At 69.9% G+C, this 55,221-nt stretch carries 54 protein-coding genes (1 of these 54 only partly in view); 34 read left to right on the plus strand and 20 right to left on the minus strand.

From position 1 onward, the window contains the following. Window positions 1–546 precede the first annotated feature (546 nt). Genes Ahu01nite_RS21960 through Ahu01nite_RS21970 form a run of 3 tightly spaced genes read right to left on the minus strand, consistent with a single transcriptional unit; the run spans window position 547 to window position 1,618 of the window. On the minus strand, window positions 547–882 hold the full coding sequence (locus Ahu01nite_RS21960) for a PLDc N-terminal domain-containing protein (RefSeq protein ID WP_203838467.1): 336 nt from the start codon (window positions 880–882) through the stop codon (window positions 547–549). Window positions 883–920: 38 nt separating this feature from the next. After that, window positions 921–1,280 (minus strand): DUF202 domain-containing protein, encoded by a 360-nt coding sequence (locus Ahu01nite_RS21965; RefSeq protein WP_203838468.1) that lies wholly within the window; start codon window positions 1,278–1,280, stop codon window positions 921–923. Further along, window positions 1,277–1,618: a YidH family protein gene (locus tag Ahu01nite_RS21970; protein ID WP_203838700.1), complete on the minus strand. Its 342-nt coding sequence runs from the start codon at window positions 1,616–1,618 to the stop codon at window positions 1,277–1,279. The genes Ahu01nite_RS21965 and Ahu01nite_RS21970 overlap by 4 nt, the downstream gene beginning before the upstream one ends. 283 nt (window positions 1,619–1,901) lie before the next feature. On the opposite strand from Ahu01nite_RS21970, the gene Ahu01nite_RS21975 reads away from it, so the two are divergent. From Ahu01nite_RS21975 to Ahu01nite_RS22030, 12 genes are all read left to right on the plus strand, one after another. After that, window positions 1,902–2,681 carry an electron transfer flavoprotein subunit beta/FixA family protein gene (locus Ahu01nite_RS21975; RefSeq protein WP_203838469.1) on the plus strand — a complete coding sequence of 260 codons (780 nt, stop codon included), beginning with the start codon at window positions 1,902–1,904 and terminating at the stop codon, window positions 2,679–2,681. A 19-nt stretch (window positions 2,682–2,700) separates the two neighbouring features. Beyond that, complete coding sequence (locus Ahu01nite_RS21980) at window positions 2,701–3,660, plus strand: electron transfer flavoprotein subunit alpha/FixB family protein (RefSeq protein ID WP_203838470.1); 960 nt, start codon at window positions 2,701–2,703, stop codon at window positions 3,658–3,660. A 359-nt stretch (window positions 3,661–4,019) separates the two neighbouring features. Next, window positions 4,020–5,198 (plus strand): cysteine desulfurase family protein, encoded by a 1,179-nt coding sequence (locus Ahu01nite_RS21985; RefSeq protein WP_203838471.1) that lies wholly within the window; start codon window positions 4,020–4,022, stop codon window positions 5,196–5,198. Between the two features lie 9 nt (window positions 5,199–5,207). Continuing rightward, the gene (gene mnmA, locus Ahu01nite_RS21990; RefSeq protein ID WP_203838472.1) at window positions 5,208–6,323 is read left to right on the plus strand and encodes a tRNA 2-thiouridine(34) synthase MnmA; all 1,116 of its coding nucleotides are present in this window, start codon (window positions 5,208–5,210) and stop codon (window positions 6,321–6,323) included. Then, window positions 6,316–7,314 carry a uroporphyrinogen decarboxylase/cobalamine-independent methonine synthase family protein gene (locus Ahu01nite_RS21995; protein WP_203838473.1) on the plus strand — a complete coding sequence of 333 codons (999 nt, stop codon included), beginning with the start codon at window positions 6,316–6,318 and terminating at the stop codon, window positions 7,312–7,314. Before mnmA ends, Ahu01nite_RS21995 begins: the two co-directional genes overlap by 8 nt. A gap of 63 nt (window positions 7,315–7,377) precedes the next feature. Next, entirely contained in the window at window positions 7,378–9,543 is a 2,166-nt protein-coding gene (ligA, locus tag Ahu01nite_RS22000) for an NAD-dependent DNA ligase LigA (protein WP_203838474.1), read from the plus strand. Window positions 9,544–9,669: 126 nt separating this feature from the next. Continuing rightward, on the plus strand, window positions 9,670–11,646 hold the full coding sequence (locus Ahu01nite_RS22005) for a putative bifunctional diguanylate cyclase/phosphodiesterase (protein WP_203838475.1): 1,977 nt from the start codon (window positions 9,670–9,672) through the stop codon (window positions 11,644–11,646). A gap of 26 nt (window positions 11,647–11,672) precedes the next feature. Continuing rightward, window positions 11,673–11,972: an Asp-tRNA(Asn)/Glu-tRNA(Gln) amidotransferase subunit GatC gene (gene gatC, locus Ahu01nite_RS22010; RefSeq protein ID WP_203838476.1), complete on the plus strand. Its 300-nt coding sequence runs from the start codon at window positions 11,673–11,675 to the stop codon at window positions 11,970–11,972. Between the two features lie 23 nt (window positions 11,973–11,995). Continuing rightward, complete coding sequence (gatA, locus tag Ahu01nite_RS22015) at window positions 11,996–13,453, plus strand: Asp-tRNA(Asn)/Glu-tRNA(Gln) amidotransferase subunit GatA (protein ID WP_438874813.1); 1,458 nt, start codon at window positions 11,996–11,998, stop codon at window positions 13,451–13,453. A 10-nt stretch (window positions 13,454–13,463) separates the two neighbouring features. Beyond that, a complete protein-coding gene (locus Ahu01nite_RS22020; RefSeq protein WP_203838478.1) occupies window positions 13,464–14,861 on the plus strand; it encodes an AAA family ATPase in 1,398 nt (465 codons plus the stop codon). After that, window positions 14,861–15,481 carry a DUF4276 family protein gene (locus tag Ahu01nite_RS22025; protein WP_203838479.1) on the plus strand — a complete coding sequence of 207 codons (621 nt, stop codon included), beginning with the start codon at window positions 14,861–14,863 and terminating at the stop codon, window positions 15,479–15,481. The genes Ahu01nite_RS22020 and Ahu01nite_RS22025 overlap by 1 nt, the downstream gene beginning before the upstream one ends. 51 nt (window positions 15,482–15,532) lie before the next feature. Then, window positions 15,533–16,336, plus strand: coding sequence for a MerR family transcriptional regulator (locus Ahu01nite_RS22030; RefSeq protein WP_203838480.1), 804 nt, complete (start codon window positions 15,533–15,535; stop codon window positions 16,334–16,336). On the opposite strand, the gene Ahu01nite_RS22035 is transcribed toward Ahu01nite_RS22030, so the two are convergent. Continuing rightward, window positions 16,308–17,198: a helix-turn-helix domain-containing protein gene (locus tag Ahu01nite_RS22035; protein ID WP_239159041.1), complete on the minus strand. Its 891-nt coding sequence runs from the start codon at window positions 17,196–17,198 to the stop codon at window positions 16,308–16,310. The genes Ahu01nite_RS22030 and Ahu01nite_RS22035 overlap by 29 nt on opposite strands. Here Ahu01nite_RS22035 and Ahu01nite_RS22040 point away from each other — a divergent pair. After that, entirely contained in the window at window positions 17,197–18,024 is an 828-nt protein-coding gene (locus Ahu01nite_RS22040; protein WP_203838481.1) for an SDR family oxidoreductase, read from the plus strand. The genes Ahu01nite_RS22035 and Ahu01nite_RS22040 overlap by 2 nt on opposite strands. A 6-nt stretch (window positions 18,025–18,030) precedes the next feature. Here Ahu01nite_RS22040 and Ahu01nite_RS22045 read toward each other — a convergent pair whose 3' ends face one another. Beyond that, window positions 18,031–19,482: a M1 family metallopeptidase gene (locus Ahu01nite_RS22045; RefSeq protein ID WP_203838482.1), complete on the minus strand. Its 1,452-nt coding sequence runs from the start codon at window positions 19,480–19,482 to the stop codon at window positions 18,031–18,033. Between the two features lie 121 nt (window positions 19,483–19,603). On the opposite strand from Ahu01nite_RS22045, the gene gatB reads away from it, so the two are divergent. Further along, on the plus strand, window positions 19,604–21,097 hold the full coding sequence (gene gatB / locus Ahu01nite_RS22050; RefSeq protein WP_203838483.1) for an Asp-tRNA(Asn)/Glu-tRNA(Gln) amidotransferase subunit GatB: 1,494 nt from the start codon (window positions 19,604–19,606) through the stop codon (window positions 21,095–21,097). Between the two features lie 58 nt (window positions 21,098–21,155). Then, entirely contained in the window at window positions 21,156–21,758 is a 603-nt protein-coding gene (locus tag Ahu01nite_RS22055) for an HIT family protein (protein ID WP_203838484.1), read from the plus strand. Here Ahu01nite_RS22055 and Ahu01nite_RS22060 read toward each other — a convergent pair. After that, a complete protein-coding gene (locus Ahu01nite_RS22060; protein ID WP_203838485.1) occupies window positions 21,755–22,150 on the minus strand; it encodes a nuclear transport factor 2 family protein in 396 nt (131 codons plus the stop codon). The genes Ahu01nite_RS22055 and Ahu01nite_RS22060 overlap by 4 nt on opposite strands. Window positions 22,151–22,280: 130 nt before the next feature. Between Ahu01nite_RS22060 and Ahu01nite_RS22065 the strand changes: the two genes are divergently transcribed. From Ahu01nite_RS22065 to Ahu01nite_RS22080, 4 genes are all read left to right on the plus strand, one after another. Further along, complete coding sequence (locus tag Ahu01nite_RS22065; RefSeq protein ID WP_203838486.1) at window positions 22,281–22,517, plus strand: hypothetical protein; 237 nt, start codon at window positions 22,281–22,283, stop codon at window positions 22,515–22,517. A 105-nt stretch (window positions 22,518–22,622) separates the two neighbouring features. Beyond that, window positions 22,623–22,949: a DMT family transporter gene (locus tag Ahu01nite_RS22070; protein ID WP_203838487.1), complete on the plus strand. Its 327-nt coding sequence runs from the start codon at window positions 22,623–22,625 to the stop codon at window positions 22,947–22,949. Further along, window positions 22,949–23,503 carry a TetR/AcrR family transcriptional regulator gene (locus Ahu01nite_RS22075; protein ID WP_203838488.1) on the plus strand — a complete coding sequence of 185 codons (555 nt, stop codon included), beginning with the start codon at window positions 22,949–22,951 and terminating at the stop codon, window positions 23,501–23,503. Before Ahu01nite_RS22070 ends, Ahu01nite_RS22075 begins: the two co-directional genes overlap by 1 nt. A gap of 68 nt (window positions 23,504–23,571) precedes the next feature. Next, window positions 23,572–24,270 (plus strand): hypothetical protein, encoded by a 699-nt coding sequence (locus tag Ahu01nite_RS22080; RefSeq protein WP_203838489.1) that lies wholly within the window; start codon window positions 23,572–23,574, stop codon window positions 24,268–24,270. Here the strand turns inward: Ahu01nite_RS22080 and Ahu01nite_RS22085 are convergent. Beyond that, on the minus strand, window positions 24,238–25,803 hold the full coding sequence (locus Ahu01nite_RS22085) for a metallophosphoesterase family protein (protein ID WP_239159042.1): 1,566 nt from the start codon (window positions 25,801–25,803) through the stop codon (window positions 24,238–24,240). The genes Ahu01nite_RS22080 and Ahu01nite_RS22085 overlap by 33 nt on opposite strands. A gap of 45 nt (window positions 25,804–25,848) precedes the next feature. Beyond that, window positions 25,849–27,102, minus strand: coding sequence for a PQQ-dependent sugar dehydrogenase (locus tag Ahu01nite_RS22090; RefSeq protein WP_203838491.1), 1,254 nt, complete (start codon window positions 27,100–27,102; stop codon window positions 25,849–25,851). Here Ahu01nite_RS22090 and Ahu01nite_RS22095 point away from each other — a divergent pair. Continuing rightward, entirely contained in the window at window positions 27,082–28,008 is a 927-nt protein-coding gene (locus Ahu01nite_RS22095; protein WP_203838492.1) for a 2-hydroxyacid dehydrogenase, read from the plus strand. The two genes, Ahu01nite_RS22090 and Ahu01nite_RS22095, sit on opposite strands and share 21 nt — an antisense overlap. Here the strand turns inward: Ahu01nite_RS22095 and Ahu01nite_RS22100 are convergent. Beyond that, window positions 27,983–28,408 carry a PH domain-containing protein gene (locus tag Ahu01nite_RS22100; protein ID WP_239159044.1) on the minus strand — a complete coding sequence of 142 codons (426 nt, stop codon included), beginning with the start codon at window positions 28,406–28,408 and terminating at the stop codon, window positions 27,983–27,985. The genes Ahu01nite_RS22095 and Ahu01nite_RS22100 overlap by 26 nt on opposite strands. A gap of 65 nt (window positions 28,409–28,473) precedes the next feature. On the opposite strand from Ahu01nite_RS22100, the gene Ahu01nite_RS22105 reads away from it, so the two are divergent. The 3 genes from Ahu01nite_RS22105 to Ahu01nite_RS22115 all read left to right on the plus strand — a co-directional run bounded on the left by Ahu01nite_RS22105 (window position 28,474) and on the right by Ahu01nite_RS22115 (window position 32,708). After that, window positions 28,474–29,547 carry a WD40/YVTN/BNR-like repeat-containing protein gene (locus Ahu01nite_RS22105; RefSeq protein ID WP_203838494.1) on the plus strand — a complete coding sequence of 358 codons (1,074 nt, stop codon included), beginning with the start codon at window positions 28,474–28,476 and terminating at the stop codon, window positions 29,545–29,547. A gap of 19 nt (window positions 29,548–29,566) precedes the next feature. Continuing rightward, complete coding sequence (locus Ahu01nite_RS22110; RefSeq protein WP_203838495.1) at window positions 29,567–29,842, plus strand: MoaD/ThiS family protein; 276 nt, start codon at window positions 29,567–29,569, stop codon at window positions 29,840–29,842. Window positions 29,843–30,086: 244 nt separating this feature from the next. Further along, complete coding sequence (locus Ahu01nite_RS22115; protein WP_239159045.1) at window positions 30,087–32,708, plus strand: putative bifunctional diguanylate cyclase/phosphodiesterase; 2,622 nt, start codon at window positions 30,087–30,089, stop codon at window positions 32,706–32,708. A gap of 21 nt (window positions 32,709–32,729) precedes the next feature. On the opposite strand, the gene Ahu01nite_RS22120 is transcribed toward Ahu01nite_RS22115, so the two are convergent. Further along, entirely contained in the window at window positions 32,730–33,077 is a 348-nt protein-coding gene (locus Ahu01nite_RS22120) for a hypothetical protein (protein ID WP_203838497.1), read from the minus strand. 74 nt (window positions 33,078–33,151) lie between these two features. Between Ahu01nite_RS22120 and Ahu01nite_RS22125 the strand changes: the two genes are divergently transcribed. Then, window positions 33,152–34,174, plus strand: a complete 1,023-nt coding sequence (locus Ahu01nite_RS22125) for a LacI family DNA-binding transcriptional regulator (protein ID WP_203838498.1) — start codon at window positions 33,152–33,154, stop codon at window positions 34,172–34,174. A 29-nt stretch (window positions 34,175–34,203) separates the two neighbouring features. On the opposite strand, the gene Ahu01nite_RS22130 is transcribed toward Ahu01nite_RS22125, so the two are convergent. Next, window positions 34,204–34,572 (minus strand): hypothetical protein, encoded by a 369-nt coding sequence (locus Ahu01nite_RS22130; RefSeq protein ID WP_203838499.1) that lies wholly within the window; start codon window positions 34,570–34,572, stop codon window positions 34,204–34,206. 48 nt (window positions 34,573–34,620) lie between these two features. Between Ahu01nite_RS22130 and Ahu01nite_RS22135 the strand changes: the two genes are divergently transcribed. Further along, window positions 34,621–36,870: an ATP-binding protein gene (locus Ahu01nite_RS22135; protein WP_203838500.1), complete on the plus strand. Its 2,250-nt coding sequence runs from the start codon at window positions 34,621–34,623 to the stop codon at window positions 36,868–36,870. On the opposite strand, the gene Ahu01nite_RS22140 is transcribed toward Ahu01nite_RS22135, so the two are convergent. From Ahu01nite_RS22140 to Ahu01nite_RS22150, 3 genes are all read right to left on the minus strand, one after another. Further along, complete coding sequence (locus Ahu01nite_RS22140; protein WP_203838501.1) at window positions 36,863–37,594, minus strand: SDR family NAD(P)-dependent oxidoreductase; 732 nt, start codon at window positions 37,592–37,594, stop codon at window positions 36,863–36,865. The genes Ahu01nite_RS22135 and Ahu01nite_RS22140 overlap by 8 nt on opposite strands. Then, window positions 37,591–38,502 (minus strand): alpha/beta hydrolase, encoded by a 912-nt coding sequence (locus Ahu01nite_RS22145; protein WP_203838502.1) that lies wholly within the window; start codon window positions 38,500–38,502, stop codon window positions 37,591–37,593. Before Ahu01nite_RS22145 ends, Ahu01nite_RS22140 begins: the two co-directional genes overlap by 4 nt. Window positions 38,503–38,582: 80 nt before the next feature. Continuing rightward, complete coding sequence (locus Ahu01nite_RS22150) at window positions 38,583–38,981, minus strand: GNAT family N-acetyltransferase (protein ID WP_203838702.1); 399 nt, start codon at window positions 38,979–38,981, stop codon at window positions 38,583–38,585. An 82-nt stretch (window positions 38,982–39,063) separates the two neighbouring features. Here Ahu01nite_RS22150 and Ahu01nite_RS22155 point away from each other — a divergent pair, with 82 nt between their 5' ends. Beyond that, window positions 39,064–39,924, plus strand: a complete 861-nt coding sequence (locus tag Ahu01nite_RS22155; protein ID WP_203838503.1) for a sigma-70 family RNA polymerase sigma factor — start codon at window positions 39,064–39,066, stop codon at window positions 39,922–39,924. 50 nt (window positions 39,925–39,974) lie between these two features. Beyond that, window positions 39,975–40,445 carry a carboxymuconolactone decarboxylase family protein gene (locus tag Ahu01nite_RS22160; protein ID WP_203838504.1) on the plus strand — a complete coding sequence of 157 codons (471 nt, stop codon included), beginning with the start codon at window positions 39,975–39,977 and terminating at the stop codon, window positions 40,443–40,445. Here the strand turns inward: Ahu01nite_RS22160 and Ahu01nite_RS22165 are convergent. After that, the gene (locus tag Ahu01nite_RS22165) at window positions 40,399–41,022 is read right to left on the minus strand and encodes a class I SAM-dependent methyltransferase (protein WP_438874810.1); all 624 of its coding nucleotides are present in this window, start codon (window positions 41,020–41,022) and stop codon (window positions 40,399–40,401) included. The two genes, Ahu01nite_RS22160 and Ahu01nite_RS22165, sit on opposite strands and share 47 nt — an antisense overlap. Here Ahu01nite_RS22165 and Ahu01nite_RS22170 point away from each other — a divergent pair. Further along, the gene (locus tag Ahu01nite_RS22170; protein WP_203838506.1) at window positions 41,015–41,428 is read left to right on the plus strand and encodes a GNAT family N-acetyltransferase; all 414 of its coding nucleotides are present in this window, start codon (window positions 41,015–41,017) and stop codon (window positions 41,426–41,428) included. The two genes, Ahu01nite_RS22165 and Ahu01nite_RS22170, sit on opposite strands and share 8 nt — an antisense overlap. Here the strand turns inward: Ahu01nite_RS22170 and Ahu01nite_RS50530 are convergent. Both Ahu01nite_RS50530 and Ahu01nite_RS50535 read right to left on the minus strand, forming a co-directional pair. Next, entirely contained in the window at window positions 41,402–42,415 is a 1,014-nt protein-coding gene (locus tag Ahu01nite_RS50530; protein ID WP_307794538.1) for an ABC transporter ATP-binding protein, read from the minus strand. The genes Ahu01nite_RS22170 and Ahu01nite_RS50530 overlap by 27 nt on opposite strands. 43 nt (window positions 42,416–42,458) lie before the next feature. Continuing rightward, window positions 42,459–42,938 carry a hypothetical protein gene (locus Ahu01nite_RS50535; RefSeq protein WP_239159046.1) on the minus strand — a complete coding sequence of 160 codons (480 nt, stop codon included), beginning with the start codon at window positions 42,936–42,938 and terminating at the stop codon, window positions 42,459–42,461. A 300-nt stretch (window positions 42,939–43,238) separates the two neighbouring features. Here Ahu01nite_RS50535 and Ahu01nite_RS22180 point away from each other — a divergent pair, with 300 nt between their 5' ends. Further along, window positions 43,239–43,781 (plus strand): DUF4232 domain-containing protein, encoded by a 543-nt coding sequence (locus Ahu01nite_RS22180; protein ID WP_203838507.1) that lies wholly within the window; start codon window positions 43,239–43,241, stop codon window positions 43,779–43,781. Window positions 43,782–43,788: 7 nt separating this feature from the next. Here the strand turns inward: Ahu01nite_RS22180 and Ahu01nite_RS22185 are convergent, their stop codons facing one another. Both Ahu01nite_RS22185 and Ahu01nite_RS22190 read right to left on the minus strand, forming a co-directional pair. After that, entirely contained in the window at window positions 43,789–44,199 is a 411-nt protein-coding gene (locus Ahu01nite_RS22185) for a response regulator (protein ID WP_203838508.1), read from the minus strand. Beyond that, window positions 44,192–45,880 carry a PP2C family protein-serine/threonine phosphatase gene (locus Ahu01nite_RS22190; RefSeq protein ID WP_203838509.1) on the minus strand — a complete coding sequence of 563 codons (1,689 nt, stop codon included), beginning with the start codon at window positions 45,878–45,880 and terminating at the stop codon, window positions 44,192–44,194. Before Ahu01nite_RS22190 ends, Ahu01nite_RS22185 begins: the two co-directional genes overlap by 8 nt. An 89-nt stretch (window positions 45,881–45,969) precedes the next feature. Between Ahu01nite_RS22190 and Ahu01nite_RS22195 the strand changes: the two genes are divergently transcribed. After that, window positions 45,970–47,337 carry a hypothetical protein gene (locus tag Ahu01nite_RS22195; RefSeq protein ID WP_203838510.1) on the plus strand — a complete coding sequence of 456 codons (1,368 nt, stop codon included), beginning with the start codon at window positions 45,970–45,972 and terminating at the stop codon, window positions 47,335–47,337. 109 nt (window positions 47,338–47,446) lie between these two features. Here the strand turns inward: Ahu01nite_RS22195 and ilvD are convergent, their stop codons facing one another. Continuing rightward, window positions 47,447–49,294, minus strand: coding sequence for a dihydroxy-acid dehydratase (gene ilvD / locus Ahu01nite_RS22200; RefSeq protein WP_203838511.1), 1,848 nt, complete (start codon window positions 49,292–49,294; stop codon window positions 47,447–47,449). A 114-nt stretch (window positions 49,295–49,408) separates the two neighbouring features. On the opposite strand from ilvD, the gene Ahu01nite_RS22205 reads away from it, so the two are divergent. From Ahu01nite_RS22205 to ilvC, 4 genes are all read left to right on the plus strand, one after another. Beyond that, on the plus strand, window positions 49,409–51,763 hold the full coding sequence (locus Ahu01nite_RS22205) for a putative bifunctional diguanylate cyclase/phosphodiesterase (protein WP_438874811.1): 2,355 nt from the start codon (window positions 49,409–49,411) through the stop codon (window positions 51,761–51,763). Window positions 51,764–51,951: 188 nt separating this feature from the next. Further along, a complete protein-coding gene (locus Ahu01nite_RS22210; protein ID WP_203838513.1) occupies window positions 51,952–53,784 on the plus strand; it encodes an acetolactate synthase large subunit in 1,833 nt (610 codons plus the stop codon). Beyond that, complete coding sequence (gene ilvN / locus Ahu01nite_RS22215) at window positions 53,781–54,305, plus strand: acetolactate synthase small subunit (protein WP_203838514.1); 525 nt, start codon at window positions 53,781–53,783, stop codon at window positions 54,303–54,305. Before Ahu01nite_RS22210 ends, ilvN begins: the two co-directional genes overlap by 4 nt. Before the next feature lie 26 nt (window positions 54,306–54,331). Further along, on the plus strand, window positions 54,332–55,221 hold the 5' portion of the coding sequence (gene ilvC / locus Ahu01nite_RS22220; protein ID WP_203838515.1) for a ketol-acid reductoisomerase. Its footprint extends 124 nt past the window's final position; only the first 890 of its 1,014 coding nucleotides appear in the window; it begins with the start codon at window positions 54,332–54,334; the stop codon falls past the right edge of the window.

The following is a 55,221-nucleotide window of genomic DNA, read 5'->3' on the forward strand; positions in this document are numbered from 1 at the left end:
GGGGGGGGTCGGCGAATGGCGGGAACCGCGTCGTAGGCCGCAGGTGGGTCGGCGGCGGCGAGACCGTGCTGGAGACCGCGGGCGGGTCGGCTTCACCAGCGCCTAGCGGGGCCGTGCTGAGACGGGCTGTCGCGTGGGTCCCGTTTCTGGAAATTCTTATCTGTCGCTTTGGGGGCCATTCGACTTACAGGGGCAATATGGGCCCAACTCGCAAATGGGTGGCTAGCTCACGGGTGTCAGGCCGATGAGGCGCCGCCGTTGTGGCCTTGAGTCATGAGCCGACGCGCGGAGTCATGAGCGAGGCGCGGAGTCATGAGCTGAGGCGCGGAGTCATGAGCCGAGGCGCGGCACTCGGCGTGCGGTAGGCGTGGGGTAGCCAGTCGGGGCGGCCGGAAGCTGGTCGCCGTGCCGGGTCGCGTCGTGGGTCTCGGCCACGCCCGCATGCGCGTACCTATGGCGGCTTTCTGGGCTGCTTCTCCCGGAAGTGGGCGTCCGCGGCTGGTCCGCCGGCCTGCGCTGGTGGCCTGCGGCGTGGTGGTGGCGGGGTCAGGTGTCCTCGGGTTTTTCCAGGTCTCGTTCCCACTGGGCGAGGAGTTCGCGGTCGCGGCGGGATTGTTCGGTGTCGACCTGGCGGAGGAAGTCGGGGTCGTCGTCGGGGGAGGACGGTGCCGGTTTGGGGCGGCGGACTGTTTCTGTGGGGGCGGGGAGGGGGCGGCCCCAGAGGTAGTAGGCGATCGGGCCTAGGAGGGGGATGAGGAGGATTACCAGAACCCATAGGGCGCGCGGCAGGTTGCGGACTCGGTCGGCTGACAAGGAGCCGATGAGGGCGAGTACCAGGAGGACTAGTTGCACCGCCGCCAGGAAGACGAACATCCGGACCATGAGGCAATGATGACGCGCGTCTTGCCGTTCGGCGACGATCAGAGCGTGACAAGCGCCGCGCCGAGGGCGGCGAGGAGCACGGTGGTGAGTGCGTAGACGCTCACCGTGCGTCGGCCGGGGTGGGGTGGCCAGGTGCTGAGGCCTCGGGTGCGGCGGTAGGCGAGGGCTACCAGCAGGGTCCAGGCGGCCATGGTTGTTGCCGCTATGACGATGGTCGCTGGGGTGGCGTCCGGGGCGAATGCGGGGCGGACGCTCAGCAGGGCCACCGCTGTCGCTGAGAGACCGGTTCGGCGCCAGGCCAGTCTTGTGCGTTCCGCCGAGGCGCCTGGGTCCCGGGCGCCCGGGACGCGGGCGCCTGGGTCGCGGGCGCCCGGGTCGCGGGCGCCTGGATCGGTCATGTGACGGCCTTGATGAGGACCGCCAGGACCAGGAGGGCGGCGCCCAGGGCCACCAGGAGGGCGAGAATGGCGGGGAAGCGGGATTTGGGGAGGTCTGTGCCCATCCGCATTGCTTTTTCCGTACGCGCCCAGTGGTCGACTGCTCGGATCGCGACGACTCCGCCCAGCAGGAGCAGGGTCACGGCGATGATTTCGCGTAGGTGGGCGATCGGTAGCGGGGGCAGGAACTGGGCGCAGGCCAGGCCGCCTGCCAGGAGGGCCAGGGCCGTGCGGATCCAGGCCAGGAAGGTGCGTTCGTTGGCCAGTGAGAAGCGATAGTCGGGCTTCTCTCCGGCCATCGGGGTCTTCTGCGGGTTGAACCACTGGTCAAGCACGTGTCGATTATTGACCGTGCAGGTCAAGAAGGCCGAGCGGGACGTGGTGTGACGGGCGCTGTATGCGGTGGGGGAGTATGGATCTGGCCGGGTTCGGGGGCGGTGGGCGAGCGGGTGAGGTGAGTCACTCCTGGTCGCGGGAGACTGCATTAGCTACCCGTGGGTAACATCTGGTAGGAAACGCGAAACCCGGCTGCAGGCGTGCGTCTAACACATAGGCCATATTCAGGAGGGTCGTCGAAGCGCGATGAACATCGTCGTACTGGTCAAGCAGGTGCCCGACTCCGGTGCTGAGCGCACCCTGAGCGCGAGCGACAACACCGTCGAGCGTGGCTCGGCTAACAACGTCATCAACGAGATGGACGAATACGCCATCGAGGAAGCGCTGAAGATCAAAGAGGCGCACGGTGGCGAGGTGACCGTGCTGACGATGGGTCCCGAGCGCGCCACCGAGTCGATCCGTAAGGCTCTTTCGATGGGCCCGGACAAGGCTGTGCACGTGCAGGACGACGCGCTGCACGGGTCCTGTGCCGTGGCCACCTCCAAGGTGCTGGCCACCGCGCTGGGCACGCTCAACGCCGACCTGATCATCTGCGGCGCCGAGTCGACCGACGGCCGGGTGCAGGTCATGCCGCACATGATCGCTGAGCGGCTGGGCATCGCCGCGCTGACCGGTGCGCGCAAGCTCACCGTGGACGGCGCGCAGCTGACCGCCGAGCGGCAGACCGACGAGGGCTACGAGGTCGTCACCGCGGCCACGCCGGCCGTCGTCAGCGTCTGGGACACGATCAACGAGCCGCGCTACCCCTCCTTCAAGGGGATCATGGCCGCGAAGAAGAAGCCCGTGCAGACCCTGTCGCTCGCCGACCTGGGTGTGGCGGCCGACGAGGTCGGCGCCGCGGGAGCGACGTCCGCCGTGGTCGAGTTCGCCAAGCGGCCGGTGCGCACTGCCGGCACCAAGGTCGTCGATGAGGGCGAGGGCGGCGTTCAGCTCGTCCAGTACCTCGTCACCGAGAAGTTCGTCTGAGCGGGGAGTGGGGACAGCAATGGCTGAAGTACTGGTCGTCGTCGAGGCCTCGCAGGCTGCCGGCGTCAAGAAGGTCACGCTCGAGATGCTGACGATCGCCCGTGGTCTGGGCGAGGTGTCGGCCGTCGTGCTCGGTGGCGAGGGCGCTGCTGCGCAGTTCGCCGAGAAGCTCGGTGAGTACGGCGCCACCAAGATCTACGCGGGTGAGGGCGAGGAGGTCGACGGTTACCTCGTGGCTCCGAAGGCCACCGCCGTCGCCGAGCTGGTCAAGCTGGTCCAGCCCGCCGCCGTGCTGATCGCCTCCAGCCAGGAGGGCAAGGAGATCGCCGGCCGGCTCGCCGTCAAGCTGGACAACGGGCTGCTCACCGACGCGGTCGAGGTGGCCGCCGACGGCACCGCCACCCAGGTCGTCTTCGCGGGTGCCGCGATCGTCAAGTCCAAGGTCACCAAGGGCCTGCCGATCGTCACCATCCGGCCCAACTCGATCACCCCGGAGCCGGCCCCGGCCAGCCCGACCGTCGAGCAGCTGACGGTGGTGGCGACCGACGCGGACAAGCTCACCAAGGTTGTCGAGCGGGTCGCCGAGCAGAAGGGCTCGCGCCCCGAGCTCACCGAGGCGTCGATCGTCGTCTCCGGCGGTCGTGGTGTGGCCAGTGCCGACAACTTCAAGGTGGTCGAGGAGATCGCCGACCTGCTCGGCGGCGCCGTGGGTGCGTCCCGTGCGGCAGTCGACTCGGGCTACTACCCCCACCAGTTCCAGGTGGGCCAGACCGGTAAGACGGTCTCCCCGCAGCTCTACCTGGCGATCGGCATCTCCGGCGCGATCCAGCACCGCGCGGGCATGCAGACCTCGAAGACGATCGTCGCGGTCAACAAGGACGCGGAAGCCCCGATCTTCGAGCTCGCGGACTACGGCGTGGTCGGCGACCTCAACAAGGTCGTCCCCCAGGCCGCCGAAGAGATCCGCAAGCGCAAGTAACAAGATCCGCAAGCGCAATTAACACAGTGACGTTGAGCACCACCTGAACGGCCCGGCCCTGTGCCGGGCCGTTTGGTTCCTGGTCGGTGTTCTTCCGGGTCGGGCAATTGATCTTTTGTGGTGAGCCCGGCCATTTGTGCAGCTGGCAGGGGGTGTGCGGCCGTTTTGGCGCCGCCAGGCGCCTGGTCGTGCGGCCCCGGTCTCTCGCGGGAGGAGCGGTCCGGACCACGACGGACCCGAGTCAGCACGATTTTGACCTTCGATGTTCCGGCCGCCGGGATGAGTTTGATCTCCGTGGTTCTTCCCGGGAGGCGGACGGGGCGCGTTGGTTGACGCCTCAAGGCATAAGCTCTGAGGCGATGGCTTACCTGGATCACGCGGCGACCACGCCGATGCTTCCCGAGTCGCTCGATGCCTATGTGGCGGCGGCGCGGGAGATCGGCAATCCGTCGTCCCTGCACGCAGCCGGCCGGCATGCCCGCCGGCTGGTCGAGGAGTCCCGCGAGCGGATCGCCGCGGTGCTCGGAGCGCGGCCCTCCGAGGTGATCTTCACCAGCGGCGGCACCGAGAGCGACAATCTGGCTACCAAGGGTGTTTTCTTTGCCCGCAGGGATGCCGATTCCCGGCGGGACCGCGTCGTGGCCTCGGCCGTCGAGCATCACGCCGTGCTCGATTCGGTCGACTGGCTGGCCGCGCACGAGTCCGCCGTCGCCGACTGGCTCCCCGTCGACGCTGCCTGCCGGGTCGACCCCGCGGCGCTCGCGGCGCTGATCGACGAGCACGGCGACGAGCTCACCGTGATCAGCGTGCAGTGGGCCAACAACGAGGTCGGCACCGTGCAGCCGATCGCCGAGCTCGCGGCGCTGGCAGCCCGGGCAGGCATCCCGTTCCACACCGACGCCGTGCAGGCGGTCGGGCAGGTTCCGGTCGACTTCGCCGCCAGCGGTGCGTCCGCCCTCACGGTCACCGGTCACAAGCTGGGCGGCCCGGTCGGGGTCGGTGCCCTGCTGCTGGGCCGGGATGTGGGCGCCACGCCGCTGCTGCACGGTGGCGGCCAGGAGCGTGACGTGCGGTCCGGCACCCTGGACACCCCGGGTGTGGTGGCTTTCGCGGTGGCTGTCGAGGCCGCGGTCAAAACCCAGCCGGAATATTCGGCGCGGGTCAGCGACCTTCGCGACGGCCTCGTGGCCCGGGTCCGTGCGGCGATCCCCGACGCCATCTACAACGGTGACCCGGTGCACCGGCTGCCGGGCAACGCCCACTTCTCCTTCCCCGGGTGCGAGGGTGACGCGCTGCTGCTGCTCCTCGATGCTCAGGGGATCGCCTGCTCAACGGGGTCGGCGTGCTCGGCGGGCGTGGCCCAGCCGTCGCACGTGCTGGTCGCGATGGGCGCCGACGCCGACCGGGCGCGGTCGTCGCTGCGGTTCACGCTCGGGCACACCTCGACCGGGGCCGAGATCGACGCGCTGATGGCCGCGCTGCCCGGTGCGGTCGAGCGGGCCCGTCGCGCCACCGCGTGGAAGACACCCAGGGGATAGGCTTTTATCGTGCGAGTGCTTGCAGCTATGTCCGGTGGGGTCGACTCCGCCGTTGCCGCCGCGCGCGCCCGGGAGGCCGGTCACGATGTGACCGGCGTGCACTTGGCGCTGTCGCGAAACCCTCAGACCTTCCGGACCGGTGCGCGAGGGTGCTGCACCCTGGAAGATTCCCGTGACGCCCGCCGCGCCGCCGATGTGATCGGCATCCCGTTCTACGTGTGGGACATGGCCGAGCAGTTCCACGAGAGCGTCGTCGACGACTTCGTCAGCGAATACGCCGCCGGCCGCACCCCCAACCCGTGCCTGCGCTGCAACGAGAAGATCAAGTTCGAGGCGGTGCTGGACCGCGCGATCGCGCTCGGCTTCGACGCCGTCGTCACCGGTCACCACGCGCGGCTCGGCGCCGACGGGCTGCTGCGGCGCAGCGTCGACATCGCCAAGGATCAGTCCTACGTGCTCGCCGTGCTGACCCGCGAGAAGCTCGACCGGGCCATGTTCCCGCTCGGCGACTCGACGAAGACCCAGGTCCGCGAGGAGGCCGCCGCCCGCGGGCTGGCCGTCGCCGACAAGCCCGACTCGCACGACATCTGTTTCATCGCCGACGGTGACACCAAGGGCTTCCTCGCCGGCCGCCTCGGCGAGTCCCCCGGGGACATCGTCGACGGCCGCACCGGCACCGTCCTCGGGCAGCACGACGGCGCCTACGCCTACACGATCGGTCAGCGCAAGGGCCTCGACCTGCGGGTTCCCGCCCCGGACGGCAAGCCCCGCTACGTGCTGTCGATCACGCCGGTGACCAACACCGTCACGGTCGGCCCGCGCGAGGACCTCGCCGTCGACACGGTGACCGCCGACCGGCCGATCTGGCACGGCTCGTCCACACCGGTCGAGTGTGAGGTGCAGCTGCGCGCGCACGGCGAGGTCGTGACGGCCGACGTGACAGTGGACAGCGACGGGCTCACCGCCCGGCTGCACAGCCCGGCTCGCGGGGTCGCCGCCGGCCAGGCGATCGTGGCCTACCGGCCCGACCCGGCCGGCGACATCGTGCTGGGCTCGGCGACCATCACCGCCGGGTCCCGCGCCGCCGAAACCGTGGCCGCCGAAACCGTGGCCGCGGGTGTCTGACTTCCCCTGGTCACCCGGTTCCGCCACCGGGATCGGTTCGCTGCCCGGCACCGATGTCGACGAGGCTCAGCGGCTGATCTTCGGTGAGCTGCCGGCGCTGCCGCACCTCGCCGAGCTCCCGGCCCGTGGGCCCGGAGCCGATATGATCGGGCGCAGCGCGGGGTTCCTGGCGGACCTCCCGGTGCAGGTCTACGCGGGCCGCTGGCAGATCGCGCCCCGCCCCGGCAAGGACCTGCGCCGCACGGCCGACCTGCTCGAACGGGACCTCGACCAGCTCACCGAGCAGGGCGAGAAATACGCCGGAACGGTCAAGATCCAGTCGGCCGGGCCGTGGACGCTCGCGTCGAGCCTGGAGCTGCCGATCGGCGGCCTCATGCTGCGCGACCCCGGGGCTGTCCGCGACCTCACCGGGTCGCTCGCCGAGGGGCTGCGCCGGCACGTGCTCGACGTGCAGAAACGGCTGCCCCGCGCACAGGTCCTGCTCCAGCTCGACGAGCCGTCACTGTCCACGGTCATCGCGGGGCACGTGCCGACCGAGAGCGGGTTCAGCGTCTACAAGGCCGTCGACGGGCCCGACGCAGCGACCGGGCTGCGGACGGTGGTCGAGGCGGTGGGTGTGCCGGTGGTGGTGCACAGCTGCGCTCCGGGCGTACCCATGCAGGTCATCAGGGATTCCGGAGCCGCAGCCGTCGCGCTCGACCTCTCGCTTCTCAAAGATCTCGACCCGCTGGGTGAGGCTCTGGAAGCCGGTCTCGGCCTTTTCGCCGGTGCCGTGCGGAGCCTGCCCGTCCCGGGGGCCAAGCCGCCCACGTCGGCACAGATCGCCGAGCGGGTCCGCGCACTGTGGAGCAAACTCAGCTTCCCCGCTGCCCGGTTGAGCGAGCAGGTGGTGATCACTCCGGCGTGCGGTCTTGCCGGGGCGTCGCCCGCCTACGTGCGCACGGTGCTCAAGGCCTGCCACGACGCGGCCCGGCGGTTGTCAGAAGTCTAGGTCTGCGTTTTTGTCAGAGGGGGCGACTAACGTGCCACCTGAAGACAAGACGCGGAGGTCGTGGTGGCGGAGAAGACAGCTGATGAGCTGGTGGTCGGGCAGCCGACGGCCGAGCAGGTGGCGGCGGCCGGGGCCGAGCCGACCTCGCAGGCGAGCACCCGTCATGCCGAGCTGAGCGACGAGCTCCGCGGGCATCAGTATCGCTACTACGTGCTCGACTCGCCGACCATCACGGATGCCGAGTTCGACAAGCTGCTGCGCGAGCTGGAGGCGCTGGAGGAGCAGTTCCCCGCGCTCCGCACGCCGGATTCGCCCACGCAGAACGTCGGTGGCACGTTCTCGACGCTGTTCACCCCGGTCGACCATGCCGAGCGGATGCTGTCGCTCGACAACGTCTTCGACGACGACGAGCTGGACGCGTGGGCCGAGCGCACCATCCGGGACGCCGGCGGTCCCGCCGAGTTCATCTGCGAGCTCAAGGTCGACGGCCTGGCCATCAACCTGACCTATGAGAACGGCCGGCTCGTCCGCGCCGCGACCCGGGGTGACGGGCGCACCGGCGAGGACGTCACCTCCAACGTGCGCACGATCCGCGAGATCCCGGACCGGCTCGACGACGAGGATCCGCCGGAGCTGCTGGAGGTGCGCGGCGAGATCTACTTCCCGGCTTCCGCGTTCGCCGACCTCAACGCGTCGCTGGTCGAGCAGGGCAAGGCGCCGTTCGCCAACCCGCGCAACGCCGCCGCCGGCAGCCTGCGGCAGAAGGATCCGCGGATCACCGCATCCCGGGGGCTGCGGATGGTCGTGCACGGCATCGGCGCGCGCAAGGGCTTCACCCCCGACTCGCAGTCGCACGCCTACGAGGCGCTGAAGTCATGGGGGCTGCCGACCAGCACGCGCTGGAAGCTCGTCGAGGACATGACCGGCGTCCGCGAGTTCATCGCCTACTACGCCGAGCACCGGCACGACGTCGAGCACGAGATCGACGGCGTGGTGATCAAGATCAACGCCGTGGCGATCCAGGGGCGGCTCGGGTCGACCAGCCGGGCGCCGCGCTGGGCGATCGCGTGGAAATACCCGCCCGAGGAGGTCACCACCAAGCTGCTCGACATCGAGGTCAACGTCGGCCGCACGGGCCGGGTGACCCCGTTCGCCGTCCTCGAGCCGGTGCACGTCGCGGGTTCGACGGTGGCCCTGGCGACCCTGCACAACGCCCGCGAGGTCGAGCGCAAGGGCGTGTGGATCGGCGACACCGTCGTGCTGCGCAAGGCCGGTGACGTCATCCCCGAGGTGCTCGGCCCGGTCATCGACCTGCGGCCGGCCAACGCGCGCGCGTTCGTGATGCCCACCGAGTGCCCGTCGTGCGGCACCACGCTCGCTCCCGCCAAGGAGAGCGACATCGACATCCGCTGCCCCAACCAGCGCACCTGCCCGGCGCAGCTGCGCGAGCGGGTCTTCCACCTCGCCGGGCGGGGCGCGTTCGACATCGAGGTGCTCGGTTACAAGGCGTCACAGGCGCTGCTCGACTCCGGCATCATCACCGACGAGGGCGACCTCTTCGGGATCACCGCCGACGACCTGCTGCGCTCGCCGTTCTTCGTCAACAAGGACGGCAGCCTCGGCAGCAACGCGACCAAGCTGCTCGACAACCTCGAAGAGGTCAAGGCGCGGCCGTTGTGGCGGGTGCTGGTCGCGCTCTCGATCCGGCACGTCGGCCCGACCGCGTCCCAGGCGCTGGCCCGCGAGTTCGGGTCGATGGAGGCCATCGAGGCGGCGACCGGCGAGGAGCTGGCCGCGGTGGAGGGCGTCGGCCCGACCATCGCCGAGAGCCTGCGGGAGTGGCTGACCGTCGACTGGCACCGCGACATCGTCACCAAGTGGCGCGCGGCCGGCGTGAAGATGGTGGACGAGCGCACCGACGACGGGCCGAAGCCGCTGGCCGGGCTGAGCGTCGTGGTCACCGGCACGCTGACGTCGTATTCACGGGATGCCGCGACCGAGGCGGTGACCTCGCGCGGCGGCAAGGTGAGCGGCTCGGTCTCCAAGAAGACGGCGTTCGTGGTGGTCGGCGAGAATCCGGGCAGCAAGTACGACAAGGCTCTGCAGCTCAAGGTGCCGGTGCTCGACGATGCGGGGTTCGCGGTGCTGCTCGCCGATGGGCCGGAAGCCGCACGCGAAGTTGCCGAGATGGCCCCGGAGCCGGCAGCGGAGGCCGACCCCAACGGGTGATCTTCGGGTGGTTGCCCGTGGTGAGCTATATGGCGATTTGATAACGCCAAACCCGTTTCGATGCATTTTGTCTATGTGGATCTATGGTGAGGAGGATCTTTCGGTCGACGCCATCGTGGAGGTCGCATGGGTGACGCACATTCGCGCTGCTCCATGCCGGGCGACCGGCAGGTTCAGCGGGCCCGGCGTGCCGCTGGCATCTCGGTCTGTGCCGCTCTCCTGACCGATGCGGGGCTGTGGCTCGTCTTCCCGGGTTCGTTCACCGATCTGCACGCCGAGTTCTGGGTCATGGCCGTGCTCGCGCTGGCCGTCGACGCCCGGCCCTACGTGCTCACCAACCGGCGGGCCAGCTCGGTCGTCCTCCCGTCGATCTGCTTCACCTTCGCCATCGCACTGTCCTGGGGATTTGTCGCGGCGCTGGCCGTTCAGCTGGCGGGACTCGCCGTCGCAGGGGTGCGGATGCGGCACACCGGGCGGCGGGCGCTCTACCTGGCGGTCCAGCACGGTCTCGCCCTCGGTGCGGCGGCGCTGGTCGCCACCCCGATCGACGCCGGGCCCGGCTGGGACGACGCGCTGCGCACCGTCGCGGCCGCCGCGGCGTGGATCGGCACCCGCTACGGGCTCGACGCCATCGTGGGACGACACCGTCTGCGCCGCGGGCCGGAGCTCATCGCGACCACGGCGTTGCTGCTGCTCGGGCCGGTCGTGCTCGCCGCCGCGCAGCTCGGGCTGACGGTCGTGCCGCTGGTGCTGCTCGCCCTGCACGCCGTGCACCGGATGGTCCGCTCGGCCGGGGAGTTCGAGCGGGCCTCGCGTACCGATGCGCTCACCGGGCTGCCCAACCGGCGGGCACTGCAGGCCACAGCGATGGGTACGGGCGGGGCGCTGCTGCTGCTCGACCTCGACCGGTTCCGGACGGTCAACGACGCTCTCGGGCATGCGCTCGGGGACAGGCTGCTGGTGGAGGTGGGGCGGCGGCTCGCGGAGTGCGTACCGTCGCATGATCTTCTGGTCCGGCTCGGGGGTGACGAATTCGCCGTGCTGGCCACCCGGGTCGACGGGCCGGCCTCGGCCCGGCGGATCGCGGCGCACCTGGCCGACGCGCTCGGCGCCCCGTTCGCCCTCGACGGCCTGCCCGTCGACGTCAGCGCGTCCATCGGCATCGCGATGCAGCCCGAACGCGGCGGCGACGGCGCCACCCTGCTGCGCCAGGCCGAGACCGCCATGTACGACGCCAAGCAGCGCGGCGCCCAGGTAGCCGTCTACACCCGCGACGCCGAGCACCCCGCCCCAGACCTTGCCCTGCTGGCGGATCTGCGCGCGGCACTGCAGACCGGCGAGTCGGGGATCGTCCTCTACTACCAGCCGCAGATCGCCATCGCGACCGGCGAGGTCGTCGGCGTCGAGGCATTGCTGCGCTGGCGGCACCCCGACCGCGGCATGGTCGGGCCCGAGGAACTGCTGCGCGTCGCCGAACAGACCCCCGTCATGCGCCGCCTCACCAGCCGGGTGCTGCACGAGGTGGTCGCTCAGGTCGCGGTCTGGCAGGCCGCCGGCCGGCCGCTGCGCGCCTCGGTCAACGTCAGCGTCCGGGATCTGCACGCGCCCGGCATCGTCGGTGAGATCCAGGACCTCCTTCATCGGTACGCCGTCCCGCCCGAACTTTTGCAGCTGGAGATCACCGAGAGCGCGCTGATGGCCGACCCGCACCGCGTCCTCGACACGATCACCCGGCTGGACCGCGCCGGCGTGGCCATCTCGCTGGACGACTTCGGCACGGGGTATTCCTCGCTGCAGCACCTGCGCCGGTTGCCGCTGTCCGAGGTGAAGATCGACCGCTCGTTCGTGCTGGGGATGGCGGGGGAGCGGGGGGACGCGGCGATCGTACGGTCGGTGGTGGACCTGGCCGGCTCGCTCGGCCTGCGCGTCGTCGCCGAAGGGGTGGAGGACGAGCGGACCTGGCGGCTGCTCGCGGCGGACGGGTGCCACGCGGCGCAGGGCTGGTTCCACGCCCGCCCGATGCCCGCCGGTGATTTCGACGACTGGCTGCTGCGATACCGCCCGCTGCCCGGCTGCCAAGGCCAAATACACTCGGGTGTGTAAGCATCATCAACCAACCAGGGGGCACGATGGCCGCCATCTCCCGCGAAGAGGTAGCGCATCTCGCGCACCTGTCGCGGCTCGCCGTGACCGAGGATGAGCTCGACATGTTCGCCGGACAGCTCGACGTGATCCTGCAGTCGGTCGCCCGGATCGGTGATGTGGCGGCCGACGACATCCCGCCCACGTCGCATTCCGTGCCGCTGACCAACGTCTACCGCGACGACGTCGTGACGCCGAGTCTCACGCAGGAAGAAGTGCTGGCAGGCGCCCCCGACGTCGCCGAGAGCCGGTTCCGGGTGCCCCGGATCCTGAGCGAGGAAGAGTGAGTGCCGTGAGTGACGTCACCCGGATGACCGCGGCCCAGATCGCCGGTCTCATCTCCTCCGGCGAAGCCTCCGCCGTCGAGGTCACCACCGCGCACCTCGACCGGATCACCGCCGTCGACGAGCGCGTCCACGCCTTCCTGCACGTCGACCGTGAGGGCGCACTCGCCGCCGCGGCCGCCGTCGACATCCGCCGCGGCAAGGGCGAAGAGCTCGGCCCGCTCGCCGGAGTGCCGATCGCGGTCAAGGACGTGGTCACCACCAAGGGCGTGCCCACCACGGCCGCCTCCAAGATCCTCGAGGGCTGGAAGCCGCCCTACGACGCCACCATCGTCTCGCGTCTGCGCGAAGCCGGCATGGTGATGCTCGGCAAGACCAACATGGACGAGTTCGCGATGGGCTCCTCCACCGAATACTCCGCCTACGGCCCCACGAACAACCCGTGGGATCTCGGGCGCATCCCCGGCGGCTCCGGCGGCGGCAGCGCGGCGTCGCTCGCGGCCTACGAGGCACCGCTCGCCATCGGCACCGACACGGGCGGCTCCATCCGCCAGCCCGGCGCGGTCACCGGCACGGTCGGCGCCAAGCCCACCTACGGCGGCACCTCGCGCTACGGGCTCATCGCCTTCTCGTCGTCACTGGACACGCCCGGGCCGTGTGCTCGCACGGTCGAGGACACCGCCCTGCTCCACGCGGTGATCGCCGGTCACGACCCGCGCGACTCCACCTCCATCCCGCAGCCCGTCCCGGACGTGGTCGCCGCCGCCCGCCTGGGCGCCACCGGTGACCTGACCGGCGTCAAGCTCGGCGTGGTCAAGGAGTTCGCGGGCGAGGGCGCCGAGCCGGGCGTCATGGCGGCGTTCCACGAGTCGGTCGAAGCCCTCGTCAAGCTGGGTGCCGAGATCGTCGAGATCTCCTGCCCCCACTTCGAGTACGCCCTCCCGGCCTACTACCTGATCGCCCCCAGCGAAGCCTCCTCCAACCTGGCCCGCTTCGACGGCGTCCGCTACGGCGTGCGCGTCGGCGACGACGGCAACCGCTCCCTCGAAGAGGTCATGTCGCTCACCCGCGACAGCGGGTTCGGCCCCGAGGTCAAGCGCCGCATCATCCTCGGCACCTACGCCCTGTCCAGCGGCTACTACGACGCCTACTACGGCCAGGCCCAGAAGGTCCGCACCCTCATCACGCGCGACTTCACCAAGGCCTTCGACCAGGTCGATGTCCTCATCTCCCCGACCACGCCGTTCGTCGCCTTCCCGTTCGGATCGCGCACCTCGGACCCGTACCAGATGTATCTCGCCGACCTCTACACCATCCCGACCAACCTCTACGGCGGCCCGGCGATCTCCGTCCCGTGCGGCCTCTCCGAAGGCCTCCCGGTCGGCTTCCAGATCATGGCCCCCACCATGGCCGACGACCGCATGTACAGGGTCGCCGCCGCCCTGGAGTCAGCAGTCGGCACGTTCACCCCGCCCGAGCTGTAGGCAGCGGCCGATGCTGACCAGGATCGAGATCGACGGATTCAAGTCGTTCCGGGACTTCCACTTGGATCTCCCGCCGTTCCTGGTCATCATCGGCCGGAACGCCGCCGGCAAGTCCAACCTGTTCGACGCCATCCAGTTCATCGGACAGCTTGCCGGGCAGCCGGTGCTGGAGGCCGCGCAGCAATCGCGTGGGGACATCACCGATCTGTTCCATCGTCACGTCGACGGCACCCCGATGAAGGTCATGACCTTCGCGGTCGAGGTGTTGCTGGACGGGTCGGTCACCGATGCCTTCGGGGACTCGGTCCGCGTGAATCATTCACGATTACGGTATGAGCTCGTAATCGAACTGCGCGAGGTAGGGCATACCGGAGCGCTGAGACCCTTTGTCATCCACGAGTCAGCGTTCAAGATCCGTCGGGTCGACGATCGTTGGATTCAGCAGTTTGATCCTGCTGACCGCAAAGCCCTTGCCGTCTATTCGAATGGCGCTGCGGATTTGCTTGACACCGAAGTGGATGACCAAGGGCGGCCGAGGTTCAGCATCCGTCAGCAAGGGAACCAAGGGCGTAAGAGACACCTGCCAGCTACAGCCGCGACCGCCAGCGTGCTGTCGACGCTGACAACAGCCACCGACTTCCCACTGCTTTACGCGTTAAAGCGGGAATTGCAGTCATGGCGGCTGCTCTACCTCGACCCGAGCGCGCTGCGGCGCCCGGACTCGTTCGATGACCCGGACACCCTGGCTGCCAATGGCGCCCATCTCGCCAACACGCTTCGGCGTATCGCGGAGGAGAGCGGTGACGCGGACCGGCCAGCCGGTGTCCTCAACGACTTGTCCGCCGATGTCGCCACCATTGTCCCTGGCATCGTCCAGGTGCAGGTGAGCGATGACGCCGTCCGGCGGCAGCGCCAAGTAGAAGTGGTTACGCAGGACGAGGCGCCGTACTCGGCGAGGGTCGCCTCTGACGGGACGCTTCGGACGATTGCTCTCCTCGCCGCGCTCTACGATCCAGCGGGTGCGGGATTGATCTGCTTCGAGGAGCCTGAGAATGGCCTCTTCCCTGGTCGTCTTGCGCAGTTTGTAAGCTCTCTGAGGGAATTGGTCAAGCGAGGGATACAGGCACGGGGGGCGGGCCGCGGTGAGAAGCTGACCCAGCTCGTGTTGAGCAGTCACTCACCGGCCATCCTTCGGGCACTTGACCCATCCGGGGACGGCACGCGACGAGATGCCATCTATATGGACGTCGCGACATTGGTCGGTGGTGGACGGGGGCGTAGCCGAATCAGCAAGTATCGGGACCTGACTGGACCGCAGTTGTCGGTCGATACCGAGCTCCAGCCCGGAGCTGTGGTCAGTCCCAGCGAAATAGCTGAGTTCGAGGTGTCCGAGGCCCTGGAACGCTGATGAGGTATCTCACGACTGCTCTCATCTCGGAAGGCACCACCGACGACCGCTTTCTGCCGCCTCTGCTCGGACGGATGTTGCAGGAGATCTGCGCGGATTACCAGGATTCTGTGGAAGTCGCCGACGTGCGGCCCGTACGGGAGAAGAAAGGCCCGCGCAGCCTCGAAGAAGTGCTCGACCTCGTCGACCGGAACCGCGGAAGCTTCCTCGTGGTGTTCTTCCACCACGATCGCGGAGCCCGGCCCGGCAGGACCGAGACTGAATGGCTGGAGCCATTGCGTGCCGCGTGGGGATCCCGCAGCGAGCAACTGGTGACGGTGGTGCCGGTCCGCGAGACAGAAGCGTGGCTGCTGGCGGACGGGGCTGCGCTCCGGCGCGCGTTCGGGGTGCAGTGGCCCGACTCCCAACTGGGCGTGCCTGCCCAGCCCAAGGACGTAGAGGGTCTGATTGACCCGAAGCAGGTCCTTGACCGGTCGATCGGCAGGTTGAGCCGATCGACCGCAGATCATTACAGCCAACTGGGTGCGATGGTGTCCCTGGAACGGCTCTGTCAGGTGCCGGCTTTTACCCAGCTCTGGCGCGAGACCCAGCAGGCTCTGGAGAAACTCGGATTTCGTTGACCGGCGGCGCTTGACCCTCACACCGTGTCAGGCGATGAAGTCGGAGACATCATGTTCACCATTGGAGAGTTCGCCAGGCACGGGCGGGTGTCGGTCCGGATGCTGCGTCACTATGACGCGACCGGGCTGTTGCGTCCCGCTCACACCGATCCGGCTACCGGTTACCGGCACTACACGGCTGCTCAGCTTGCCCGGCTGAATCGGGTGATCGCGCTCAAGGAGCTGGGGTTCACGCTCCAGCAGGTGCGCGACATCATCGATGATGCGGTGACCACCGAGGAGTTGCGGGGGATGCTGCGGCTGCGCCGGGCCGAGTTGGAGACCGTCATGGCTGCTTCGGCGGGGCGGTTGGTGCAGGTCGAGGCGAGGCTCCGAGCCATTGAGGGCGAGGGACGAATGTCGAGCGACGAAGTCATCATCAAGAGCATTCCTGGGGTACGGGTGGCGGAGCTGACCGCGATCTCGGCGAGCTACGAGCCGGAGGACATCAGCCCGGTGATCGGGCCGCTGTTCGAGGAGCTGTGCGGGCGACTCGATCCGGCTGTTTTCGCGGGACCCGCCGTGGCCTACTACGAGGACGCGGAGGACGGCCGGATCATTGTCCACGCCGCGATGCCCGTCAACATGCCGCTGCAGGAGGGCGACCTGCGGGTCGTTGACCTGCCGGCGATCGAGCGGGCGGCGACCATCGTGCACCGTGGGTCGATGGACGCCGTGGTCCCGACCGAGCAGACGCTGGCCCGGTGGATCGACGAGAGCGGCTTCCAGCCCGCCGGCTACGCCCGTGAGGTCACCCTCGAGTTCCCGCCGAACCGCGACGAGTGGGTCACCGAGCTTCAAGCGCCATTGAGCTGAGCAGCGCCAGGGCGTCGGCGGTGGGGGTGCCGGGCTTTGCGTGCAGGAGCAGAGCCTCGAGACCGTCACTGCCGACGACGGCGAACTTTTCGACCAGTAGGTCCAGGTCGCCGACCTTCGGGTGGCGGACGCGGACGTTGCCGCCGGTGGACAGGCGTACGTCGTGGCGGGCCCACAGTTGCCGGAACCTGTCGCTCTTGAGGGACATCTCCTCGATCAGGGCGTGCAGCCGGTCGTCCCGGGTCTCCGTGCCGGCCTGGGCGCGCAGGTGGGCCACGGCGGCGACGGTGATCTTCTCCCAGTCGGGGTGGTAGCCGGGTGCCGCCGGGTCGAGGAACAGTGACCGGAGCCGGTTCACGCCGGGGGTGTTGTCCGGGGACAGCTCCTGGGCCAGGGCGTTGGCCGCCACGACGTCGTTGTATTTGTTGATCACCATCGCGGGCACGTTGATCGTCCGGAGCAGCAGGGCAAGACCCGCGGGCACCCGGTCCTCACTGCGGGCGGGGCGGCGGCGCGACTTTGGCTGGGCCAGTGCCAGGAGGTACGCCGTACCCTCCGCATCCAGCCGCAACACCGCGGCGATCGCGTCGATCACCTGGGCCGACGGGCTCCGGTCGCGGCCCTGTTCGAGGCGCAGGTAGTACTCGGCGCTGATCCCGGCGAGCAGCGCCACCTCCTCGCGGCGCAGCCCCGGCACCCGGCGCAGGGTGTTGCCGGGCGGCAGACCCACCTCGGCGGGTGTGACCAGCTCCCGCCGGGCGCGCAGGAAATCCCCGAGGGCGTTGTCCATGGGTGTCCCTCCTACTACCAGGAACAGCGGGGGCTGCCGCGCGGCGGTCGCTGCTCCGACGATCGTAGGCATGACAACTCGTACCTGGTTCATCACCGGCGTCAACAGCGGGTTCGGCCGCGAACTCGCCGAGCAGCTCCTCTCCCGCGGCGACCGGGTCGCCGGAACCGTCCGCCGGCCGGATTCGGTCAAAGACCTGCAGGAAACGTACGCGGAAAGCTTCTGGGCCGGTCACCTCGATGTCACCGACGTGCCGAGGATCCGCGAGGTCGTGGATGCCGCTTTCGCCGATCTGGGGCGGATCGACGTCGTCGTGATCAACGCCGGCTACGGCCTGTTCGGCGCGGCGGAGGAGGTGAGCGACGAGCAGGTCCAGCACCAGATCGCCACGAACCTGATCGGTGCCATCCAGACGGCCAGGGCCGCGCTTCCCCATCTGCGTACGCAGGGCAGCGGCCGCATCATCCAAATGTCCTCGGTAGCCGGGCTCGCCGCGCACCCGGGCGCCTCGCTCTACCACGCCGGGAAGTGGGGCGTCGAAGGCTTCATGGAGGCACTGGCCCAGGAGGTCGCCCCGTTCAACATCGGGGTGACGCTGGTCGAGCCGGGCGGCGCGCGCACGGCGTTCGCCAACGGCAGCCTGCAGCTCGGCGAACCGCTCGCGGCCTACGACGGCACCCCGGCCGCGATGGTGCGCGCCTTCCGGAACGGCCCTCCCGCGCTCCCCGGCGACCCGGCGAAGATCGCTGCCCGGGTGATCGACAGCGTCGATGAGGAGCCCGCCCCGCTGCGGCTCGTGCTGGGCAGCGACTCCTACGCGGCCGTCACAGCGGCCCTCCGCGCCCGCCTCGCCCAGGTCGAGCCGCAGCGGGTCACCGCTGCGGAGACCAGCTCCTGACCGGGGTCACGCCGGGGTGGTCGGTGAGTCCAGCCAGGTGTTGATCAGCTTGCTGTAGTCCTTTCCGGTCTGCTTCTTCACGAAGGCGATGAACGTCGCCCGGTCCTGCTGGGTGTTCTTCTGCTTCTGCACCCAGGCCGTGCCCAGGGCGAAGAACGCCTTGTCGCCGAGCTTCTCGTGCAGCTGCTGCAGCATCGCCGCCGGGCAGATGTACACGTTGCTCTCGGCGAAGTTCGCCGCCAGCGGGCTCCCGGGCGGCCCGAGCTTCTTGCGCAGCTCAGCGTCGCGGGCCCGGAAGAAGGTCTCCAGCTGGGCGTCGGTGAGGTTGTAGACCTTCTTCTCCCAGAGGAACTGTGCGTACGTCGCCCAGCCCTCGTTGAGCCACAGGTCCTTCCACGTGGTCGGGGTGACCGAGTCGCCGAACCACTGGTGGGCGTACTCATGGAGGAGGTCTTCCTCGAAGCCTGACTGAGCGTCCTTGTCCCATTTCCCGTGCTTGCCGCCCATGGTGATCATCTGCTGGGTCTCCATGCCCGACGCGGAGTCGACCATCACGATGCCGCCGCTCGGGAACGGGTAGGGGCCGAAACGCTCCTCCAGGAACTTCACGTAATCCGGGGACTTCTTCAGCGACGCCACGACGTCGTCATCGGTGCCGGGGCGATACCAGTAGGTCAGCGGCAGGTCGTGCGGGCCCTTGGCGGTGACCTTCGTGTACTTGCCCACGGCCAGCGTGGTCAGGTAGGTCGCCACCGGGTCTGTGCTGCGGTACTTGAACGTGGTGCCGTCCTGCCCGGCCGGGGTGCCACCGGCGATCGCGGACCAGCCCTCGGGGACGGTCACCGCGATGTCGTAGAGCGCCTCGTCGGAGGGCTGGTCATTCGCCGGGTACCAGGTGAACGCGCCGAACGGCTCCTGCATCGTCCAGAGGCCGCCGTCCTTGGTGACCGTGAGGCCGAGCGGCTCGGTGTCCGAGCGGTGTGACGGCATCGGGGTCGTCTTCGGCTCGCCGTGATATTTGACGACCATCGTGATCGGCTTGTCGGCGGTGAGGGCCGTGGGGAAAGTCAGTTTCTCGTCCGTCACAGTCGCTGTGACCGGCGCCTCGTCCACGGTGACCGAGTCGAGCTCGTACGGCATGAAGTCGAGCGACAGCTGCTTCGCGTCAGCTGTCGGGCGTACCTGAAGAGTTGCCGTGCCTGTCAGGTTTTTGCTTTTCGGATCCCAGGTCAGGTCGAGGGCGTAGTGCAGGACATCGAGCTTGTCCGTGCCGCGTTTGGGATAGAGCGGGTCCGCCTTGGGCTTCGAACGCCCCGCTGACCAGGCCGCATAGTCGACGGTGACGGCAGGACTCGCCGAGGCTTCCGCCGAGGCTGTGGGCTTTGCAGACGGGGTGGACGTGCAGCCGGCAACGAGGGCTGCCACGGCCAGGACGGACAGGAGAGGGACGCGACGCATGCGGTAGACCGTACCGAAATGGTCTTTTCTCGTGGGGGCAGGCGAAACCCGCCTGATTCTTGTCGGTGGGGCCCATTAGGCTTGTGTTCGTCGGATCCCGCAGTCACCTGGAGTCCACCGCATGAGTACGACCGTGCTTCCCACCTACGACGACGCCGTCGCGCGCTACGAGCCGGTGATCGGCCTGGAGACGCACGTCGAGCTCGGCACGAACACCAAGATGTTCTGCGGATGTCCCACCGAGTTCGGCGCGGAGCCCAACACCCAGGTCTGCCCGGTCTGCCTCGGTCTGCCCGGCGCGCTGCCGGTCGCCAACCGGGCCGGCATCGAGGCGACCATCCGCATCGGTCTCGCGCTCAACTGCGACATCGCGTCCTGGTGCCGGATGGCCCGGAAGAACTACTTCTACCCGGACATGCCGAAGAACTTCCAGACCTCGCAGTACGACGAGCCGCTGTGCGTCGACGGTTACGTCGATGTCGAGATCGAGGGCGAGACGTTCCGCATCGAGATCGAGCGGGTCCACCTCGAGGAGGACACCGGCAAGTCCCTGCACGTCGGCGGTGCCACCGGGCGCATCCACGGCGCCACCGAGTCGCTGGTCGACTACAACCGTGCCGGCATCCCGCTCGTCGAGATCGTCACCAAGCCCGTCACCGGCCTCGGCTCGCGCGCGCCCGAGATCGCCCGTGCCTACGTCACCGAGCTGCGCGACATCATCCGCTCGCTCGGCGTCTCCGACGTGCGCATGGAGCAGGGCTCGCTGCGCTGCGACGTCAACACCTCGCTCAACAAGCCCGGCGACGAGTGGGGCACCCGCACCGAGGCCAAGAACGTCAACTCGCTGCGCTCGGTCGAGCGCGCGGTCCGCTCCGAGATCATCCGCCAGGCGGGCGTCCTCGACGGCGGCGGCCGCATCCACCAGGAGACCCGCCACTTCCAGGAGGACACCGGCAACACCCGCCCGGGCCGCTCCAAGGAAACGGCGACCGACTACCGCTACTTCCCCGAGCCCGACCTGGTCCCGATCGCCCCCGACACCGCCTGGGTCGCCGAGCTCAAGGCCGCTCTCCCCGAGCGCCCCAGCAGCAAGCGCGCCCGCCTCCGCGTCGACTGGGGCATCAGCGAGTCCGACATGCAGTCGGTGGCCAACGCCGGCGCGGTCGAGCTGATCGAGGAGACCATCCTCGCCGGCGCCACCGCCGCGGGCGCCCGCAAGTGGTGGATGGGAGAGCTCGCCCGCCGCGCCAACGAGACCGGCGTCGAGCTCTCGCTGGTCGGTGCCACCCCCGCCCAGGTCGCCCAGCTCCAGACCCTGGTCGACGAGGGCAAGATCAACGACAAGCTCGCCCGCCAGGTCCTCGAAGGCGTCGTCGCCGGCGAGGGCGACCCCGCGGTCGTCATGAAGACCCGCGGCCTCGAGGTCGTCTCCGACACCGGCGCCCTGCAGACCGCAGTCGACGAGGCGATCGCCGCCAACCCCGACGTCGCCGCCAAGATCCGCGACGGCAAGCTCGCCGCCGCGGGCGCCCTGGTCGGCGCGGTCATGAAGACCACCCGCGGCCAGGCCGACGCCAAGACGGTCCGCGAGCTGATCCTCGCCCGCCTGAGCTGACCCTCCTCGCAGCACCCCGCACGGTCCCGGCCGTGCGGGGTAGTCCTAGCCTGCGGGCATGGCGATGACACCCGAAGAGTTCTACAACCGTGCGGTTGCTGCCGCGGACGACGAGCAGCGACTTCCGCTGGCGCGCATGACGGGCTGGGACATCAGCCCGTTCGATCAGGACGGCCTGCGCGTGGCCCGGTTGCGTCCGCCGGTGCTGCCCGAGCCACCCCGGCACGGTGAGGACCCGTCGGACTGCAGCTCGTGCCGGGACCGCGACAAGGGCATCTGGTTCGACGACCGCTGGCGCCTGACCCGGATCGCGAAGGTCGGCGTGCCGCTGGTGCTCATGCTGCACCCCCGCGACCACTACGACCTGGCTGACCTGCCCGACGACCTCGCAGCCGAGCTCGGCGTCCTGAGCACCCACATCGCCCGCCACGTGCAGGCCCTGCCGCACATCTCCCGTGCGCACCTCTACCGCGTCGGTGACGGCGGCGCGCATCTGCACCTCTGGTTCTTCGCCCGCCCCGAAGGACAGTCCCAGTTGTACGGATCCTGGCTCGTCATCTGGGACGACCTCCTCCCCGAATACCCAGCCGACCTGGCCGACACGGACGCGAACGCCGTCGCCGATGCCCTGGTTGCCTCCTACGGGGGCCGGCGCTCCTAGAACATGCCGTGCGGGTTCAACGAGGTCTCGGGGACGGGCTGCATGACGTCCCAGTGCTCGACGATCTTGCCCTCGTCGAGCCGGAAGATGTCGACGATCGCCGTCCCGCGCTGACCGGGCACCCGGATGCCGTGGACATGGGCCACCACGTAGTCGCCGTCGGCGAAGAGGCGCTTGACCTCGGCCCGCAGGTCGGGGAACTCCTCGGCCAGCCCCGCGACGAAGTCCCGGAAACCGTCCACGCCGTCCGCGATCCGCGGGTTGTGCTGCGTGTGGGTGCTGCCGAGCAGCTCCGACGCGGCGGTGAAGTCCTTGTTGTTGAGCCCGGCCTCATAGAACGCGACCCGTGGTCGCAACCAGCGTGGGCGGGGCAACCTGCTGAGGGATGACATCGTCTCGGCCACCCTGCGGCTCCTGGACGCGGCGGCCGAGGATGAGACCCTCTCGCTGCATGCGGTCGCCCGGGAGCTCGGCATCGCCACCAAGGTCCTGCACGAGTGCGCCCTGAACCGGCGAGCGGACATGTCCTTCAAGCTGGTCATGGCGGAGCGCTCGGTCGCCGCTGTGCAGCGCTGCATCGACGCCGGTCTGCTCGCCGTGGATGACGACGCCGAAGTGATCGCGCTGGACCTGCGGGCGGCTGTGCATGGTGCCGTCTCGCTGCGGCTCAACGAGCCGGGGGTGGCCGGCTTGTCCATCGAGCGGCAGGTTGACCGGTTTCGCGCCAAGCTTGTCGGGGTCGGGCGCGACCTCAAGTAGCCGGCGGCTGTTGGATCCTCGTCACATTGACTGGGCTTCCGCCGGGCACCGAGTTGTACGATCGTACTTGTACTTTTGTACTACACGGGATCTGGGGCGTACGTCGTGGCTTATCTGTATCTGGTGGGGGCCATCGCGGCCGAGGTGTTCGGGACCAGCCTGTTGAAGGCGACCGACGGGTTCACGCGGCTGTGGCCCACGGTGGCCTGCCTGGCCGGTTATGTGTTGTCATTCGTGCTGCTGTCGCAGGCGATCAAGGGCGTGCAGGTCGGGGTGGCGTACGCGATCTGGTCCGGGCTGGGGACTGCGGCGATTGTCACCATCGGTGCGGCCTTCCTGAACGAGCCGATCACCGTTGTCAAGGTCGTGGGAGTGAGCCTGATCGTGGCGGGAGTGGTGACGCTGAACGTCGGTGGGGCGGCACAGCACTGATGGGTGCGCAGCAGAAGCGGACGCGTGATCCCGAGGCGCGGCGGCGGGCACTGGCCGAGGCCGCGCTCGAAGTCATCGCCGAGGTGGGCATCGGGCGGACCACGCATCGGGCGGTCGCTCTGCGGGCCGAGTTACCGCTGGGGACCACGACGTATTACTTTCCGACGTTGGACGATCTCATCGGCGCCGCCCTGCAGCATGCGGCTGAGGAGTTGCGGGTCGAGCTGGACGGCTGGGCTGAGCGGCTGGGCGGTGCCGGCGATGTGCCGGCCGAGCTGACCGGGCTGGTCCAGGGGTATCTCGGCGATCGGCGCCGGGTGCAGGTCGAGTACGAGCTCTACGTCGCCGCTGCCCGCGATCCCCGGTTGCGGCCGCTCGCCCGGGGGTGGCTGGACGGGATGAGCCGGATGCTCGAACCGTACGCGGGCGGGGCCGCCGGGGATGTTGTCGCCCTGGTCGACGGGGTGATCCTGCAGGCGATGGTCACGGGATCCGACCTCGACGGCGATCGGCTCACCGCGGTGGTCCGGCGACTGATCGCCGACGAGGCGTGAGGCATCGGCCAAATATGCGATGGCGGCCAGGGCGGGGGTAGGAGCGCCGGCTGTCTACCTTGGATGGCGTGCGGCGGGCCGGGTTGATTGTCGGGCGGGTGGCGGGGTGTTTCGCTCTGCTGCTCGGTATTTCGGGCTTGGCGGCCGTGACGGCGGGGGCCTGGATCCGGCCTGATCTGGCGGCTGCGCTGGGGGCACTGCTCTGGAGCCTGGTGCTGATAGCGCTGTATGCCGCTGCGGCGGGAGCGCGTTCCCCGGTTCGGTTCGGGTGGCTCTATGCGGTCTGGGTGCTGAGTGCGCTCCTGATGGGGCAGGTCACCACGGGGGTGTGGGCCGCGGTGCTGAGCGCGCGAGGTGAGGAGGTGGTTGCCACCTCGGCGGTGAAGCATGTGAGCAGGACCGGCGACACCTACACGCTCGAGGCCGGGGGCGAGCTGATCCCGGGGCGGCTCACGACCTGGCCCGAGGGTAAGAGTGAGGTCGAGGCCGTGGTCGTCGTGCGGGATCCGGCGGGGCTGGTCGATCCGCGGTTGCCGGAGGAACTGGCCGAGGCACGGGAGGCTTTCTGGCCGTTGTTGCTGATCCTGCTGGCCGTGATCGGGGCTTTGACGGCGCCGGCCTACTGGGTCACCCGGGATGACTATCGGGAGTTTCACGGTCCGCGGGGCACGAGGCGGGCCCGAGCGGCGGCGATGAATGCGCGGCTCGAAGACATCCGGCGGAGTCGCAGAAGATCAGCGGCTGGGAGTGACTCCATTGACCACTGAGGGGTTGGTGGTCGGGCGGGCTTCTTCCGCGCCGACGACGTTGCGCTGGACCGTGACGTTGGATTGGCCGGTGCCGCCGAGCTGGATGTCGTCGTAGGCCTTGAGGGACTGGTTCTCGTCGAAGTAGAGGACCGACATCTGCAGCGGGGTCGGTTCCTCCTTCTCCAGGCCACGCAGGCCGGCGCCGCCCGTCGAACCCTCCACCAGCAGCCGGGTCTCGACCGGGGCGGTGGCCGGAGCGGGTGACGCGGCCGGGGCCGCGGAGGGGTCGGCCGTGGGCGCTCCGAGGATGCTCACCTCGCGTTTGTGGGTGTGACCGGCCAGGACCAGCGGGACGGTTCCGGACAGCGGGGGTGCCATCGCCGGGTCGTGGACCAGGGCCACGCCGACGCGGGTCTTGGCGGCCCGGATGGTGTCCGCGAGCTGGTCACCGGCCGCGAGCAGGGGGTTCGTCGCCGGATCGTCGGAGTTCGCCGGGGCTTCGGTTTCGCTCTTGTCAGGAGTGAATTCCGGGTCGCCGATGCCCGCGATGGTCAGGCCGTTGATCGTGATGATCGTGTTGTCCAGGACCTTGGCGTTCTTCTGCCGGGCCACCGCTGCCTGGATGGCCGAGGAGTCGTGGTTGCCGCGGACATAGATGTACGGGACGCCGACCGTGGCGATGTTGTTCACATAGGTCGTTTCCGCGCTGCTTCCCCAGTCGACGATGTCGCCCGTGTCGATGATCGCGTCGATGTCCCACTGCTTGACCACCGTCTTGATCACGCTCCAGGACGCCGGGTTCAGGTGCAGGTCGGAGACGTGCAGGATGCGGGTGGTGTTGCCGGCCGGCTGTACGGGCAGCGTCGACACCGTGGTGTAGATGCGGCTCACGTTGCTGACGAGCTCGGCGAGCTGGTCGGCGTACCGGCCGTAGTTGTCGGCGATCTTGCGGGCGTCACCGACCACGGCGGGCGCGTTGACCAGCAGCCCCTCGTAGCGCGGTTCGCTGATCGAGTCGGGGCGGACGGTGCCCGCTGCCAGGCCGAGGCTGCCGCCCGTGACGACCAGCGCGAGCACGCCGGCGGCGGCGACCTTGCGGATGTTGCGGAAGATCAGCGCGGAGAGGATCAGCGAGCAGACGATCGCCGCGCCGAGCGCGCGCAGGCCCAGCTGCATGACGCCCTTGGTCACGTCGTCGACCGCGGACTGGCCGGCCGCGCTGATCGCCGTCGGATCGTCGATCAGCGCCGCGGTGCGTTCCTGGTCGAGCGAGCCGAGGTCCACCTTGAGGTGGATGGGGCCGTCGTGGCTGTCCAGGTGCAGCGAGCCCAGCGGTGGGATGTCGATCTCCGTGCCGCCCTGGATCGACGGGGTGATCGACATGTCGGCGCGGAACGGGCCTACGCCGATCTGCGTGTGGGCGAGCAGCATCACGCCCACGACGACGCCGGTCAGGCCGACGAGCAGGACCGCGGCCCATCGACCGAGACGTCGGGTCCAGGCGTGCCGCCAGACCCGGTTTGCTGCGGCATTCGCTCGCGAGATTGTCATATTCATGGTCAACGGCTCACCTGCCCCCGCGTGTGTGTCGTCAAACTAGCTCCGCCCGGCTCCTCCGCCGGACAGAACCAGGCGCAGGATGCGGTCGTCCTCGGGATCCGGGGTGGCGCCTTCCTCCTGGTTGGAGGTGGCGACCCAGAGTGAGCCGTCCGGGGCGGCGGCCAGCGCGCGCAACCGCCCGAACTCGCCCTTGAGCAGGGCCTGCGGCTGTCCGAGCAGCGTGCCGTTGCCGGTCACGTTGAGCATCCAGAGCTGCTGGCCGTCCCGGCAGGCGGTCGCGATAATGCGTTCCATGACGGCCACGCCGGAGCAGTTGGACTCGGCGTTCGGCCAGCTGACCAGGGGATTGGTGTATTTGGTGTCGCTGCCGGCGCCCTCGACGGCGGCCCAGCCGTAATTCTTGCCCTTGACGATGACGTTGAGCTCGCTGGTCCTGCTCTGGTCGGACTCGCTCGCATAGAGGCGCTTTCCGGAGTCCCAGGCGAGTCCCTGCACGTCACGGTGCCCCGACGACCACACCGGCGAGGTCTTGACCGGGTTACCCGTCGCCGGCTTGCCGTCCGCGGTGATCCGGAGAATCTTGCCGCCGAGGCTCTTCGGGTCCTGCGCCTGCACACCGTTGGTAGCGTCGCCCGTCGTCACGTAGAGGAACCCGTCCGGCCCGAACGCGAGCTGGCCGCCGTTGACGTCGGTCGCGTGCGGGATGCCGGTCAGGATCGGCTGCGGCTTGCCCTTGAGCGTCAGCTTCGCGACCCGGTTGTCCTTCGTCGTCGAGTAGTAGACGAAGACGGTCTTGTCGGTCGCGTACTTCGGGGAGACCGCGATGCCCAGCAGGCCGCCGTCGCCACCCGCGGTGACCTCGGAGAGTCGCTGCACTTCCGTCACCTTGAGGCTGTCGCCGTCGGTCTCCGGCCCCACCTGCAGGATGCGGGCCGTGTCGCGCTCGGTGACCAGCGCCGAGCCGTCGGGCAGGAAGGCCATGCCCCACGGCACCTCGAGGCCCTTGGCCAGCACGGTGACCGCCACCTCCTGCTGCTCCTGCGCGGAAGCGGTGGCGGCGGCGGAGGGCTTCGGCAGATTGGGTGGCTCGCCCGCCACATCGGGGTCCGGCGGGCCGAAGCTGCACGCGGTGGTCAGGAACAGCACGGAGCCGAGAGCAACGGCACACGTGCGGGCGCGGCGACTGCGCACGATCACACGACCTCCTCGTTCACCAGACCAGGGTAGCCGCGCCCGCTGGGAAGCCCTGGCCGGACTACTTTGTAAGGCGTGAAGGTGTGGATCGCACATGAGAAGGGCCGCGGGCTGCTCGGCGAGCTGCCCGCCGGCGTCGAGGTCGAGGTCTGCGAGGACGCCGGCACCTGGCCCTCCGATCCGGCGGAGGTCGACTTCTGGGTGCCGCCCTTCCTCTCGACGGCACGGGCGGCGGACCAGCTGCCCAAATTCGGGGCGCTCAAGGTCGTCCAGCTGCTGTCCGCGGGTGCGGACGCCTGGGTCGGGCAGGTGCCCCCGGGAGTAACACTGTGCGATGCCCGCGGCGTGCATGACAAACCCGTCGCTGAGTGGGTGGTCGGTGCAGCGATCGCTGCTCTGCGTCAATTCCCTGATTTTGTACGAGCACAGCAGCGCGAAGAGTGGTCATTCAGCTCCTTCACCCCGACGCGCGAACTCACCGGCAAACGGGTCCTGATCGTCGGCGCGGGGTCCATCGGCCGGGCCGTCGAGGAGCACCTGGCGCCGTTCGGCGTGACGATCACCCGCGTCGCCCGGACAGCGCGGCCCGCCGAGGGTGTGCACAGCGTCGACGAGCTGCCCGCCCTGCTCCCGGACGCCGAGGTCGTGGTGCTCCTGGTGCCGCTGACCGAGCAGACCCGGGGCATGGTCGACGCCGCGTTCCTGGCCGCGATGGCCGACGGGGCGCTGCTGATCAACGCCGCCCGGGGCCCGGTCGCCGACACCGCCGCCCTGCTCACCGAGGTCGCCACGGGCCGCATCTCCGCCGCGCTCGACGTGACCGACCCGGAGCCGCTGCCCGAGGGCCACCCGCTCTGGCAGCTGCCGAACGTCTTCATCACGCCGCACACCGGCGGCTCGGTGGTCGGGCTGCTGCCGAGGGCTTATGCGCTGGCCGGCGATCAGGTGCGCCGCTTCGCTGCCGGGGAGCCGTTGATCAATCAGGTGTCGGGGGGCTACTGACTTCCTGGTTCTCGGCGTTCAGTTCCTGGCCGCCCGTCAGCTCCTGGCCACCCGCCGCCAGGACCTCGGAGAGGTTACCTTCGGTGACCCCGGTCAGCGCCAGGACCTTACCGTCGGTGAGCAGCGCTGAGATCCGGCCGCGCTTGTCGGGCCCGAGCTCGGCGACGCGTGACCAGGGCACCTCGGTGCTGCCGAAGAGCGCCCGCACCCGCAGCCCCTCGGTGGTGACATCGGTGCCGGCCCGGAACGCCCAGATCAGCACGAGAAGCGGGATCAGCAGTAACGGCGCCAGCACCCACCTGCCCCCGGCGAACGGCACGGCACTGACGAACGCGATGAAGGCGGCGAGGACCAGGGCGCCGGATCGGCGTACGCGGAAAACGGGCTTCTTGCTGCTCACGTTCCCCATCCTCCCATCGGGTATCAGCCGGATTTTTGTCGGACCCCGGGCGGATACTCCGAGCCATGACCGCGACGCTCGCCATCGGCACCCGCAAGGGCCTGTTCCTGGCCTCCAGCGACGACGACCGGCGGAGCTGGCGACTCAGCTCCGCGCATTTCCCGGGCACGGCTGTCTACGCCGTGGCCTTCGACACCAGCAGACCCGTGCCGCGCCTCCTGGCCGGCATCGACAGCTCCCACTTCGGCCCGACGGTGACCGTCAGCGACGACTACGGCGCGACCTGGCAGGAGCCCGATCACGCGCCGCTGGCCTTCCCGACTGACACGGGCGTGGCGGTCGAGCGCGTGTGGCAGATCACCCCTGCCGGGCCCGTCGTGTGGGCGGGCACCCAGCCCTCGGCGCTGTGGCGCTCCACGGATGGCGGGCTCACCTACGAGCTGGTCCGGGGGCTGTGGGACCACCCGCACCGGCCCGACTGGGGAGCCGGCTTCGGCGGCCAGGCGATCCACACGATCCTCCCGCACCCCGACGACGCCCGGAAGGTCCTGGTCGCGATGTCCACGGGCGGGGTCTACCGCACCTCGGACGGCGGCGAGACCTGGGCGCCCGCCAACCGGGGCATCAAGGCCTACTTCCTGCCCGACCCGTGGCCCGAGTTCGGCCAGTGCGTGCACAAGGTCGCCCGTGACGCCGCCGACCCGGACAGCTACTACGCGCAGAACCACCACGGCGTCTACCGCACCACGGACGGCGGTGACTCGTGGCAGTCCATCGCCGCCACGCTGCCCGCCGACTTCGGCTTCACCATGGTCACCCATCCGGCCCGCGGCGGCACGATCTGGAGCTTCCCCCTGGTCAGCGATGGCCGACGCGAGCCGGTCGACCTGCGCTGCCGGGTCTTCCGCTCCACCGACGCCGGCGACACCTGGCAACCCCAGCACCAAGGCCTCCCCGACGACCCGTATTACCCGGTGGTGCTGCGCGACGCCATGTGCACCGACAACGCGACGACGGCCGGGGTCTACTTCGGCAGCCGCGCCGGCGAGGTCTACGCGAGCCGCGACGAGGGCGAGACCTGGTCCACCGTGGCCGCCCACCTGCCGGATGTGCTCTGCGTGCGCGCGGTGATCTCATGACGTCGGAAGGGGGTCACTGATGCCGGTTGTGCTGGTTCCGGGTGCGCTGCGGGCCGAGGCCGGGGGCGAGGGACGGCTGATCGTCGGGGCGGACGGGTCGCTGCGGGCGGTGCTGGACGAGATCGGGCAGCGGTGGCCGCGGCTGGAGCGCCGGTTGCGTGACGAGACCGGCGTGCTCCGGCGGTATGTGAACGTCTATGTGGACGGTGAGGACTGCCGGCGGTCGGGTGGGCTGGACACCCCGGTGCCCGCCGCGGCCGAGATCCAGGTGCTGCCCTCGGTCGCCGGCGGCTGAGCGCTGAGGTCTGAGGGCTGCGGGCTGCCTGCTGCGGGCTGCCGGGTGCAACGCCTGGTCAGGTGGGCCGCGCGGAGGGCGTACCGAGAAAAGCAGGATGATCGGCTTGTCCATAACAGACGTTCCGCGAGTGCGAAGGGGGTTGTGCCGCACGTAACCTGTCCGGGGGATGGTCGTTACCCGCAGTGGGAGCCTTCCCTCAAGCGCCCGTAAGCCCCTCGAGCTTTCAAGGATCCCGACCACCGTGGCAGTGTCGCCCCTCGCGCGCCCCACCTCGCGGGTCAGCACCCGTGTGGCGTTTTTGCTCGCCCCCGTCGTGGCCACCGGTGTGCTCGTCGCCGGGATGGCCGGGGTGCTGCCCGTGCTCGTCTCGCTGGCCGTCGGTGTCGGCATCGCCGCGGTCTTCGCGACCGGGGTGCTGTGGCACACCGCGCTGGCCATCCATCACGATGAGCAGGTTTTCGCGGCCTGCCGGGGCGCGGGGATGATCGGGGTCGCCGCGTTGCTGACGGCCGTGACCTGCGGTGTGCTGGCGCTCGACGATCCCGCCGCCGACTGGTTCGTCTCGGCGGGCGTCGCGGGCGTGGCGACGTTCTTCGTGCTGGGCACCATGCTGCTGCCCGGTGCCGCCTCGACCGTCGCCGTGCGGTTGCGGCGGATGTTCGACGGGCTGGGGCTGGGCATCAGCCTGGGGTTCGCCGCATACCTCGTCACGACGATGCGGGAGACCCCGTATGCCGCGCTGGCCTGCACATTGTGCGCCGCTACCGGCATCTCGATGGTCACCGTGATCGTGTTGCGGGCGCGGCTCCACCGGCCGGCGGCGTTGCGGTGTGGTGCCGGAGCGATCGTGCTGATGATCGCGCTCAGCACCGTCGCGAACTTTGTGCTGTCCGACATCGGCGGGTGGGGAATCTCGCTGTGCGGGCTGGTGATCGTGGCCGGTCTGACGCTGACCGCCGAGGGTGGTTCGCGGCGGCACCTGCCCGAGCGGATCACGCCGCGCGAGCCCGACCAGTATCTGTCGAGCTATCCGTTGCTCGCCGTCCCGGCAGGGGTCGGCGTGGTCGCCGCGCTCTACCACCTCATCTTCGTGGGGGACTTCGACACCGTCGGGGTGGTCCTCGGCATTCTGATGGTCGCGGTGCTGACCATGCGGGAGCTGCTGGTCGTCAGCGACATCCGGTCCTACACCGGGCAGCTGGCCACCAAGGAAGCCCACTTCCGGTCCCTGGTCGCCGGTGCGACCGACCTCACCCTGGTGCTCGACGACAAGCTGACCGTCCGCTGGCAGTCGCCGGCGGCCGCGCGGCTGTTCGGGCTCGCCGACTCCGAGGTGATCGGGCGGACCTTCCTCGACCTGATCCATCCCGAGGACGTTCGCGGGGCACAGGCCGGCATCGAGGCACTGCTCGCCGGGGAACACGGCGACGGCCCGCCCGCGCTGCTCACCGCCCGGCTCTGCGACGGGCACGGCGTCTGGCGCGACACCGAGTCCACCGTGGCCGATCAGCGGTCCGTGCCCGAGGTCGCGGCGCTCGTCGTTCACGTGCGGGACGTCGGGGAGCGGCGACATCTGGAACGTACGCTGCACAAGCTCTCCTACACCGATCAGCTCACGGGCCTCGCGAACCGCCGCGCCCTGATGCGGGACCTCCTGGAGTTCCGTCGCCGCGCGGGCCAGCAGGGCACCCTGCTCGTCATCGATCTGCACGGCCTCGCCGAGATCAACGACACCCGGGGCCGCGAAACCGGGGACGCCGTCCTCATCGAGGTCGCCCGGCGCGTCCGAGCGCTGATCGGCCCGGACGACGTCCCGGCACGGCTCGGCGGCGACGAGTTCGCGGTGCTGACCACCGACGGGGCAGTCCTCGCGTACGCCCTGGCCACCCGCATCGTCACCGCCGTGGTCGAGCCCTACCAGCTCCCCGGCACGATCGTCGAGCTGCACACCAGCATCGGCCTCGCGGAACTCTCCGGCGGCAAGGACTCCGACGAGGTCGTCCGGCACGCCGACCTGGCCCGCAGCCGCGCCTTCCAGCTCGGCAAGGACCGCGTCGAGTGGTACGACACCGACGTCGAGATCCAGCTCCACCGCCGCATGGACCTCGAACGAGAACTCCTCGGCGCCCCCGACCGCGGCGAACTCGACCTCGTCTTCCAACCGGTCCTCAACCTCACCGACGACCAGCCGGTCGGCGTCGAAGCACTCCTCCGCTGGCGCCACCCCACCCTCGGCACCATCCTCCCCGCCGAACTCCTCCCCATCGCCCGTGCCGTGGGCTGCGCCGCCGAACTCGACGAATGGGTCCTCGAAGCCGCCTGCCGCCACCTGGCAAGCTGGTCAACCGGCGACACCGACTTCTGGCTCTCGGTCAACATCGCCCCCCGCGAGCTCCTCACCGCCCGCTTCCCCGACCACGTCGCCGAAATCCTCACCCGCTACGGAATCGCCCCCGACCGCCTCGTCATCGACGTCCAGGAAACCTGGATCGCCGAAGACGTCCCCGCCATCGTCGCGGCCCTCTCCGGCCTGCGAAAACTGGGCGTCCGAGCCGCCCTCGACGACTTCGGCGCCGGCCAGGCATCCCTGGCCCACCTCCGCCGCCTCCCGGTCGACATCCTCAAACTCGACCAGTCCCTCATCAGCCAGCAACTCCCGCACCCCACCACCCCCGCGGTCATCGACGTCGTGGTCAGCCTCGGCCGCCGCCTCGGCCTCCAGATCGTCGCCAAGGGCCTCGAAACCTCCGACCAGATCGACCGCGCCCGCCGGGCCGGCTGCCACTTCGGCCAGGGCTTCAAACTCGGCCGCCCCGCCCCGGCCGAGCGCATGGAAGCCTATTTGGAAACCCACCGCGGATAGGCACGCCCGAAGCGCGCGCGCTCAGTCGGTGTAGCGGAGGCCGGGGGTGTCGATGACGCAGCAGGTGCCGTTCAGGATTTCGAGGAGTTCGTCGCGGGTCCGGGCGATCTCTTCCTCCGGGACGTCGAGCTGCAGTTCGTGCAGGGTGGGGAAGCCCAGTTCCGTCGCCGCCCGCTCGCCGTACTCGAAGGTGAGATCGTTGCCTCGGAGCGTCCACGATCGGATCGGGCCGAAGACCACGGCCCCGGCGCCGTTGACCACCTCTTCCGCGCCGCGGGCCTCGAGCCAGCGGACCTGCAGGATGGGTACGCCGGCCGCGGAGAGGGCGACCAGGGAATCCTGGACGTGTACGCCGTCGATCTGAATCACGTGCCGATTCTCCTCGTGATCCGGGCGTTTTCCAGGCGCGGTAGCGTGGGAGTCTGTGCTTTGGGAGGCCCGCAGTGAAACGCCCCACTATCGCCGATATCGCGCGGCGTGCCGGCGTGTCCAAGGGTGCGGTCTCGTACGCGCTCAATGGGCAGCCCGGTGTTTCCGATGCCACGCGGGAGCGCATCGTCGCCATCGCCCGGGAGATCGGCTTCAATCCGAACAGTGCGGCGCGGGCACTGTCCGGTGCCAGTTCGCGGGCGATCGGGCTCACGCTGTGCCGGCCGGCGCGGATGCTCAGTATCGAGCCGTTCTTCATGGGCCTGATCAGCGGGTTCGAGCAGGTGCTGGCCGCCCGGTCGTACGCGCTGATGCTGCAGGTCGTTCCCGACCCGGAGACCGAGATCGAGGTCTACCGCCGCTGGTGGGGTGAGCGCCGCGTCGACGGCGTGCTCGTCACGGATCTGCGCGAGAACGACATTCGCATCCCCGTCCTCGACGAGCTGCAGCTGCCCGCGGTGGTCATAGGGGGTCCGGGTGACACGGGCCGCCTGACGCAGGTCCGCTCCGATGACGCCGGCCCGATCCGGGAGGCGATGGCACACCTGATCGGGCTCGGTCACCGCCGGATCGCCCGGGTGGGTGGGCCTCCGGAAATGCTGCACACGCGTACGCGTACCCGCGCATTCGACGAGGCCTGCCAGACGCTCGGCCTGCCCGAAGCAGTGACGGTCTCCTCCGACTACACGGGTGAGGAGGGCAGCCGCGCCACCCGCGACCTGCTCGCCCGCCCGGACCGCCCCACCGCGATCATCTATGACAACGACGTCATGGCGGTCGCGGGTCTCGCAGTCGCCCAGGAGATCGGCCTCTCCGTCCCCGCGGACCTCTCCATCGTGGCCTGGGACGACTCGCCCCTCTGCTCACTGGTCCACCCGCCCCTGACCGCCCTGACCCGCGACGTCCCGGCCTACGGAGCCCACGCCGCCCGCCAGCTCCTGGCCGCCATCGCCGGCGAACCGGTCTCCGACGCGGAAGAACAGTCCGCCCACCTCACCCCGCGAGGAAGCACGGCCTCACCCGCTGCACGCGTGTAGTCCGGCGCAGGAGGCGTCGGACCTGGGCGTCAGGCGCCGCTGAGGTCAAGGTGGTCCCGGATGCGGTGGGCGAGTTGCATGGGCGGGGCGGATTCCTTGAGCGTGCGGAGCTGGTAGAAGGCGCGTAGCGGGGCTGTGCGAGCCCGATGTTCGGCGAGGATCTGCGGGAGCTGGTGACGTTTGTCTGCCAGCCGGGGGTCTTGTTCGAGGCGGCCTTCGTCGAAGGTCACCTGCATGTGGGCATCGAATCGGCGGCCCCAATCTGTGCCGTTCTTGACTGCGGCATGGCAGAGGTCGCCGATGTTGATCGGTGGCAGACCCCTGTCCTCTGCGAGGAGTTTCGTGGCGTGCCAGGCATCGAGGACGCCGGGTTCCGTCAGGACGGCCAGGTGAGTCATTCGGGTTCCGATCAAGCGGTGGGCGTCGTGGCTGGCTAATGTCGGTTGGTGACTGGTGAGGGGTGGCTTTCGGATCGGGCTACGGCTGCTGAGCTGGAGACCGGGACGACGTTCGACCTGGCGGAGTGTGTCCGGGAGCCTATTCATCGGCTCGGGGGTGTGCAGTCGTACGGTGCGCTGGTTGCTCTGGCCGGGGATCGGGTGGTGGTGGCGAGTGCGAATGCCGCGGGGATGCTCGGGGTGGGGTCGCTCGTCGGGGCGCCTGTGGGGTTGTTGCTGAGCACTGAGCAGGTGGAGGCGCTGACCGGGCTCGCTGACGCGGATACCGGGCAGACGGCGATGATGCCGATCGAGCTGGTGAGCGGCGACGGGCCCCGCCGGTTCGATGTGACCGTGCATCGTTCGGACGGGATGCTGGTGCTGGAGTTCGAGCCGCCGGCTCGGGAGCTGGCCAACGAGTTCATGGCGTTCTATGCGCCGATCCGGGCGGCGCTGGTGCGGCTGCAGCGGGCCGTGACCGTCACCGAGGCGTGTCAGGCCGCTGTTCAGGAGATCCGGGCGATCACGGGGTACGACAGGGTGGTCGCCTATCGCTTCGAGTCCTCCGACGGGCCGGGTGAGGTGATCGCGGAGGAGGTCGTGGGGGACTGGGAGCCGTGGCGGGGGCTGTGGTTCCCGGCGACCGACATCCCGCCGCAGGCCCGGCTGCTCTACGAGCGGAACTGGATCCGGGTCATCGCGGACGTCGAGGACGCCACCGCGCAGCTGGTGCCGCCGATCCTGCCGGGGACCGGTGAGCCGTTGGACCTGTCGCTGTCGGTTCTGCGTACGGTGTCGCCGTTTCATCTCGAGTATCTGCGAAACATCGGGGTCACCTCGTCGATGTCGGTGTCGTTGCTGGCCAACGGCCGGTTGTGGGGCCTGATCGCGTGTCATGGCCGGGGTGTGCAGCAGCTGAGCCCGCAGCTCCGGGCGGCGTGCGAGTTCTTCGGGGTGGCGCTGTCACTGCACCTGGCCGCGCTGCGGGAACGCGACGACACGGCCGCCCGCGAGCGGTCCCGCACGGTAATCGCGCGGCTGATGGAGCGTGTCGCCGCGGACCTGCCGACCGGGTGGGCGAGCGGGCCGGGTGGGCTCGAGCAGGTGGTGGAGAACGAGGCGGTTGTCGTACGCACGAACGGCCGCACGATCGTGCACGGCACCGACCCGGGCCCGGAGGCGATCGCCGCGCTGCTCGCCGAGCTTCCGGAGCTGGCTGCCGGGCAGCTCTGGCACAGCGATCGGCTGGCGGAGGAGGTGCCCGCGCTCGCCGCGTTCTCGGGCGTTCTCGACGGCGCTCTGGTGCTGCCGCTCAGTGCCACAGGCGATTGCATTATCTGGGTACGCCGTGAGCGTACGGTGCAAAGACGCTGGGCTATCGATCCCAGCGCACCCGTCGTCCTGGGCCCGCACGGCACCCGGCTGACCCCACGCGGCTCGACGGCCGTCTTCCTCGCCTCGGTGCGCGGCCGCAGCATGCCGTGGTCGCCGACCGACCTTGCCATGGTTGCCGAACTGGGCCGCGCGATCATGGAGATCGCGGTGGCGCACGCCCGCCAGCTGGCCGCCCTCAACGCCGAGCTGACCCGCAGCAACGTCGACCTGGACTCGTTCGCCCACGCCGCCGCGCACGACCTCAAAGAGCCGTTGCGCGGCATTGCGAACACCGCGACGTTCATCGCGGAGGACGCCGCCGACACCCTGGACCCGCAGACCACGCAGCGCCTCGAATCGATCCAGCGCCTCGCCGTACGCATGGACGAGCTGCTCAACGCCCTGCTCTACTACTCCCGCCTCGGACGCACCGACCTGCGCCGCGAACCGGTCAACCTGCGCGCGGCGACCCTGCGCGCCCTGGAGGTGGCCGGCCCGCGTCTGGAAGCAGCCGAGGTCGAGGTGGAGCTGCCCGACCCGTCGGCCACGCTCGCCGCGGACCCGGTGCTCTTCGAAGAGATCCTGGTCAACCTCCTGGTCAACGCCGCGAAGTACGCCCACCCGACCGGCCCGCGCGGGGTGAGCGTCTTCGCGGGGCCGGCCGGCACTCTCAACGTCCGCGACAACGGCGTCGGCATGCCGCCCCACCTGCGCGAACAGGCCTTCCAGCTGTTCCGCCGCCTGCACCCCAAATCCGCACCCCACGACGGCTCCGGAGCGGGCCTGGCCATCGTGCGCCGCATCGTCGAACGCCACGGCGGCCAGGTCTGGGCCGAGGACGCCCCCGGTGGCGGCACGACGATGCGGGCAACTTTTCCTAGTTGACGTCCGGGAAATCGGGCTGCTCCGGGCCATGGGGAATGTCGATGCGGGCCTCGCCCGTGCGCAGGGCGCGGAGGATGACGCGGCCGACGTACTCAGAGGACTGCGGGACCAGGCCGCCCGGCCGGACCACCGTGCGGTCCTGGAACATGCCACCGCCGAACTCGGTCGCGGTGATCGACGGCAGCAGCAGCGTCACCTGGATGTTGTCGTCGGCGAGCTCGAGGCGGGCCACGTCGCTGAGCATGTTGACCGCGCATTTGGTCGCGGCGTAGCTCCCGACGCCCGGAGTGACCGCGCGGGTGCTGCCCGAGCTGACGTTGACGATCCGCCCGCCCCCGGCCGCGCGCAGATGCGGCAGGACGGCCTGGATGCCGTTGACCACGCTCACGACGTTCAGGTTGAGCAGGCCGAGGTATTCCGCCGGGTCGATCTCCTCGATCCGCCGGTGGTAGCCCGCACCGGCGTTGTTGACCAGCGCGTCCACGTGGCCGTGCCGATCGGCTGCGGCGGTCGCCAGCGCGTGCACCTGGGCCGGGTCGGTGACATCGGTCGTCACCGCGAGGGCGCCGCCCAGCTCCTTGCTCAGTGCCTCGAGGCGATCGGTCCGGCGGGCGGCCAGCACCGGATGGGCACCGGCGTCGTGCAGCAGCCGGGCGGTGGCCTCGCCGATCCCCGACGATGCCCCGGTGACGATGACGACCTTGCCGGTCAGTGAATAGGTCATTCGTGGCTCCTGAACCAGTCGAGCATGGGATCGGGGCGGCGCTGGAATTCAACGTAGCCGTCCCAGCGCGCGGTGCTGCCCTCGATCCACTGCAGCTTCTTGTCGGTGAGGGGGATCGCGTCGTACATGGCCTGGACGTCCGACGGGTCGGTCAGCACGTCGTCGCGTACCTGATAGAGGAAGGTCGGGACGCGGACGTGCCGGGCCCATTCCACGGGTACGCGCCGGGCGATGCCGAGGCCCGCTCCGGCCCTCTCGACGACGAGCTCCTCGAGCCGCCCGAAGTGCTCGCCGAGCTCCAGCGCGGCCAGCCGCCGGCCCATGATGACGCTCGCGGTCACCGGCTGCGGCGCGACCAGTGCGGACACCCCGTCGAACACCTCGGGGAACTGCGCCATCGCCGCGAATGTGGAACTCGCCCCCATGCACCGGCTGAACAATCCGATCGTCATGTCCCGGGTGTCAGGGCGGTGCCGCGCGTACGCCAGCGCCCCGGCCACGTCCCGCGCCTCGAGGATGCCCCCGGACACCACGCCGCCGTGGGCCGCGCCGCTGAGTCCGTGATTGCGCAGGTCGTAGGCGAGCACCGCGTACCCGGCGTCGTGCAGGATCCGGTAGTCCGGGATGAAGTCGACCTCGAAACCGTTGCCGCTCGCCGCCCACGCCGAGTGCCACGGCTCCAGGTGCGTCGGCATCCCGGAGCGGGTGAAGCCCATCGGATGGTTCGCGATGATCAGCCTGTCGGCGCCCGGCGCGGGGATGAACCACCCTTCGAGGGGTACGCCGTCCCGGGCCGCGAACGTCACGTCCTCGTACTCGAGTCCCGCCTCGGACGGCAGGTGCAGAACCGGTGAGCGCGGCGTGAACACGAACCCGTCGGCGAACCTGGAAAGCGTCTGCTCAACCATGAATCCAGTCAACGTCCGTCGCGCCGGGAACAGAAAGACCGGCTCCCTCCTGATCGATACCGCGCGGATATGAATGACGTCTAGGCGAGCCGGAGAAGCCCCGCCGCTGTCGGCGTGAAGCCGCACCGCTCCAGGTAGAAATGCTCGAGGTGGGGCTCGTAGTCGACGTGCAGCCATTCACACCCCGCTGCGCGCGCCTCCTCCGCGGCCCTCGCGACCAGCGCTGCCCCGATGCCCTGATGCTGCCGGCCGGGGTCGACCGCGGTGTCGAGCAGGAACGCGTGGACCCCGCCGTCCCAGCAGACCTGGATGAACCCGGCCAGCTCCCCGCCGTCGAAAGCGCCGACCCACGTGAGCGCATGCCGTTCCAGTTGCCGCGCCCATCCCGTGATCCGGCCCGGCTCCTTCCCGAAGGCCCGCGCGTGCAGGGCGCTCAGCACAACGTCATCAACCTCGAACCGGGTCCGCAGCTCAAGCATCACCCCGACACGCTATCTGTCACCTTTGCCGCGGCCGGCTCGTCAGGTTTCGTGACGGAGTTCGCTCGGGGAAGGTGGCGACATGACCGGGACGGCCTCGGAGCTGGCGGAGGCTTTTGAACTGCAGCGGGAGCGGCTGGTCGGGGTCGCATACCGGGTGCTCGGGTCTCGGGTGGACGCCGAGGACGCGGTGCAGGAGGCGTGGCTGCGGCTGGCTCGGCAGGACGCGGACGGCGTCGACAATCTGGCCGGGTGGCTGACGACCGTTGTCGGGCGGATCTGCATCGACATGCTGCGGTCGCGGAAGGCCAGACCCGAGGTTTCGTACGAGGACCGGCTGCCCGAGTTCGTGGTGACCGAGGATCGCGGCGCGGATCCCGAGGAGGAGTCGGTGCTCGCCGAGTCGGTGGGGCTGGCGCTGTTGGTGGTGCTCGACACGCTCAGCCCGGCCGAGCGGCTGGCGTTCGTGTTGCACGACATGTTCGCGGTGCCGTTCGACGAGATCGCAACGGTTCTCGGCAGGTCGACCGATGCCACGAAGATGCTGGCCAGCAGGGCCCGGCGCAAGGTGCAGGACCCGCATGGTCCCGCGGGGGAGCCGCGGCAGCAGCGTGCCGTGGTCGATGCGTTTCTCGCGGCTGCCCGGGGCGGGGATTTCGAGGCAATGGTGCGGATGCTGGATCCCGGGGTGACCTGGCGGTCGTACACCGCGCGCCGGACGATCTCGATGCGTGGAGCCGAGGAGGTGGCCGGTCGTGCCCTGCGGGGGGCCCGGGCCACCGCGACCTCCCGCCGGGTCCTGGTCGACGGCCGTCCCGGGGTCGTGTCGGTGAGCCGCAAGGGGAAGGTGCTGGGGGTGCTGGCGTGCACCGTGGTCGACGGCCGGATCGTCGAGATCGTGTCGACCACGGACCCGTCGCGGATCGCGATGTTACGTCCCTGATGGCCCGCTCGTCGTAGGAGAAACAGGCATCGGCCACGAAGGAGATCGTCATGCAGGCTCGGATCGACGCGTTCGGCACGGAACTCGCTCCGAAGATCGTGAAGTACTTCGTCTCGGCGAACAAGGTGCTGGTCGGCTCGACGCTGCCGGCGGCGACGCAGGAGCTCGTGAAGATCCGGGCCAGCCAGATCAACGGCTGTGGGTGGTGCCTCGACATGCACACCAAGGACGCCGCGGCGGCGGGTGAGACCTCGGTGCGGCTGAACCTGGTCGGGGCCTGGCGGGAGGCGACGGTCTTCACGGAGGCCGAGCGGGCCGCCCTGGAACTCGCCGAGCAGGGCACCCGGATCGCCGACAGTGCCGGCGTCACCGACGACGTGTGGGCGAACGCCGCCAAGCACTACGACGAGGAGCAGCTGATGGCCCTCGTCGCCACGATCGCCCTGATCAACGCGTTCAACCGGATGAACGTCATCACCCGGCAGCCGGCGGGTGGCTACCAGCCGGGTCAGTACGCATGACGAGCAGGTCCAGGTGGTCGATGACCGGGCCGGTCGCGGTCTCGGCCGCTGTGCGCAGGCGTTCGAGGCCGGCGGCGTACTCCTCGTCGGTGATCAGTTGAAGTGGGGTGTGCGCCTCGCGGCGTAGCGTCGCGACGATCTCCTGCAGCGAGGACGCGGTGTGCTGCGGGACCTTGGAGAGTTTGACGGTACGGAACCCCGTGAACGCTTGCTCGATGTCGGCGACGCTGGGGTAGGTGTCCAGCACCCGCACAGCCTCGGTGAAGTACCGGAACTGCGTGATCCCCTCGGGCCGGCCCGCGAACGCCGACCGGATCAGCACCACAGCGCCGGGCCGCAGCACCCGGCGCAGCTCGGCGGCGGCCGCGGCCAGGTCAGGCACGTGGTGGATCACGGTGGAGATCCACACCGCGTCCACACTGGAATCCGGTAGCGGGATCGCGGCGGCCTCACCGGCCAGGACCGGCCGGAACACCGACAGGTCCCGCATCGCGGCCGACGGCTCGACGGCAAGCCTGGGCATCCGTGGGGTTGTATGCGATGCGCGCCATGCTGACAGAATTGCCGACGTGATCAACGTACGTCAATTTGAATGGACCGACTTCGATGCGGTGACGGCGGTGTGGGAAGCCACGGGCCGCGACGTCGTGACCCGCCCCGAGCTCGAGGCCAAACTGACCCGAGACCCCGAGCTCTTCCTGGTGGCAGCGTCCGATGACGAGGTGGCCGGGGTCGTGCTCGGCACCTACGACGGCCGCCGGGGCTGGATCCTCCGGCTGGCCGTCCACCCCGGACACCGCCGCAAGGGCATCGCGAGTCAGCTGGTGAAGGAGCTCGAGGACCGCTTCGAGCGCATCGGCTGCCCCCGGGTCAACCTCCTGGTCATGCCCGACAACGAGGCCGGCCTGCGGTTCTGGCGTGCCCTCGGCTACCTCCCCTACCCCGACGTGCTCTGCTCAAAGCCCCTGCGCTCCGGCGTCTAGGAAACCGCCGGACTGGCGGGCCCACAGCGTCGCGTAGAGGCCACCCTGATCGAGCAGCTCCCTATGGGTGCCCTGCGCGACGATCCGGCCCGCGTCCAGCACGACGATGCGGTCCATCCGCGCGATCGTGGAGAGCCGGTGCGCGACCGCGAGGACCGTCCGGCCCGCCATCACGCGGTCCAGCGATTCCTGGATCACCGCCTCGGCCTCGGAGTCGAGCGCTGATGTCGCTTCGTCCAGGACCAGGATCGGGGCGTCGCGGTGCAGGGCCCGGGCGAGTGCTATCCGTTGCCGCTGGCCGCCGGAGAGCCGTACGCCGCGTTCGCCGACCTGGGTTGCGTACCCGTGGTCAAGGTCGGTGATGAAGTCGTCGGCTGCTGCCGAGCGGGCGGCGGCCGCGATGGTCGCGTCGTCGCCGGAGCCGATGTTGTCCCGGATCGAGCGGTGCAGCAGCGTCGCCTCCTGACTGACCATGGCGATGCGGCGGCGCAGGCTCTGTTGGGTGACCCCGGTGATGTTCTGCCTATCGATCTCGATCGTGCCCGCCTCCGCGTCGTAGAAGCGCAGCAACAGGTTGACCAGAGTGGACTTTCCCGCCCCGGAGCGACCGACCAGACCGACCCGCTCGCCCGGCCCGATCCGCAGGGACAGCCGGTCGAGACCGCCGGCGCCGCGACCGTAATGGTGGCTGACCGCCGTGAACGTGATCGAGCCGCCGGACACTGCCAGCTCCTTGGCGTCCGGGCGGTCCGCGACGGCGAGCGGCTGGGCGATCGTGACGAGTGCGCGGCGCAGCGCACCGATCGAGCCGAACAATGCCGACACGGCGTCCAGCAGCCACTCCGCGAGCGAGGTGATCCGGAAGCTGAGCGCGAGCGCGGCGGCGACCAGGCCGATCGGGGCGGCGCCGGAACGCCACAGCACGATGCCGTACCCGACGAGACCCACGAGGAGAATCCCGCTGAGCGCGGTCATGGCGCCGTTCATGGTCACTTCCAGCCGCTGTACGCCGAGATGAGCCCGCCGTGCGTCAGCGAACACCCGGCGGTCGGTGCGTTCCTCGGCGTCCCGGTCGGCGAGCAGCGCCAGCGTGTCGGCGTTCGCATACGAGTCGACGAGCAGCCCGGTCAGCGCGGAATTCGCCTCCTGGTGCGTGGCGGACGCGCGCCGGTAGCGAGGAATCACGTACCCAGGTGGCGGTCCGTCCGGCCAGATCCCGGCGGAACCAGCCGACCGGTTGCAACGAGACGTACCGGTGGGCGCGCCACGTTGCCCGGGTCAGCGCGTTCGGCTTGAGGACGAGGTCGTCGATCGCCTCCCGGACCAGGTGGACCAGTGGCCGGGCGATCAGGACCAGCGCCGCGGCGCCGAGCAGCTCCCGGCCGTGGTCGCGCCACAGGCTGCCGGGGTCGGTCGCGCCGAGCAGATCGACGAGGAGGCCTGCGTACGCGATCAGCCAGACCTCGATGCCGGCACTGATCGCCGCGAGCACAACACTGGCTGCGATCACGCCGCGCAGGGGTTTGACCTCATGCCACAGGTACGCGCCGACGGCGGCCGGCGGGGTAGCTGTTACATCCTCGGGAAACGGGTCGATGTGGAACAGGGGAATCCTCCAGGCTGGATCGAAACGGGGGCCGGCGTCGCGATCTGCCTCATGATTCGATCTCCTTCGAGTCCCGGGTCAACGCCTGGACCGTAGCGCCTCCGGGGGTGGCACGAAACCGTGATTTCCGGGGGGCGGTGAGTCTCTAGATTTCTTCTCAGGAGCCGGGCCTTGGTGGTCCAGCCGGTCGAGGGGAACAGAACGATGCGCGTACGAGTGCTGGTTGTGACCGCGGTGGCGGTTGTGTCCGCGGTGGCCGGCAGTGCGCTTGCGCTGCACAACCCCGCGAAGGCCGAAGCTGCGACGCTGGGGCCCTGCGCCATCGAGAACCTGTCGACGACGGCCACCGACGAGGAGATGTTCGAGAAGGGCGGCGAGTTCTTCGAGAACGTGCGGCTCACCTACACGAACAAGTCCGCCACGTGCACCCTCTCGGGCAACCCGGTGGTCGCACTGACGGGCCCGACGACCGGTGGCTGGAAGCAGACCGTCAACCTGCCCGGCACCGGGACCGCGACGACGCTGACACTGGCGCGCGGTGAGTCGGCGCACTCGACGATCCGCGTGCGGCTGCTGCCCGAGGAGGAGCACATGTGGCAGCCGGCGGCGCTGCGGGTCCGGCTGCAGGGCACCGCGGCCGCGGCGAGTGTGGCGTGGCCCGAGGGGCTGACCATCCGTCAGGAGAACAGGACGCTGCCCGGCCTCGGCCTGCCGAACAGCATCGGGGCACCGGTCCTCGGCGCCTGATCCGCTGTCAACCGCGGGAGCGCCAGTAGTCCAGCGTCTGGTGCAGGACCGTACGGAACAGTGCGAAGTTGATCGGCTTGAAGATGTAGCTGTCCGCGCCGGCCGCGTAGCAGGCATCCGCCTCGGCCTGGTCCTCCGATGACGTGAACACGACGAGGGTCAGGGCGCTCACGGCGGGTTCTGCCCGGACCCGTTTGATCACGTCGAGTCCGCCCTCGCCGGGCATGTTCAGGTCGAGCAGGACCATGCCGGGCAGGGTTGCGCCGGCGGCGGTCAACCGGGGCATGACCTCGGCGCCGGAGCGCAGGAATTCCAGTCTCACCTGGGGGTGGGAGCGGCCGATGGCCCGGCCGATCGCCTCGACGTCCTCGTCCGAGTCCTCGACGACCAGCACCAGGTCCCGGTCGGGTTCACCCATCGTGATACTCCTCAGCGCGTACGGCCAGCACGGCGATGTCGTCGGCCACCGCGCCGCCGAAAATGGCGGAGGCCTGGCTCAACTCAAGGACGAGCGTCTCGACGGGGGCGTCGCGGAGCCGGTCGAGAGCCTGCCACAGGGCTTCATGGTCGAACATGACGCCGTCGGTGTCGCGGGCCTCGGTCAGCCCGTCGGTGAACATCAGCAGGGCGTCGCCCGGGGCGAGCAGCAGCCTGGACCGTCCGATGGTGGCCTGCGGGAGCACCCCGAGCGGGATGCCACCGCCCCGGGCCGCCTGCGCGGAACGGCCGCGGCGCAGCACGATCGGGGCGGGGTGACCGGCGGAATTCCACTGCACGGCGAGGCCTTTCGCGGCCGGGCGCAGCATGGCGACCCCGGCCGTGACGAACCGCCAGGAGCCGTCGCGGCGCAGGCCGGTGTTGAGCCGCCCGAGCGCCCGCGCGGGCGAGACGCCCTCGGTCAGCAGCGTGCCCAGGGTGTGCCGGGCCATGCCGGTCAGCGCCGCGGCCTCGGGGCCACGCCCGCAAACATCACCGACCAGGGCCGCAACCACACCGTCGGTACGCGTCACCACGTCGTAGAAGTCGCCGCCCACCTCGGTGACCCGGTCACCGACCGCATACGAGGCGGCGATCGCGATGCCCGGCACGACCGGCAGCCGGCTGGGGAGCAGATGCTGCTGCATGGTCACCACGTCGCGCCGCCGCTGCTCGTAGAGCTCGCCGTTGTCGATGGCCAGCGCCGCCCGGTAGGCGAGGTCGCGCAGGAAGTCCGGCGGCGGGATCCGGTCGTCACCGCGGTCGAAGAGGAAGAGCAGCACGCCGAGCACCCGCCCGCGGGCGCGAAGGACCTGCGGGTGAATGGTCCGGGTGCCGGTGGTGTCGGTGACGTCCGAGTGCACCCGTTCGGCGTTGCCCGTCACGGCCTTGCTCGCCATGGTGGCAAGACAGGCGGCGTACGCGGGGTTCGCCAGCGCGGTGTCGAGGCGGCGCATGTCGACGTGCACGGCGCTGCGCAGCACGAGCTTGCCCTCGTCGAGGACGTAGACGAGACAGCCCTCCGCGATGGCCGGCACCGCCATCCGGGCCGCCCGATGCATGGTCTGCGTGGTGTCCAGCACCGCGTCCATCTGCAGCGACGCCTCCGCGAGCAGCGCGTCACGCATCTGCTGCTCGTCCTCGGCGCGCCCGGCCAGCAGCCGGCGGATCGCCTCCCGCGTCACGTCGACGATCTGCGCCAGGCAGGCCCGCAACCGGGGCACGTCGGCATCGGCACCGACCACCACGAGCATGCTGCCGGCTTCCGTGCCGGGAACGTCGAGCCGGGCGGAGAGCACGTGGCGCGCGCCGTCGGCCCGCAGCCGCTCCAGCTCCGGACCGATGGAAACCACCGGCAGCCCCAGGGCGGCGATCTTCTCCGCCCCGGCGCGATCTTCCTGCCGCAACGGCAGACCAGCCCATCGGTACGCCGAGATGCCGCCGGCCAGATCGTGCCGCAGCCCCCACACGGCGAGCACCCCCGGCTCGCTGAGCAGCGGGGGTAACACCAGATCGGCCAGTTGATCACGCGCGGTGATCACGGTGACCGAGCTCCAGAGCCGATGCAGCGTCGCCGCCCACCCGAGTTCGACCCCGACCACATCCACCTCCCGAACGGCCACCTACGCAGCGTAACGAGGCTGCGGGCCGGGGCAAGTATTGCCTGATCGTTGCACTACGGCAAGTAATGACCCGCCGCATACTTCCTGACGTGCGCAAATCGATTCTCATCGTGCTCGCCGCGGGCCTCGCCGGGCTGGCGGTAGGGCTGATCGCTCCGGGGAACGGGCTCAGCGGCGGTGGGCAACTCGCTCTGCCGCGGCGGATCTCCACGCCCTACCCGTGGACGCCCAGCCTGGAGCAGGCGCCGCTGCGATCGGCCTCGGTGCTGATCGACATCGACGACACCGTAGGCGTCGTCGGCGACTCGTACCGGCGGCTGTCGCTCACCGGGCCGCCCGGTGAGGGAGTGCTGCTGTCGCCGGACGGCACCCGCGTCGCTTACCGGGTGCTCGGCGCCCTCGTCATCCGGGCGGTCGACGGCACCTCGACGCGGGTGTTCCCTGACGGCAGCGGGGGCGGCGCGCCCCGGGGTTGGTCCGCCGACGGCACGCTGCTCGCCGTTGCCCGCGGCGCCGAGCTGCGACTCCTTGAACCGGGCAGCGGTCAGGCCCGGACGGTGGGGACGGTGCCCGCGGAATGGGACGGGCCGGTCGCGTTCACCCGGGCCGGCGATCGGCTGGCGTACCAGGTCGGGCAGCGGATGGTGATCGCCGGCACCGATGGCGCTCAGGAGTCCGGGTTCGCTGTGCCGGCGGGGATGGTGCTCGCCGGGAAGGGCGCATGGACGCCGGACGGCGCATCGCTGCTGGTCGGCGCCGCTGTGGGGGATGGGTGGCAGTTCCGGACATTACGGGCGTCCGACGGGTCGGTGGATCCGGCTCCGGCTCTGGCCGTGTTGCGTCACGCCGGCGCTGGGCGGGCTCTGGGGTGGCGGCCTGACGGGACGCTGGTCGCTGTCGCCTACGAACCAGCCCCGGCGTCCTCCGGGGCGGCGCCGCTGGTCTCCGGGCCGGGCAGGGTGCCGTCCGGGACGGGGGCGGCGGAGGGTGCCCGGGTTCGGGTGGTCGGGCTGGTCCGTGGGGAGGTCGCGGAGCGCTCGTTGATGGAGGTGCCCGAGGGGGTCAGTGGCATCGACGTCGCGGGGCAGGCTGTGGTGCGGTCGGAGCCGGCCGTGGGGGTGGCGGTGTGGCCGGTCGCGGGGTGGTGGCTTGCCGGGGTTGTTTCTGTGGTGCTCGCGGTGGCCGGGTTGTGGCGGGTTCACGGGCGTGGCCTGCGGGAACGCCTACGGCGAGCTCTGGAGACGCGGGCGGCGCGGCGGGCCGGCAAGAAGCGGGGGCCGGGGGACGGCGGCGCGCCGGGGTGGGCTGGTAGGAAGCGGGGGCTGGGGGATGGCGGCGGGCTGGGGTGGGGCGAGGATGGGCGGCCGCTGGGGGATGGCGGGGAGGTGCGGGTGAGTGGCGGGGAGGTCCCGGCGGATGCGCGACCGGCCGGGCCACGCACGAAGATCCGCGAGTGACTCGGCCGGTTGGTGGTGCGGTTGTTGCGCGCTGTCGGGCGTAATTACAGCGATGTGAAGCAGATCGTTGCGAAAGTGGCTGACGGCCACCGGCACTGACCAGCTGGGTTTATTCGGGGACCTTGCGGTAGGCGCCGTCGCTGGCGCTGGTGGCCATGGAGGCGTAGGCGCGCAGGGCTGCGGAGACCGGGCGGGTGCGGTCGGCCGGGGTGTAGGGCTTGGGGCGGCGTTCCTGCTCGTGGCGACGCTGGGCGAGGTCTTCGTCGGTGACGTTGAGGGAGATGGTGCGGCCGGGGATGTCGATGGTGATCTCGTCGCCGGTTTCGACCAGGGCGATCAGGCCGCCTGAGGCTGCTTCGGGGGAGACGTGGCCGATGGAGAGGCCGCTGGTGCCGCCGGAGAAGCGGCCGTCGGTGATCAGGGCGCAGGCTTTGCCGAGGCCACGGCCCTTGAGGAAGCTCGTGGGGTAGAGCATTTCCTGCATGCCGGGGCCGCCGCGGGGGCCCTCGTAGCGGATGACCACGACGTCGCCGGCCACGACCTGTTTGCCGAGGATTCCGGTGACCGCGTCGTCCTGGCTCTCGAAGACGCGGGCGGGGCCGGTGAATTTCCACAGGGTCTCGTCGACGCCGGCGGTCTTGACCACGCAGCCGTCGGGGGCGAGGTTGCCGAAGAGGATCGCCAGGCCGCCGTCAGCGGTGTAGGCGTGCTCGACCGAGCGGATGCAGCCTGCCTCGGCGTCGGTGTCGAGCTTGGCCCACCTGTTCTCGGTGCTGAACGGGAGCACCGTGCGGACTCCGCCGGGCGCCGCGTGGAAGAGCTCCAGCGCCTGGTCGGTGGGCTGGCCGCTGCGGATGTCCCAGTCGTTGAGCCACGAGGTGAGGTCGGGGGAGTGGACCGAGCGCACGTTGGTCTTGAGGGCGCCGCCGCGGTTGAGCTCGCCGAGCAGGGCGGGGATGCCGCCGGCGCGGTGGACGTCCTCCATGTGGTACTTCGGGCTGTTGGGGGCGACCTTGGCCAGGCAGGGCACGCGGCGGGAGATGGCGTCGATGTCGGCGACGCTGAAGTCGAGCTCGGCCTCGCGGGCCGCGGCCAGCAGGTGGAGCACCGTGTTGGTGGAGCCGCCCATCGCGACGTCCAGGGCGACGGCGTTCTCGAAGGCGTCGCGGTTGGCGATGCTGCGCGGCAGGACGCTCTCGTCGTCGTTCTCGTAATACTGCTTCGCGATGTCGACGATCAGCGCGCCGGCCTTCTCGAAGAGCGCCTTGCGGGAGGCATGGGTGGCCAGCGTCGAGCCGTTGCCGGGCAGCGCCAGGCCGATCGCCTCGGTGAGGCAGTTCATCGAGTTGGCGGTGAACATGCCGGAACACGAGCCGCAGGTCGGGCACGCCGAGCGCTCGATCGTGTCGAGCTGCTCGTCGGTGACGTTCTCGTTGGCGCTGGCCGACATGGCGTCGACGAGGTCGAGCTTCTCGTGCACGACGCCCTCGATGGCGACCGTCTTGCCGGCCTCCATCGGGCCGCCGGAGACGAAGACCGTCGGGATGTTGAGCCGAAGCGCGGCGATCAGCATGCCGGGAGTGATCTTGTCGCAGTTCGAGATGCAGACCAGGGCGTCGGCGCAGTGCGCGTTGACCATGTATTCGACCGCGTCGGCGATCAGCTCGCGGCTGGGCAGCGAGTAGAGCATGCCGCCGTGGCCCATGGCGATGCCGTCGTCGACCGCGATCGTGTTGAACTCGCGGCCGATCCCGCCCGCCTCGAAGATGGAGTCGGCGACGAGGCCACCGAGATCCTTGAGGTGGACGTGACCCGGCACGAACTGGGTGAAACTGTTGGCAATCGCCACAATGGGCTTGCCGAAGTCGTCGTCGGTCATGCCGGTGGCGCGCCAGAGGGCGCGGGCGCCGGCCATCGTCCGACCGTGTGTAGAGGTCCGGGAACGCAGCTCAGGCATGAGCCCATACTGCCACCGCCGGTAAGGACCGGCTCCGTGTCAGGCGCCACTAAGTCCATAGGTCGGGACACCCCAACTCTCGATTAAAAGATCCGAATGCGGCAGAGTGTTCCCGTGCACTCACCGTCCGGCGTGGAGCTGGCCGGGCTGGCGAGCCTCGTGGTCGCGGTCCCGGCCGTCGCTCTGCTGGCCAATTCGGGGCGCAGACACACCGGTGCCGCCCGCCGGGCCCACCTCCTGCTCGCCGCCGGCGCCGCTGTCGCGACCGCGGCCGCGCTGGCCGGGGCGCTGAGCGCGATCTCGTACGGTTCCAGCCGCACCCTCGGCCAGGCGGTCGCCGCCGCGACGGCGCTGGGCACGTTCACCCTGCTGATCGGGACGCTGATGCTGCCGGGCGCCGCGGAGAACCGCCGCGCCGGGCTGCGTCACCTGCTCGACGGGCTGATCATCGCCGCGGCCCTGTGGTTCGTCGGCTGGGTGCTCGTCGCCGAGCCGACCCGGATCCTCGGCGGCCGTACCCCCGTGCAGTGCCTGTCGATCCTGCTCCCGGCCGGGGTCGTCGCCATCGCCGTCGGGCTGACCGCGATGCTCGCCATGCACGCGCACCGGCCCCGGCACGTCACGGTCCGGGTCGCCGCCGGGGTGACCGTCGTCGCGCTGGCGGCCACCGCTCTGTCCAGCGGCATCTGCCAGGGCAAAGCGGACGTCGTGCTGGTCGGCGCGTTGCTGCTGCCGGCCGGGCTGCTCGTGGTCGCCCACGCGGTGAAGATCGCCGACCGCCCGGTCACGGTCACCGGGGACATCATCCAGCGCGGCTCCGGGTACGCGTTCGTCCCGATGGCCGCCATGATCATCGCTGGGACGTACCACATCCTGGCCGGTGGCGAGTTCACCGGATTCGGCTTCCTCGGCGTCAGCGTGGAGGGATTCGCGCTGGTCAGCCGGCAGTATCTCGCGCTGGGCGACGTGCGCAACTACACGCTGCAGCTGCGGCACCGGGAGGCGCACTTCCGCGAGCTCGCGCACACCGACCCGCTGACCGGGCTCGCCAACCGCCGTGGCCTGGTCCGGGCGCTGCGCGAGCGGTCGACGACGAACCGCACCCTGGTCAGCCTCGACCTGGACGGCTTCAAGAACGTCAACGACATGCGCGGGCACGACGTCGGCGACGCGGTGCTGGCCGAGGTGGGCGAGCGGCTGCGCGCCAACCTGCGCGACGGCGACGTGGCCGCACGGCTGGGCGGTGACGAGTTCGCGGTGCTGATGGCCGCCTCACCCGAGGAGGCGCTCGCGGTCGGGCAGCGGTTGCTGACGAGGCTGTGCGAGCCGTACGAGACCGGCGACGGCCCCGTCTTCCTCTCCGCGAGCATCGGCGTCGCGGGATCACCCTCGCCCGGCGACACCGGCGAGCTGATGCGCGACGCCGACCTCGCCCTGCGCTACGCGAAGCAGCGCGGCAAGAACCGGGTCGAGAGCTACCAGAAGCGCTACGACGAGCTGCTGCGCCGGCACAGCGTGCTGGAGAACGAGCTGCGGCACGCCATCGACCGCGGTCAGCTGCGGCTGGTCTTCCAGCCGGTGGTGGCCCTTCCCTCGGTACGCCCGGTAGGTGCCGAGGCGCTGCTCCGCTGGACCCATCCGGAGCTCGGCGCGGTCCGCCCCGACGAGTTCATCCCGGTCGCCGAGGAGTCGGACCTCATCTGCGTGCTCGGCACCTGGGTGCTCGACCAGGCCTGCGCGCAGCTCGCCAAGTGGCTGATCGCGGGGCACGACGTGTGGGTGTCGGTGAACCTGTCACCCAAGGAGCTGCACGCCGCCGACTACGCGGGACGGGTCGCGGCGGTGCTGCGCAAGTACGGCGTACCGCCACAGCGGCTCGTGCTGGAGGTGACCGAGCACGCCGTCGCCACGGACATGGACGAGCTGATCCGCCGGCTGGTCGAGCTCCGGTCGACCGGGGTCCGGATCGCGCTGGACGACTTCGGCGCGGGTTATTCCTCGCTCGGGCAGCTCCGCAATCTCCCCGTGGACATCCTGAAGATCGACCGCGCGCTGGTGGCCGAGCCGGAGTCGCGGACCGGGATGGCCGCGCCGCTGGTCGACGTCGTGGCGCGGCTCGGGCACCGGCTCGGCCTGGAGGTGCTCGCCGAGGGCATCGGCACCCCGGCGCAGCGCGAGGTGGTCGAGGAGGCCGGGTGCCGGCTGGGGCAGGGTTCGCTGTTCGGCTGGGGTGTGCCGGCCGAACATCTGGAGACCCAGTTGCGCACGGCCCGGCAGTCCGGGGCCCGTCCGGTGCCCGCGGCGCGGAGCCGCCCCACGGTTACGAACAGCGCACCCGCGCGCAGCCAGATCATCATGCTCGGACCGGGGATGCGCCAGGTCAGAGCGGTTTTACCGACCGATCCCGCCTTTTCGAGTGACCAAGATGTGAGATCAGTTGACGCACCACGTGAGATGGGGCAGTCTTAGCCGCATGTGTTCGACGTTTCTCGTAGTACTTAGTTGAGCGCGCTGCCTCACCAGATTCTCTGAGGGCAGTGCGCTAGGTCCCGTGCGAAAGCACGCGGGCCTTTTTTGTTGCTCCGGGAACGCCACAGCTGATCCCACCCGCAGCGGAAAACTGAACACAAAACCTCGAAACGAAGGCCTGAACTGCCATGACGAAACCCACCCCCGAGACCCTCGCGAACCGCGCAAACCCGGCCACCGTCGCGGCGGCCACCGTCGCCCCAGCCGTAATCACGGTCCCGCCGACCCCCGCCACCGGGGCCGGCTCGCTCGTGCGGTCGCTCGAGGCGCTCGGCGTCGAGGTGGTCTTCGGCATCCCGGGCGGCACGATCCTGCCGGCCTACGACCCGCTCTACGACTCGTCCATCCGGCACATCCTCGTCCGCCACGAGCAGGGCGCGGGTCACGCCGCCACCGGATACGCCCAGGCCACCGGCAAGGTCGGCGTGTGTATCGCCACCTCCGGGCCGGGCGCCACCAACCTGGTCACCGCGATCGCCGACGCCTACATGGACTCGGTGCCGATCGTGGCGATCACCGGGCAGGTGTCGCGGCCCTCGATCGGCACCGACGCCTTCCAGGAGGCGGACATCCAGGGCATCACCCTGCCCATCACGAAGCACAACTTCCTGATCCAGACGCCTGAGGAGATCCCTGAGGTCCTGGCGGAAGCCTTCCACCTGGCGTCGACCGGACGCCCGGGTCCCGTGCTCGTGGACATCCCCAAGGACGTGCAGCAGGCGCAGACCACGTTCGCCTGGCCGCCGGTGCTCGACCTGCCGGGTTACCGCCCGACGCTGCACCCGCACGGCAAGCAGATCCGCGAGGCGGCCCGGCTGATCGCTGCCGCCAGGCGCCCGGTGCTCTACGTGGGCGGCGGCGTGCTCAAGGCCGGCGCCACCGACGGGCTGCGCAAGCTGGCCGAGCTCACCGGCATCCCGGTGGTCACCACGCTGATGGCGCTCGGCGCGTTCCCCGACTCGCACCCGCAGCACCTGGGCATGCCCGGCATGCACGGCACGGTCCCCGCGGTCTACGCGCTGCAGAAATCCGACCTGCTGATCGTGCTCGGCGCGCGCTTCGATGACCGGGTGACCGGCAAGCTCGACTCGTTCGCGCCGGACGCCAAGGTCGTGCACGCCGACATCGACCCGGCGGAGATCGGCAAGAACCGGCACGCCGACGTCCCGATCGTGGGCGACGCGCGGCACGTCATCGACGAGCTGATCGCCGCGATCGGTGGCACGGCGAGCGGTGCCTCCTCGTACGACCCGTGGTGGTCCACCCTCAACGACCTGCGCACCCGGTACCCGCTCGGCTACGACGAGCCGACCGACGGCACGCTCGCCCCGCAGTACGTGATCCAGCGGATCGGCGAGCTGGTCGGCCCGGACGCCGTCTACGTCGCCGGCGTCGGGCAGCACCAGATGTGGGCGTCGCAGTTCATCAAGTACGAGAAGCCGGGCACCTGGCTCAACTCGGGCGGCGCGGGGACCATGGGCTACGCGGTGCCCGCCGCGATGGGCGCCAAGGTCGGCCTGCCGGACACCGCGGTGTGGGCGATCGACGGCGACGGCTGTTTCCAGATGACCAACCAGGAGCTCGCCACCTGCGCGCTGGAGGGCATCCCGGTCAAGATCGCCGTCATCAACAACGGCAACCTCGGCATGGTCCGGCAGTGGCAGACCCTGTTCTACGAGGGCCGGTACTCCAACACCGAGCTGGGCACCCACAAGCACCGGATCCCCGACTTCGTGAAGCTGGCCGACGCACTGGGCTGTGTCGGGCTGCGCTGCGAGTCGAAGGACGACGTGGACGCCACCATCAAGGCGGCCATGGAGATCAACGACCGGCCGGTGGTCATCGACTTCACGGTCGGCAAGGACGCCATGGTGTGGCCGATGGTGGCGGCCGGCACCAGCAACGACGAGATCATGTTCGCCCGGGACGTGCGCCCCGCCTTCGAAGAGGACGACCTGTGAGCACCCAGAACAAGCACACGCTCTCCGTGCTGGTCGAGAACAAACCCGGCGTCCTCGCCCGGGTGAGCGGACTGTTCTCCCGGCGCAGCTTCAACATCGACAGCCTGGCGGTCGGCGAGACGGAGAACCCGGACGTCAGCCGCATCACGATCGTGGTCAACGCCGACTCCTCACCCCTGGAGCAGGTGACCAAACAGCTCAACAAGCTGGTGAACGTCCTGAAGATCGTCGAGCTGGACCCGCAGCAGTCGGTCCAGCGCGAGCTCCTGCTCGTCAAGGTGCGCGCCGAGCGCGCCGTGCGTGGCCAGGTGCTCGAGACCGTCGAGCTCTTCAGGGCCAAGGTGATCGACGTCGCACCGGACACCCTCACGATCGAGGCGACCGGCAACCCCGACAAGCTGGACGCGTTGCTGCGCGACCTCGAGCCGTTCGGCATCAAAGAAATGGTCCAGTCCGGCCTGGTGGCAATCGGCCGTGGCTCTCGATCTATTACCACCGGCCCCGCGCTTCGCGCAGCCTGAGCAAAATTCGTTTGAGAGGGAAAGTCATGACCGCGGAAACGTTCTACGACGACGACGCCGACCTGTCCATCATCCAGGGGCGCAAGGTCGCCGTCATCGGGTACGGCAGCCAGGGCCATGCCCACTCGCTGTCGCTGCGCGACTCGGGCGTCGACGTGGTGATCGGTCTGAAGGAGGGCTCCAAGAGCCGTGCCAAGGCCGAGGAGCAGGGCCTGAAGGTGCTCACCCCGGCCGAGGCCTCCGCCTGGGCCGACGTGATCATGGTGCTGGCGCCGGACACCGCGCAGCGCAAGATCTACACCGAGTCGATCGAGCCCAACCTGACCGCGGGTAAGGCGCTCTTCTTCGGGCACGGCCTGAACATCCGCTTCGAGCTGATCAAGCCCCCGGCGGACGTCGACGTGGCGATGGTCGCCCCCAAGGGCCCGGGTCACCTGGTCCGCCGCCAGTACGTCGACGGCAAGGGCGTGCCCGCCCTGATCGCCGTGGAGCAGGACCCGACCGGTGGCGCCCAGGCGCTCGCCCTGTCGTACGCGAAGGCGATCGGCGGCACCCGCGCCGGCGTCATCAAGACGACGTTCAAGGAAGAGACCGAGACCGACCTCTTCGGCGAGCAGGCGGTGCTCTGCGGTGGCACGGCGGCGCTGGTGCAGACCGGCTTCGAGGTGCTCACCGAGGCCGGTTACGCCCCGGAGATCGCCTACTTCGAGTGTCTGCACGAGCTGAAGCTGATCGTCGACCTCATGTACGAGGGTGGCATTCAGCGGATGCGGTACAGCATCTCGGACACCGCGGAGTTCGGTGACTACACCCGCGGCCCGCGCGTGATCAACGCCGGGGTCAAGGAGGAGATGAAGAAGATTCTCTCCGAGATCCAGTCCGGCCAGTTCACCCGTGAGCTGATCGAGGACGACGA

The sequence above is a fragment of the Winogradskya humida genome, from assembly GCF_016862215.1.
Taxonomy (GTDB): Bacteria; Actinomycetota; Actinomycetes; order Mycobacteriales; family Micromonosporaceae; genus Actinoplanes; species Actinoplanes humidus.

Excerpts from the sequence above, each read along its gene's own strand:
- Ahu01nite_RS21985 (WP_203838471.1), top strand. The coding sequence starts at position 4,020 with ATGGCTTACCTGGATCACGCGGCGACCACGCCGATGCTTCCCGAGTCG.
- Ahu01nite_RS22025 (WP_203838479.1), top strand. The coding sequence starts at position 14,861 with ATGAGGTATCTCACGACTGCTCTCATCTCGGAAGGCACCACCGACGAC.
- Ahu01nite_RS22040 (WP_203838481.1), top strand. The coding sequence starts at position 17,197 with ATGACAACTCGTACCTGGTTCATCACCGGCGTCAACAGCGGGTTCGGC.
- Ahu01nite_RS21960 (WP_203838467.1), bottom strand. The coding sequence starts at position 882 with ATGGTCCGGATGTTCGTCTTCCTGGCGGCGGTGCAACTAGTCCTCCTG.
- Ahu01nite_RS22020 (WP_203838478.1), top strand. The coding sequence starts at position 13,464 with ATGCTGACCAGGATCGAGATCGACGGATTCAAGTCGTTCCGGGACTTC.
- Ahu01nite_RS22065 (WP_203838486.1), top strand. The coding sequence starts at position 22,281 with ATGTCCTTCAAGCTGGTCATGGCGGAGCGCTCGGTCGCCGCTGTGCAG.
- Ahu01nite_RS21965 (WP_203838468.1), bottom strand. The coding sequence starts at position 1,280 with ATGACCGATCCAGGCGCCCGCGACCCGGGCGCCCGCGACCCAGGCGCC.
- Ahu01nite_RS22035 (WP_239159041.1), bottom strand. The coding sequence starts at position 17,198 with ATGCCTACGATCGTCGGAGCAGCGACCGCCGCGCGGCAGCCCCCGCTG.
- Ahu01nite_RS22145 (WP_203838502.1), bottom strand. The coding sequence starts at position 38,502 with ATGGTTGAGCAGACGCTTTCCAGGTTCGCCGACGGGTTCGTGTTCACG.
- Ahu01nite_RS22075 (WP_203838488.1), top strand. The coding sequence starts at position 22,949 with ATGGGTGCGCAGCAGAAGCGGACGCGTGATCCCGAGGCGCGGCGGCGG.
- Ahu01nite_RS22085 (WP_239159042.1), bottom strand. The coding sequence starts at position 25,803 with ATGACAATCTCGCGAGCGAATGCCGCAGCAAACCGGGTCTGGCGGCAC.
- Ahu01nite_RS22105 (WP_203838494.1), top strand. The coding sequence starts at position 28,474 with ATGACCGCGACGCTCGCCATCGGCACCCGCAAGGGCCTGTTCCTGGCC.
- Ahu01nite_RS22180 (WP_203838507.1), top strand. The coding sequence starts at position 43,239 with ATGCGCGTACGAGTGCTGGTTGTGACCGCGGTGGCGGTTGTGTCCGCG.
- Ahu01nite_RS21970 (WP_203838700.1), bottom strand. The coding sequence starts at position 1,618 with ATGGCCGGAGAGAAGCCCGACTATCGCTTCTCACTGGCCAACGAACGC.
- Ahu01nite_RS22140 (WP_203838501.1), bottom strand. The coding sequence starts at position 37,594 with ATGACCTATTCACTGACCGGCAAGGTCGTCATCGTCACCGGGGCATCG.
- Ahu01nite_RS22060 (WP_203838485.1), bottom strand. The coding sequence starts at position 22,150 with ATGTCATCCCTCAGCAGGTTGCCCCGCCCACGCTGGTTGCGACCACGG.
- gatA (WP_438874813.1), top strand. The coding sequence starts at position 11,996 with ATGACCGCGGCCCAGATCGCCGGTCTCATCTCCTCCGGCGAAGCCTCC.
- Ahu01nite_RS22110 (WP_203838495.1), top strand. The coding sequence starts at position 29,567 with ATGCCGGTTGTGCTGGTTCCGGGTGCGCTGCGGGCCGAGGCCGGGGGC.
- Ahu01nite_RS22045 (WP_203838482.1), bottom strand. The coding sequence starts at position 19,482 with ATGCGTCGCGTCCCTCTCCTGTCCGTCCTGGCCGTGGCAGCCCTCGTT.
- Ahu01nite_RS21980 (WP_203838470.1), top strand. The coding sequence starts at position 2,701 with ATGGCTGAAGTACTGGTCGTCGTCGAGGCCTCGCAGGCTGCCGGCGTC.
- Ahu01nite_RS22090 (WP_203838491.1), bottom strand. The coding sequence starts at position 27,102 with ATGTGCGATCCACACCTTCACGCCTTACAAAGTAGTCCGGCCAGGGCT.
- Ahu01nite_RS22005 (WP_203838475.1), top strand. The coding sequence starts at position 9,670 with ATGGGTGACGCACATTCGCGCTGCTCCATGCCGGGCGACCGGCAGGTT.
- Ahu01nite_RS21975 (WP_203838469.1), top strand. The coding sequence starts at position 1,902 with ATGAACATCGTCGTACTGGTCAAGCAGGTGCCCGACTCCGGTGCTGAG.
- Ahu01nite_RS22130 (WP_203838499.1), bottom strand. The coding sequence starts at position 34,572 with ATGACTCACCTGGCCGTCCTGACGGAACCCGGCGTCCTCGATGCCTGG.
- Ahu01nite_RS22185 (WP_203838508.1), bottom strand. The coding sequence starts at position 44,199 with ATGGGTGAACCCGACCGGGACCTGGTGCTGGTCGTCGAGGACTCGGAC.
- Ahu01nite_RS22210 (WP_203838513.1), top strand. The coding sequence starts at position 51,952 with ATGACGAAACCCACCCCCGAGACCCTCGCGAACCGCGCAAACCCGGCC.
- ilvD (WP_203838511.1), bottom strand. The coding sequence starts at position 49,294 with ATGCCTGAGCTGCGTTCCCGGACCTCTACACACGGTCGGACGATGGCC.
- Ahu01nite_RS22030 (WP_203838480.1), top strand. The coding sequence starts at position 15,533 with ATGTTCACCATTGGAGAGTTCGCCAGGCACGGGCGGGTGTCGGTCCGG.
- Ahu01nite_RS22055 (WP_203838484.1), top strand. The coding sequence starts at position 21,156 with ATGGCGATGACACCCGAAGAGTTCTACAACCGTGCGGTTGCTGCCGCG.
- Ahu01nite_RS22150 (WP_203838702.1), bottom strand. The coding sequence starts at position 38,981 with ATGCTTGAGCTGCGGACCCGGTTCGAGGTTGATGACGTTGTGCTGAGC.
- Ahu01nite_RS22155 (WP_203838503.1), top strand. The coding sequence starts at position 39,064 with ATGACCGGGACGGCCTCGGAGCTGGCGGAGGCTTTTGAACTGCAGCGG.
- gatB (WP_203838483.1), top strand. The coding sequence starts at position 19,604 with ATGAGTACGACCGTGCTTCCCACCTACGACGACGCCGTCGCGCGCTAC.
- gatC (WP_203838476.1), top strand. The coding sequence starts at position 11,673 with ATGGCCGCCATCTCCCGCGAAGAGGTAGCGCATCTCGCGCACCTGTCG.
- Ahu01nite_RS22160 (WP_203838504.1), top strand. The coding sequence starts at position 39,975 with ATGCAGGCTCGGATCGACGCGTTCGGCACGGAACTCGCTCCGAAGATC.
- Ahu01nite_RS50530 (WP_307794538.1), bottom strand. The coding sequence starts at position 42,415 with ATGAACGGCGCCATGACCGCGCTCAGCGGGATTCTCCTCGTGGGTCTC.